Raw genomic sequence first — 55,128 nt, forward strand, 5'->3', positions numbered from 1 at the left:
CCGCACGCCGTACACGTGGGGGCGTTGAGCGGGTGGCCGCAGGCCTCGCAGAAGGAGTCGGACGGCAGCACCGAGGCCGCGCAGAGGGGACAGGTCATACCCACGTCCTCACCCGGACGGCGTTGGCCCGGTCGACCAGTGCGTGGCGTTCGCGGCGGGAGGTCGCGGCGTGGGCCAGGCGGCGGTAGATGCCCTCCAGTTGGCCGCGCACGCTCTCCTCGGTGAGCGGCTGCCCGGCGATCGTCAGGCCCGCCTGCGGGGCCGCCGTCGCGAGCCCGGCCAGTGCCGAGGTCAGGACCTCCGCCAGCATGCCGTCGCGGCGGCTCTGGTCGAGGTCGGTCAGCGCGTCGAGGCGGTCGGCGGCGCCGGCGGCCTCGCGCGCGTCGCCCGCCCGGGTGCGGGCGCCGATGGCCACGCAGGCGAGCTGGGCGGCCACGCGGTGGCTGGAACTGGCCGGCACCTGGTCGAGCACGCGTACCGCCGAGGCGGTGTCGCCCGCGGCCAGATGGCGTCTGGCCAGGCCGAAGGCGGCACTGACGTAGGAGTGGTCGGTACGCCAGACGGTCTCGTACCAGCGGCCGGCGTCCTTGCCCGCGGCCTCCAGGGCCAGGGCGTAGGCCAGCTTGGGTGCGAGCTCGCCGGGCAGCATGGTGAAGGCCTCGTCGAACAGCCCGGCGGCCGTGTCGGCGTGGCCGGTGGCCAGTGCGTGCACGCCCCGGTACCAGGTCAGGCGCCAGTCGCCGCCCAGCGTGCCGGCGGCGTCGGTGAGCGCCTGCCCGGCCTCCGGGCTGCCGGTCTCGGCCAGCAGCCTGATCCGCGTCAGGACGGTCTCGGGCGTCTGCGGCATCGCCTCCACCTGGGCGAGCAGCTGCTGCGGGAAGCGCCCGGCGAGCCCCGCCAGCGCGCCGGCCGCGGGGTCGGCGGGGTCGGCCAGCGGCACCGGCATCGCCGCCGCGGCCTCCAGCGGATCCAGCTCGGCGAAGACCCGGGCCGGGTCGGGGGACAGGGCCGCGCCCGCCGCCAGGCGTTCCGGCCCGAACAGCCCGGACACCTGCGGGAACGGGACGCCTTCCGCCTCGGCGCTGATCTCCCGCAGCACGCCGGTGAGCTGCTCCTCCATCTCCGCCGCGCTCTGGAAGCGGGCCAGCGGCTCGGGAGCGGTCGCCCGGCGCAGCAGCCGGGTGAAGGACTCGTGCCCGCAGTCGGCCGGCAGCGGGTTCTCCTTGCCGTCGCGCACCGGGCTGAAGCCGGGTATGGCCAGCACCGCCAGCGTCCTGGCCACGGTGTAGAGGTCGGAGACCACGGAGGAGGGCAGGTCTTCCAGTTCGGGCGCGTGGTAGCCGCGCGTCACCCACGAGGTGCCCGGTGGCGAGCCGAGCCGCTGGACCGCGCCCAGGTCGATGAGCTTGAGCCGCCTGCCGACGCGGATGGCGTTGGCGGGCTTGAGGTCGCAGTAGACCAGGCCCTGCTCGTGCAGGTAGCCGAAGGCGCGCAGGATCTCCCTGCCGTACTTCAGCGCGTCGCGCAGCGGGATCACGCCCTGGCGGCGCAGCTGGTGCAGCGACTGGCCGCCGACGAACTCCATGACGATGTAGCTGAGGCCGTCGTGGTGCTGGAAGTTGATGATGTCGACGATGTTCGGGTGGTCGACGGAGGTGAGGAAGCGCCGCTCGGCCTCGGCCGCGGCCAGGGCCTCGGCGTCGTTGGTGTTGAGCAGTCCCTTGAGCACGACGGGCTTGCCGTCGAGGTTCTGGTCGGTGGCCAGGTAGATCCAGCCGAGACCGCCGTGGGCCATCGCGCCCCGCACCTGGTACTGGCCGCCGACCAGGTCGCCCTCCACCAGCTTGGGGCTGAAGGAGAAGCGGGTGCGGCAGTTCGGGCAGAACCCGTCGGCACGGCCGGGCTGTCCGTCCCTGCCGCGGCCCACCGGCCGGGTGCACGAGGTGCAGAAGCGTTTGTCCTCGGCCACGTGCGGGTCCTTGAGCACCACGTCGTCGGGGTTGACGACCGGCACCGGCGGCAGGTCCTCCAGCGAGGATGCCAGCCGGCCGCCGGTCGAGCGGCTCACCGGGCCGCTGACCGGCGTGCTCATGGGCGTGCTCAGGGGACCGGTGGCCGGGGAAGCGCTCTGCGTGGCGGGCGGTGCGGCGGCCGGGTGGCCGCAGTGGTCGCAGTAGCCGTCTTCGATGGTGCCCGGGCAGCCCGGCTGGGCACACGTGGTCATCGGCTGCCTCCATGAATGGCGTTCTGGTAGAGGTCGACGGCGGTGGCCGCCTGCCTCAGGTCGCAGGGGGCGGTCCAGAGGATCTGGTGCGCCCGCTCGTACAGACGGGTGAACTCGGTGTTCTCCGCCAGGCCGACCCTGGCGGCCTTCGCCTGGGTGGCGGTGAGCCTGCCGCGCAGCTCGTCGCGGCGGCCGATGAGGCCGAACAGCGCCCGCGTGCTGGCCCGCGCCTTGTCGGCGGCCTCGGCGGCGGCTTTCTCCAGCGCGTCGAGGCGGGCCGATCTCGTGAGCCAGCCCTCGGTCGCGGCGTCGAGGCCGGACAGGTGGGCGACGAGGTCCCGCAGGCGGTTCCTGGGCGCCGCGGACGGCGGCAGGACGATCTTGACGACGACCTGGCCGTGGGCCATCCTGGCCTCCGCCTCGGCCTGCCGTACCGTGTCGATGGCGGCCAGCAGCCGGTCGCGGCGGGTGGCGTAGTCGCGCTTGGCGCGCACGGCGCGCTCCAGGTCGGCGCGGCTCGCGTCGAGGAGCTTGGTGAGGCGGTCCAGTTCGGGGCCTGGGGGAGCGCAGCCGATGGGGTCCTCGACGACCTGCGCGCGCACGCGGGCGAGGTCGGACTCGATCGCGCTGAGGTCCAGGCGCTCGCCCAGCTCGGCGGTCAGCGCCGCGAGCGCCTGCGCGCCCGCCTCTGCCTGCTCGATGCGGGGCAGGGCGGGGTTCCAGACCGCGTCGACGTCCTGCAGGGTCTTGGCGATCTCGCCGAACGCCGCGTCCATCCTGGCCACCGTCTGGTCGAGGGTGAGCAGCTCGTCCGGTTCCGCCTCGCCCAGCGTGCGCTGCTCCACGGGCTTGGCCGCGGCCTTGAGCACGACGGACGGGCCGGTCAGCAGCGTGGTGATCTCGGCCAGTTCCGCGGTACCCGGTTTACCGCGCCGTGCCCGTACCTCCTCCGCCTGCCGGAGCACGGCGCGGTAGAGGTCGTACAGCGCCCACATCGCGGCCACCGACGCCTGCGCGGCGGCCCACCTGCTCGCCGTGGCGCCCCGCAGGGTGGCGCCCTTGAGCAACTGGTAGGTGTTGTGGGCATCCAGGTCGAGAAGGTCGCCCGAGATGCGGTCGCGTTCCTCCGCGCGTGCTCGGAGCTCATAGTCGGCGCCTTCCCGGCTCATGGGCAGACCCAGGCTCATCACACTCCCCGTTCAGGCCAGGTAGGGGGATCCCTGACTTGACCCTGATTCAACCCTGTGACGCCTGCATTTGGCTTGAATCCGCGCATACCGTCGATGACATGGGACGAATTCTTCTGATCATCGCCGCTCTCGTCGCGGCCTTCATTCTGCTCGGCCCGCTCGTGGGCCTCGTGTTCACGCTGATCAAGTGGGCCCTGATCATCGGCGCCGTCGGGCTCGGCGTCCTGCTGCTGAAGAAGGTGCTCACCGACTGAGGTCGCCTTGGTGGCGTACGTCACTCTCCACTGTTAGGTTAGGGGAAGCTAAGTTAGGGGCACCTTACGTCACCAGGAGAGCCCATGGCTTCCGTGCTCCGGACGCTCGCCCTGAGCGGTTGTCTCGCTCTCGCCCTGGCCGCCTGCGGCGGCACTGACGACGGAGCCGACGGCGGCACCGGGAGCGGCAGCGGCAGCGCCGGTTTCACCCAGGCCGCGCCCACCGGCGCGGTCAAGGAGACCGTGGCGGTGGCCGCCACCGACACCACCTGCGTGGCCGAGAAGACCGACCTGGCCGCCGGAGTCATCAAGTTCGCGATCAAGAACCAGGGCGCCCAGGCCACCGCGGTCTACGTCTACCGCGCCGACAAGAGCGTGGTCTCCGAACGCAACAACATCCAGCCGGGAGCCTCCGGTGAGCTCGTCGTCGAGCTGGGCGGCGGCTCCTACCAGCTGGCCTGCAAGCCCGGCCACAAGGGCGAGGGCATCCGCCAGGACTTCAAGGTCTCCGGCGAACTGGCCAAGCAGGCCGACCCGCGCGTCACCCGCGCGGTCGAGGACTACCGCGCCTACGTCACCGCGCAGGTGGACGACACGATCGCCAAGACCAAGGGGTTCGTCGCCGCGGTCGAGAAGGGCGACGTGGACCGGGCCAAGGACCTCTACGCTCCCAGCCGCTACGGCTGGGAGAGCATCGAGCCGGTGGCCGAGGCGTTCGGCGACATCGACCCCAAGGTCGACCTGCGCGAGGCCGACCTCGAAGAGGGGCAGCAGTGGACCGGCTGGCACCGCCTGGAGAAGGCCCTCTGGACCGCGCCCGGCACGCTGGCCAAGGAGGAGAAGTACGGCGACCTCCTGCTCAAGGACCTCGCCGACCTCAAGTCCCGCATCCCCAAGGCGCAGATCGACGCCACCTCCATGGCCAACGGCGCCAAGGAACTCCTCGACGAGGTGGCCACCGGGAAGATCACCGGCGAGGAGGAGGCCTTCTCGCACACCGACCTGTGGGACTTCGCCGCCAACGTCGAGGGCGCCAAGAAGGTCTACGACCTGCTCACGCCCGTTCTGCAGGAGAAGAACCCGGCCCTGGTCACCACCCTGGACACCGAGTTCGCCGACCTGGACGAGCTGCTGAAGGCGCACGCCTCCGGCGACGGCTGGGTCACCTACGACAAGCTGTCCAAGGCCCAGGTCAAGGAGCTGGCCGACGGCGTCAACGCGCTCGCCGAGCCGCTGTCCGGGCTGGCCGACGCCGTGGCGGGCTGAGCCGTGGCCGTCTCCCGCAGGAAGCTGCTCACGGGCGCGGGCCTGGCGGCCGGCGCGGGCGTCGCGGTGGCGGGAGTCTCCCTGGTACGGCTCGGCGGCCCGGAACCCGCCCGGGCGGCGCCGTCCGCCGTCCCCTTCCACGGCCCGCACCAGGCCGGCATCGCCACCCCGGTCCAGGACCGGCTGCACTTCGCCGCCTTCGACCTCGTCGAGCCCTCAGTGCCCAAGGCGGTGGCGCTGCTGAAGGCGTGGACCGAGGCGGCCGTACGGATGACCGCCGGGCAGGAGGTCGGCAGAGGTGCGCTGGGCTCGGCGCTGGCCCCGCCCGACGACACCGGGGAGGCGCTCGGGCTGCCCGCCTCGCGGCTCACGCTCACCGTGGGCTTCGGCCCGTCGTTCTTCGACCGGCTCAAGCTGACCGCCCACCGGCCCGCCCAGCTGCGGAGGCTGCCGCACTTCCCGGCCGACAAGCTGGATCCGGCGCGCAGCGACGGCGACCTGTGCGTCCAGGCGTGCGCCGACGACCCCCAGGTGGCGGTGCACGCGGTCAGGAACCTGGCCAGGCTGGCCTTCGGCGCCGCCGCGGTGCGCTGGTCGCAGCTCGGCTTCGGCAAGACCTCCTCCACCACGCCGGACGCCCAGACGCCGCGCAACCTCATGGGGTTCAAGGACGGCACCAACAACATCGCCTTCAACGACCGGGCCGCGCTCGACCGGCACGTGTGGGCGGGCGCGGAGGCGCCGTCGTGGCTGCGCGGCGGCTCGTACCTGGTGGCCAGGCGGGTCCGGATGCACATCGAGACCTGGGACCGTACCTCGCTGCGGGAACAGGAGGACATCTTCGGGCGGACCAAGGGGGAGGGCGCGCCCTACGGCGGGCGGCGCGAGCACGACGCGGTCGACCTGGCCAGGCAGCCCGCGGACTCGCACGTGCGGCTGTCGAACCCGGATTCGCTGGGCGGGGTGCGCATCCTGCGCAGGGGCTACTCGTTCACCGACGGCACCGACGGGCTGGGGCGGCTGGACGCGGGGTTGTTCTTTCTCGCCTACCAACGCAACCCCGAAACCGGATTTATCCCGATTCAGCGGGCGTTGGCTCGGCAGGATCCGCTCAACGAGTACATCCAGCACGTCGGGTCCGGGATCTGGGCCTGCCCGCCGGGCGTCGCACCCGGGCAGTTCTGGGGGCAGGCGTTGTTCGGGGTAAGGGCGTAGTCGTTACGGCGGGCGGCCCGTGAGCCCTCACGGGCGGCGCTCGACGGAGGCCCGCTGGGGGCGGCGGGGCGGGGGGATGGCGAAAGCCGTACGAGATCCTCAGGTTTTTGGGGGTTTGGGTTTTGACGTGGGGCGCGCATAGTGGGTTGATGGAAGCGCGGCCCGCGGTCGATGACGCCGCGCTCGGGCGCGAGGCCATGGCCGTGCTCGAGGCGAACTGGACGGGGACCGCTACCGTGCCCGCGCCCGGCCTCTACCCCCACCAGTGGAGCTGGGACTCCGGCTTCGTCGCCATCGGCCTCGCCCGCCACCGCCCCCAGCGCGCCCACGCCGAGCTCGCCGGGCTGCTCGCCGGGCAGTGGTCCACCGGCATGGTGCCGCACATCGTCTTCCACACCCCCGAGGCGTACTTCCCCGGCCCGTCCGTCTGGCGCTCCCAGGACCACGCCGCGGCGCCCGGCGGCGTCCTCACCTCCGGCCTCACCGCGCCGCCGCTGCACGCGCTCGCCACCTGGTGGATCTGGCGGCACGGAGGTGACGCCGCCTTCGCGCGCCACCTGTATCCGAAGCTCGCCGCCCAGCACGCCTACCTCGCCGCCGCCCGCGACCTGGGCGGCTCGGGACTCGCCGCGATCATCCATCCGTGGGAGTCCGGCATGGACGACAGCCCGTCCTGGGACGAGCCGCTCGCCGCCCTCCCCGAGATCCGGTACGGCTACCGCAACGTCGAACTCGACGAACGCCACCCCGACAGCGACCACGACCGCTACGTCTGGCTCGCCCTGCGCTACCGCAACGCCGGATACCGCCCCGAGTACCTGCGCGACGAGCACCCCTTCGCCGTCGAGGACCCGTTCTTCAACGGCATCTGGCTCGCCTCCTGCCAAGCCCTCGCCGAACTCGCCCGGGTCGCGGGAGCCGACCCCGCACCCCACCGCGAGCAGGCGGAACGCATCAGGCAGGCGCTGCTCGACCGGCTCTGGGACGGCTGCTTCTACGCCCGCGACCTGCGTACCGACCGCCTCATCCGGGTCAGCACCATCGGCGCGTTCGGCCCCCTGCTCGACCCCGGCCTGCCCGCCGACCACGTGCGCGTCCTGATCGACGTGCTGGAGTCGGCCAGGTTCATGGGCGCCACCGGCTATCCCGTTCCGAGCTGCGAGATCAGGGCCGCCCAGTTCGACCGCACCCGCTACTGGCGCGGCCCGTCCTGGGTCAACACCAACTGGCTGCTGCGCCGTGCCGCCGCCGTCCACTCACTCGGCCAGCTCTCCCGCCAGCTCACCACCGGCACCCTGCGTCTGGTCAGGCAGGCCGGGTTCCGCGAGTGCTTCGACCCGTTCGACGGCAGCGGGCGCGGGTGCAGGGACTTCTCCTGGAGTGCGGCGCTCACCCTCGACCTGCTGGCCGATAGCGTGGAGGAATGAGCTTCCTGAGCCGCCTGCCCGCCGACGTCCGCAAATCCCTGGCCACCGAGCCGGGGGAGCGCGTGCTCGCCTTCGCGCCCTCGGGCGACGGGTACGTGGTGGCCACCGATCGGGCGTTGTTCCTGCCTGACGGGGGGCGGGTGCCGTACGAGACGATCGACCGCGCGGCGTGGAGCGAGGACGGCGTGCTGAACGTCGCGACCACCACCGGCGAGCGTCACCAGGCGCCGGTGCGCGAGCCGCGCCGCCTGCCCGAGACGGTACGCGAGCGGGTGAACGCCACGATCGTGGTCAACAAGCACGTGCGGCTGCCGGGGCGGGGCGGAGTGCGCCTGGTCGCCCGCCGCCCGCCGGGCGGCGACGTGAAGGAATGGACGCTCGTGTTCGACGAGGGCATCGACCCCGACGACCCGGGCGTGCGCGCCCAGGCCGAACAAGCCCTTGAGGGTGTACGGCGGAGCATGGGCGTCTAGACCGTCGCCAGGAAGTCCCGGACGGCGGCGGCGAACGCCTCCGGGGCCGAGGTGTAGACGAGGTGGTCGGCGTCCACCTGGGCCGCGGTGGTGCCGGGGCGGCGATCGACCATGGCGCGCACCTGCTCGGCGGGGATGACGCCCCTGGTCGCGTGGACGAGCAGGGCGGGGCAGCCGCTCTTCGTCCAGTCGGCCCAGTGGTCGCCGTGCACGTGCTCCTCCGACTCGTACATCTCCTTCGGGTGGAACGGCAGGCGCCAGGTGCCGTCGGGGTTCTCCCTCAGCCGGTCGGCGAAGAAGGGCGCGGCCTGGCCCAGGCCCGTGATCAGCGCGTCGCGGGTCGGCGCCGAGTGGGGCAGGCTCAGCAGGAAGCCGAAGGGGTTCTTGCCGTCCAGCCCCAGTTCCGCCGGTCCCTCTGCGTTGACGAGCGCGCTGACGCGGCCGGGGTGGCGGGCGGCGAACTGGTAGGCGTTGATGGCGCCCAGTGAGTGCCCCAGGAGCGCGACGCGGTCCAGGTTCAGGTGGTCAAGCAGGGCTTCCAGGTCGGCCAGGTAGCCCTCGCGCGAATAGTCCGCGGCACGGTCGGACTCGCCCTGTCCGCGCTGGTCGGGGGCGATCAGCCGCCGGCCGGGGCCCAGGTCGGCGGCCAGGCGGGCGAACGTGGCGCCCTCGGACAGGTGTCCGTGCAGCGCGACCAGCGGGCGGCCGGGGCCGCCGAAGTCGAGGTAGGACAGGCGGCGGCCGTCGATGGTCAGTTCGGCGCGGTTCTCCATGAGGTGACCCCTTTCGCGGTGATGGTGGCAGAACCGTAGCCTCCGTTTGCGCAAACGCGCAAGACGATCGTCTAAGACGAATGTTCCGCTACGATCGCGGCATGGGAAATCGCGAAGACCTTCTCGCCGGGGCCCGCCGATGCCTGGAGGAGAGGGGGTGGGCGCGCACCACCGTCCGCGACATCGCCGCGGCCGCGGGCGTCAGCACGGCCGCCATCGGCTACCACTTCGGCTCCCGCGAGGCGCTGCTCACCGCCGCGCTCATCGAGGCACTCGACGACTGGGGTACGGAAACGGGCCGCACGCTTGCCGCCTACGGAGCCGGAGACGCCACGCCCGCCCAGCGTTACGAGGCCATGTGGGACCGGGTGATCGAATCCTTCTCCGCGCACCGGACGTTGTGGCTGGCCTCCATCGAGGCGCTCGTCCAGGCCGAGCACTCCGACGAGCTACGCCGCTACCTGGCCGGCGGGCAGGCTCAAGGGCGGCAGGGGCTGGCCGCCATCCTGGTCGGCGTCGAAGAGGGCGCCGCCGGTGACGCCGAGGCGCGTACACTCGGCGCGGTTCAGATGGCCCTGCTCACCGGACTGGTGACACAGTGGCTCACCAATCCGGGCCAGAGCCCGGCCGGGGCCGACGTGGTCGCCGGCCTGAGGGCGCTGGCCCGCATCGTCTCTCAGTAGGGAACGCCGGTCTCCTCGGGCTTGCGTTCCTCGTCCGGCCAGCCGGTGCCCGTGTCATGGTGGTTGAACCGCGACAGGAACGGAACCCGGTCGCCGACCTTGGCCTTCGTCTTCGAAGCCGCCTTGGAGACCTGTGCTCCGAGCAGCCCCGCGGCCTCCTGCACCGTGGGACTGTCGGCCACCCGCTGGGCGGCCCGCTTGATCTGCTCGTAACGCTCACGACCGGCGCGGCTGCCCAGCACATAGCCCACAGCCAGGCCAATCGCGAATGTCATCCGATAACGCATCTTGCACCTCCGCTGTCTCCCGGCCTACCCCACTATCGATGCGACACGCACTCCCGGAGTGCGCTAATCTATTCATGCGCCGAACGAGAGGCCCAAAGCCCCGCCGATCAGCGCGAAGTTCGATCCCGTGTAGCTCAACCGGCAGAGCAGCCGGCTGTTAACCGGCAGGTTATAGGTTCGAGTCCTATCGCGGGAGCAGGACAGTGCCCACCGAGGCACAGCTCAGGCCCTCTACCCAGACAACAGGTAGGGGGCCTGAGCCGTTCCGGGGGCCACTACCCCGTTTGCTCGTCGTTGCCGAAGATGATCTGGGCGCCATGCCCGCCTTCTTGGTGGTCACCCGTAGGCCCCGCAGGGCATCGAGCAACGTTCCATCATCGCGGGTGAAGACCAGTCCGTGTTCCTGCCACAGTTCACCGGCGGCGAGTCGCCGAGCGGTCTGACGGGCTCGGTGCTTCTCGAGGTCCTCGACCACGAGCACCGGCAGAGCGAGGGCACGGCGACTTCTTGATCTTCGGCGATAGGGGCGTTGGGGAGTTGTGGTAAATAGGTCGCTAGCCGGGACCGATCAAAACGGTGGGATCCTGGTTCGAGCCGATTACATCGCCAGTTCGGGGATGAATGCCGCCAGGGCGCTTGATACCATGCTGACCGCATTGGCGCCTCTCGTAGTGCGCACCGTACTATCGCTTCCCACAGCACGGCTAAACGGCGAAAAGCAGGTAAGAGTGGCGATTCGCCGCTGGTTTCCGGCGTCACTGCTGCTGCGGCCGTCGCCTCGATCTCCGCTCGCACATCGCGGCTGGCGGAGTGGATCAGCCAAACCATCGCCAGCCAAGGTATCGCGGCGACGGCGCCGACAATGACCAGAACCCCGGCGCGGACATCGAGGCGCGTGACAGGCAACCGTGGCATATGGCTGAACGCTGTGCCGGATGCCTGCGTCACAGCCCCGACCCCGATGGTCACGAACACCACTGCTAGCAGAACGTAAACAACTATCTGAGCATGCTGCGCAGTATCACCCGCGTTCCACTCGTGCCGCAGTTCGGCGATCCCCCGAAGCAGCACGATGAGAAAGAGCAACACGCTGGCCGACGCGGTAACTCGCCACAGGAGCCAGCTCATTGAATGAACCACTGCCTGGCTGGCCGGAGTGCCTTGGCCGGCCCCCCACGACAGAGCGAGCACCACGACCACGAGCACCACGACGGCGAGCACACTTTTCAGCGCGGGCGAGAACCGGACCAGCTTCGAAGACATGTCAACCCCTTGGCCGATTGGCTGCCGGCGAACACTCAAGGATTAGTTTTGAGCGTCCGTCGAACCCGGTCAACGCAAAAGGAATCAGGTGAGCTCAAGGCCGAGATCAGCGCTCAGCCCCAGGTCAACGAAACCTTTGAGAACAGCGACCGAGTGGCGATGTGAATGACATCAGGGTGCGCAAAGTGGCGCTTGCACTCCATCACGACCGCAGCGAAGCTCAGCGCAGGCGCACACAAGGGCCCGGCGCGAGGCAGACTCCGAACCGGAGGTTCCATGGCACTGAGAGACCTTGAAAGCGGTGAAGGCTGGCTTCCCCCAACTGCTCGACTGGTTCGGGATTCAGGTGAGCTCCTGTTCATCCCGCCCAACCTGGGCGAGTCTGAATCTGAGGCCCACGCCTACGCGAGGGAGTGGTTTCGGCGACGCTTCGCGCCCGCGATGAACGCGTTCGAGATCGGGCAACGCGAGGATCTTGATCCCGAACAGGATGCGGATCTGATCGCACAGCTTGGGCAGTATCCCCCAGGGACGAGGGTCGCCTTCGGTGTTGCCTACACCGACGGCTTCCCGCCTCTACCGGAACTCGATGACCCCAACGACGGTGAGTCCTACCGTAGAGGCGGCCTCGCAAGCCGTTGAGCCGGATCGCCACTCTGTCGAAGCCAGCGGGCACGGGGCACGGCTCAGACTTTGATGACGGTGACGCGTACGCCGCACAGCGCGGCAAGGTCCTCAGGGTCGGACGTGAGGACCGTGACGGGTCCTGGAGCGGCGAGCGCGGTGGCGCTGAGCATGGCGTTGATGGCGTGCTTGTGCCCATGCAGGCCGGCGTCGGACAGGAGCGTGGCGGCGTGGCGGGCGACGGTCTCCGTGATCGGCTCGACGACGAGACGGGACAGCGTCCACTCCTGGGCGGGCCGATTGGCGCGGGGGTGGACCACCTCGACGAGAGCGGCGGCGGAGGTGATGACGCGGAGGTCGTCGGCACGAGCGAGAGCGAGCCAGGTAGTGACCGTTCGATCACGCAGAACCGCCTTGGCCAGCCCCTCGCTGTCGAGGACAAGAGTGCCGCTGGGAACCGCGGGGGAACGGGTCACGCGGCTGACCCACCAGCGGCCCGTCCCCGCCGGGCCTGGTGAAGCTGGTCGCGCAACGCTTGGACCTCGTCGTCGGTGATGGGGCCATGCTCGGCCTCCGCGACCTGGATGAGTTCGTTGAGGTTGTCGCGCTCGATCTGGCGGGCCACGGCGGCGGCGACGTAGGCGGACAGCCCGGAAGGGCCGCTCCGGGACCGGGCGGCCTCGGCGATGTCACGCGGCATCGTGATCGAATACTTGCCAGTAGGCTCGCTCATGCTCTTTATCCTGGTGCATCGCGATCGCCTGAATCGTGGGCAGGAACGATCTGTTCGGCACTGTCCTTCCGCGCCTACCCCGGCTGTGCGCACGCCATAGACCAGGAAAGAAAGCCTGGACGGGTGATCGGATCAGTCACGCACGTCCGGTTCCGATCCGCGTCCCGCAGGGAAGCAGTGCTGGACAGAGGCACCGTGAGGGAGGCGGCAATGGACCAAGGCACCCGCGGCGAGCTCATCAGCCGGCTGGCCGAGGCGATCGCGGCCGTCACGACCGCGCACCCGCTGCGGGTCGCCATCGACGGGCCGCCCGCCGCCGGCAAGACCACGCTGGCCGACGAGCTCGCCGTCGTCCTGCGTGCGCGGGACCGCGACGTCATCCGGGCGACCATCGACGACTTCCTCGTCCCCCGCGCGCAGCGCTACCGTCGCGGCCGGTACTCGGCCGAGGGCTGCTACTTCGACGCCCACGACCATGCCGCGTTGTGCCGGGTTCTGCTCGATCCGCTGGGTCCCGGCGGAGACCGGAGGTTCCGGCACGCGGTCTACGACGCGGGCACCGACACGCCATCGTCCCCGCCGGCCATGGCCGCCTCCGCGGACGCCGTACTGCTCTTCGACGGCGTCTTCCTCCTACGCCCAGAACTCATTGACCGGTGGGACCTGCGTATCTTCGTGTCCGTCCCTTTCGAGCGGACGGTGGACCGCGCCCGGGACCGAGGCGCAGCGCTGGCCGGATCCACCGCCGAAATCGAACGGTCCTGGCGCCACCGCTACATCCCCGCCCAGCAGCTCTACTTCGCCACAGCCCGCCCGACCGACCATGCCGACGTCATCGTGTACAACGATCAGCTTCAGCAGCCGGCCTGGGAAGTCCGGCCACACGTGGAGCCCAGCTTCTAGAGGTGGCCGAGGGCCTTGGCCAGTTCGGTGGCGGTGGTGGCGATGACCTTCTGGTCGGGGGAGACGCCGTTGGTGTTGCGGTTGGTGAAGATCGAGATGATGATCGGCGCCTTTGACCTGGGTGGCCAGGCGATCGCGATGTCGTTCGCGGTGCCGTAGTTGCTCGCGCCGCCCGTACCCGTCTTGTCGCCTACCGTCCAGTCCTTGGGGAGTCCGGCACGGATGCGCTCGGCGCCGGTGACGGAGGCGCGTAGCCAGCCGATCAGCCGGTCTCTGTCACCGGGGTGGAGGGCTTTGCCCGCGGTGATTTTGGACAGGCTGGCGGCGGCTGCCGCCGGGGTGCTGGTGTCGCGTACCTCGCCGGGCTTCCATTCGGTGAGGTGGGGCTCGAAGCGGTCCAGGCGGCTGGCGCGGTCTCCCAGGGAGCGGAAGTACGCGGTCAGGCCGGCCGGGCCGCCGATCTGCTTCAGCAGCATGTTCCCCGCGAAGCCGTCGCTCTTGGTGACGGCGGCGCGGCAGAACTGGGCCGGGGTCATGCCGGTGTCGGTGTATTCGCGGGTTTCCGGGGAGTTCTCCAGCACCTCTTCCGGCTTCCAGCGCTGGACGCGGTCCAGGAGGCCGGGGTCGGTGTCGCGGGCCTTTCGCAGGACGGCGGCGCACGCGTACGCCTTGAACATGGAATTGAAGGGGAACCGCTCGTTCGCCCGATATCCGATGGTCTTGCCGGTGGCCAGGTCGATGGCCGCGGCGCCGATGCGCCCGTCGTAGGACTTCTCGAGCTCCCGCAGTTTGCGCTCCAGCTCGGTCTGGGCGGTGCGCGCGTGCACCGGGGAGGCGGAGGCGAGCAATGCGGCCGCGGTGAGCACCGCCGTGGCACTCCGGAAGGGAAATCGCATAGCGGAGAGCAGAGCAGAGATCGCCGCCGCATGTCCAATAGCGATATGGATCATGGATTGATGGCGAAACGGATATGACAGCTCGATGTGGAGTCAGAGGGGCGGGAAGTCGGGGTCGCGGCGTTCGAGGAAGCTGGCCACGCCCTCGGCGAAGTCGGGGCGGCCGAACGAGGCGAGCATCTCCTGCACGGCGGTCTTGGCGGAGGCCTCCAGTGTGACGTCCCAGTCGTTCCACACCTGGCGCTTGATGACGGCCATCGAGGCGGGTGAGCTGTGCACGGCCAGTTCGCGCGCGTACGCCTGAGCGCCGGCCAGCAGTTCGCCGGCGGGCAGGACGCGGTTGACCAGGCCCATCTCGTACGCCTCTGCGCCGGTGAAGACGCGGCCGGACAGCAGCACGTCCATCGCCCGCTGCTGGCCCATCAGCCGGGGCAGGATCCACGACAGCCCGTACTCGGCGACCAGGCCGCGCCGGGGGAAGGCGGTGGTCCACTTGGCCTCGGCCGCGGTGAAGACCAGGTCGCAGACGAGCGCGTGGACCATGCCGAGCCCGGCGCAGGCGCCGTTCACCGCGGCGATGACCGGCTTGCGGATCGTGGTGGGGAAGGTGTTGGGGCGTGGGTCCGGAGTCTCGTCGTAGTCGCCGGTCTGCAGCGCGGTGAGTGTCTGGAAGTCGGCGCCGGAGCAGAAGCCCTTGCCCGCTCCGGTCACGACGACGGCGCGTACCGCGGTGTCCTTCTCGGCCTGTTCGAGCAGGTCGAAGTAGCGGCGGCCGAGCGCGTCGGTCCAGGCGTTGAGCCGCTCCGGACGGTTGAACGTCAGCGTCAGCACGCCCCGGTCGAGCGAGGAGAGAACGAGTTCCGGCATGCCGTAACCGAATCATGTTCTAGGGCGCGCGCGCAAGGACCCCGCTCAATGGCGCGGGACGTAGGCGGGGGTGAGCGTGGACTGGTCGTAGTAGCGGTGGAAGACCGGCGTGGCCGCCCCCGAGATCGGCGGGACGATCCACGACCAGTCCGCCGGGCAGACCCGCCCGGCCTTCTCCTCGCGCTCCAGATGGGTGAGGAAGCGGCGCGATTCGGTGTGGTGGTCGGTCATCGTCACCCCCGCCCGGTCGAAGGAGTGCAGCACCGCCACGTTCAGCTCCACCAGCGCGTGGTCACGCCACAGTGAGCGCTCGGTCGAGGTGTCGAGACCGAGGCGCTCGGCCACCACGGGAAGCTGGTCGTAGCGGGCGGCGTCGGCGAGGTTGCGCGCGCCGATCTCCGCGCCCATGTACCAGCCGTTGAAGGGCGCGCACGGGTAGCAGATCCCGCCGATCTCCAGGCACATGTTCGAGATGGCCGGTACGGCGTGCCACCGCAGCCCCAGATCCGCGAACCACCGGTACTCCGGATGCTCGATCGGCACCTCCAGCACCGCGTCCCCGGGCAGATGGCATAACAGCGGCTCCCCGAACCCCGGCTGGATGACCAGCGGCAGCACGTCGAAGCGCCCCAGGCCGCCCCGCCAGCCCAGTTCGCGGGCCAGCGCGGTCAGCCCGGCGGCACGCGGGTCGCCGATCACCGAGCCGTCGCGGGCGCGGTGGCCGGCGTACCGGATGAGCTGCTCGTTGAGGATGCGCGGACCGGGGCGGGCGGGCGCGTCGGGGGCGAACACCGTGATCGTGGGCCGGATCCTGCCGTCGCCGGTCGCCTGGCGCAGGTGCTCGACGCATTCCAGGGCCACGCCCTCGGCGCTGGAGATCGTGCGCCGGTCGCGGACCTTGAGCGAGCGCCAGTAGAGGCGGCCGATGCAGCGGTCGTTGTTGCGCCAGGCGACCCTGGCGCCGAACTGGAGCTCCTCGGGGGTGTGGGTGTAGGTGCCGTGGCGGGCCACGTCGGTGGCCACCTGGCGCAGGCGGGGCAGCAGGTCGCCGGCGCCGGGGTTCTCGGCGTGGAAAAGCCTGATGAAGCGCTCCGCCTCGCGGAGGTCGACCGTTCGCTCGATGATCGTGTGGATGGAGACGGCATCGAAGGGACGCAGGGACCTGATCCAGGTACGCACGCAGTGAACCAACGCATTCCGCAACACGGATCGCCTGGCCGGTTCCGGGCCGGCCTGACGTCCTCGTGGCGGCGCCCTCTCCACGCCGCCCCGTTTCCGCAGCAGTTCACATCCTTAACCGACAGGCGGGGATTTGTCCCACAAAATCGAAAACTCAGTGATCTTATGGCTACATAGAGTGATGTTCAGGCGAGCTTGCGGGCGCCCTGTGCTGGGGTGGTGCGCAGGTAGCGGGGCTCCTGCCAGCCCTTTTCCGCGTACGCGGCGGTGACCGTACGCTGAACCGCTTCGACGCGCTCGGTGGCGGTCAGGGCGATCACCGAGCCGCCGAAGCCGCCGCCGGTCATGCGGGCCCCCCGGGCGCCGCCCCGCACCGCGGCCTCCGCCGCCACGTCCAGCTCGGGCACGGTCACCTCGAACTGGTCGCGCAGCGACAGGTGGGAGGCGTTGAGCAGCGCGCCGATCTCGGCCGCCTTGCCCGCCCGCAAAAGCCCGATGAGAGCCTCGACCCGGTGGTTCTCGGTCACGACGTGCATGGTCCGCTTGCGTTCGTTGCCCGAGAGCCTGCCCAGCGCGTCCGCCAGGTCGGTGACGTCGCGCAGCGCGGGCACGCCCAGCGTGCGCGCGGCCGACTCGCACTCCGCGCGGCGCTTGGCGTACTCGCCGTCGGCCAGCTCGTGGTGGGCGCGGGTGTCGATGATGAGGATCTCCAGGCCGTCGGCGGCCAGGTCGAGCGGGACGTTGCGGGAGGCCAGCGAGCGGCAGTCGAGGAAGAGCGCGTGGCCCTCCTTCGACAGCGCCGACGCCGCCTGGTCCATGATCCCGCAGGGCATGCCGACGAAGTCGTTCTCCGCCTTCTGGCCGATCAGGGCGATCTCCATGGGGGTCAGGCCCAGGTCGTACACCTCGTTGACCGCGGAGCCGACCGAGACCTCCAGCGCCGCGCTGGAGCTGAGCCCCGCGCCCTGCGGCACGTCGCCGTCAACCGCGATGTCGGCGCCGCGCACCCGGTCGCCGAGGATGGCCAGCACCCCGGCGGCGTACCGCTCCCAGCCCCGGGTGTCGTCGAGCCGCTCGCGGGTGACCGGGCCGCCCTCGGCCTGCAGCGACAGGAGGCGCACGACGCCGTCCGCGCGCGGGCTGACCGCGGCCGTCACGCCCCACGGCACCGCGAAGGGCAGGACGAAGCCGTCGTTGTAGTCGGTGTGCTCGCCGATCAGGTTGACCCGGCCGGGCGCGTGCCAGACGGTCAGGGGATCGGCGCCGAACGCCGCACGGAAAGCTTCAGTAACCCGCATAATCGAACACTCCTCAACAACGGCCCGTCCGTAGACTAGCGCCATGCGGACGCTGGCAGATCCGTCGCTGGGCTCGGTACGGGTCATGCTGAAGGCCGACGACAACAAACCGCGCAAGCTGAAGTACAACCTCGGCCACCCGCGCATCCTCACCTTCGGCGGCGCCTACTCCAACCACATCCGCGCCGTCGCCGCCGCGGGGCGCGAGCGCGGCATCGAGACGATCGGGATCATCCGCGGCGAGGAGCACCTGCCGCTCAACCCGTGCCTCGCCCACGCCGTCGCGTGCGGCATGCGCCTCGGCTATCTCGACCGGGCCACCTATCGGCTCAAGCACACGCCGGCCGTACAGGAGATGCTGCGGGAGCGGTGGGGCGAGGTGGCCATCCTGCCCGAGGGCGGCAGCAACGCGGCGGCGGTACGCGGCTGCGCGGAGTTGCCGGGCGAGATCGGCGAGCCGTACGACGTGATCTGCTGCGCGGTCGGCACCGGCGGCACGCTGGCCGGCATCTCCGCCGGGCTGCCCGAGGGGCGGCGGGCGATCGGCTTCCCGGTTCTGAAGGGCGGCGGCTTCCTGGCCGGCGAGGTGGAGCGCCTGCAGCACGAGGCCTACGGCCGCATCTGGCCCAACTGGCGCCTGGAGACCGGCTACCACTTCGGCGGCTACGCCAAGACCACCCCCGAACTCGACGCCTTCGCCGCCCACCACGGCGTGGAGAAGATCTACGTCGCCAAAATGCTCTACGGCGTCCTCGATCTGGTACGGCAGGGCGCCTTCGCCCCCGGCACCCGGATCGTCGCCCTTGTCACCTCGGGCATCCTGGAGCGATGACACGAAGCGACACCCCCGGCACGTGGGACGAGCGGACCACGCTCGACACCTTCCACGACTACGCCCGCGCCACCGTCGTGCACAAATGCGCCGGACTCGACGACGAGGCCGCCACGAAGGCCCCGCTGCCGGCCTCGCCGCTGATGACGCCCGCCGGAATCGTCAACCACCTGCGCTGGAACGAGCACTACTGGTTCGAGGTGATGTTCCTCGGCGGCACCGACCTCGGCCCCTACACCCAGGACGACCCGGACGCCGAGTTCACCGTCGCCCTGCGGGTGCCGATCGCGAGGCTGCTGGCCGAGTACGAGGAGCAGTGCGAGCGGGTCCGCCGGAAGATCGCCGGGATCGGCCTGGACACCATGTCCCACGGCACGATCGACGGCGACCGGCACGTCACGCTGCGCTGGGTGATCGGCCACATGACCGAGGAGACCGCACGCCACAACGGCCACCTCGACATCATCCGCGAACTGATCGACGGCACCAAGGGCGACTAGCGCTCGGCGCACGCCTTCGAGCGCCCGGCCGAGTCCGGCGCGCCGCCCGGCTAGCCGAGCTGGTCGAGGATCGGGGAGACGAGTTCGTTGAGCTCGCGCACCAGCACGGCGACGGCCCGCTGGGCGCTCTCCTCGACGCGCTCGTGCGGCCCCTCCGGCTCCGGCGGCAGCCCGGCCAGCGGCACCGGCGCCTCCACCAGGAGCGTCGCGCGCAGGAACGGGCTTCTGGCGAAGTCCTGCTGGGTCGGCTCGACGTACTGGCCGAACAGCTCCTGCCAGCCCTGCCAGCCGCGGTCGCGCCACCAGGCGCGCGAGCGGGTGAGCGGCTCGGGCAGCGGCGAGACGATCCGGACGCGGGCGATCAGCGTGCCGTCCCAGGTGTTGCGCGCGCAGGTGGCGTCGAGCACGCGCCGGTCCCAGCGGACGTAGCCGGGGTCGAGCGACGGCGGCGTGGCCAGCCTCCAGGCGGCACAGGCGAAGCGCACCGGAGCGATGTCGCCCCATTCGAACTCCGGCAGGTTCTTCTCCACGTGCGCGGCGTAGCGCCCGTGGCGGTCCCTGTCGAAGTCCTGATCGATCCAGAAGGCCTTGGCCATGGGATCTACCGTACGGCGCGGCGCGGGCTCGGGGGCTGAAGATCCGGGAACGTCCCTTGTGCTGAATTTTCTGACCGATTACGCTTATCTGGTCATAGAATGGAGAACGCATGGCCAGGCCGCCCGCCGATCCCGCGCGGCAGCGGGAGCGCGCCCACCGCGTGCTCGACGCCGCCGCCGAGCTGATCCTGCGCTGGGGCTACGACAAGACCACCATCGCGGACGTCGCGCGCGCCGCCGGCGTCGCCAAGGGCACGATCTACCTGCACTGGAAGACGCGCGAGCTGCTGTTCGCCGCGCTGCTGCGCCGCGAGCGCGTCGCCACCCTGGAGGAGGTACGGCGGGCCGATCCGGGCACCCTGCGCGAGCTGGTCGGGGTGGTGGCCGCCGAGATCATGCGCCGGCCGCTCATGCGCGCCGTGCTGCTGGCCGACACCGACGTTCTCGGCAAGCTGACCACGATGAAGGGCGCCCGTCCCCACGACCCCGGCCAGGTCGAGGCGCTGAACCGGCTGCTCGGCGCGCTCAGGAAACACGGCGCGATCCGCCCCGACCTCACCGACGCCGAGCACGTGAGCGTGCTCGCCTCGGTCGTCTTCGGGTTCCTGACCGCCACGCGGCTCACGCCGGAGCCCTACCGCGTGCCCGCGGAACGGCTGGCCGAACTGCTGGCCGACACCGCGCACCGCGCGCTCGGAGCGGGGCGCGAACCGTCGCCGCGCGAGGCCCGCGCCGTCGCGGAAGCCGTCCGCGCCTACGTCGCGCGGGCCGCGGGCATGGCCGGGCACAAGCTTGAGACCGCTCTCGAAGGGCAACTGCCATGAACGTTCTCCCTCTCGACGACGCGGCCGCCGATCTCGCCGTCGCGGGCGGGAAGGGCGCGTCGCTGGCCCGGCTGAGCCGCGCCGGGCTGCCGGTCCCGCCGGGCTTCCACATCACCACCGACGCCTACCGCGCGTTCACCGCGCCCTTCCGCGAGCGGCTCGGCGCTCCCGGCGCGCGGGAACTGTTCGCCGCGCACGAGATCCCGCCGGACCTGGCCGCCGAGATCCTCGCCGCCTACGCCAAGCTCGGCGACGGCGCGGCGGCGGTGGCGGTGCGCTCGTCGGCGACCGTCGAGGACCTGCCCGGGATGTCCTTCGCCGGCCAGCAGGACAGCTACCTGAACGTCCACCGCGCGGACCTGCTCGACGCCGTCCGCCGCTGCTGGGCCTCGCTCTGGAACCCGCGGGCCGTCGCCTACCGCGAGCGCAACCACGTCCCGCACGACGACGTGGCGCTCGCCGTGGTCGTCCAGGAACTGGTCGACGCCGACGCCGCCGGGGTCATGTTCACCGCCGACCCCGTCACCGGCGCGCGCGGGCACAGCGTGATCAACGCGGCCTGGGGACTCGGCGAAGCCGTCGTCGGCGGCCAGGTGACGCCCGACAACGCCGTGGTCGCCGGCGGGCGCGTGCGCTCGTACACCGTGGCCGACAAGGCCGTCATGACCGTGCGCGAGCCCGGAGGCACCCGCGAGCGGGAGGTCCCCGCCGCGCGCCGCTCCCTGCGCGTGCTCTCCGACGAGCAGGTCCTGCGCCTCGCCGCGCTGGGCGAGAAGATCCAGCGGCTGTACGGCACGCCCATGGACGTCGAGTGGGCCAGGCGCGGCGAGGAGTTCTTCGTCGTCCAGGCCCGCCCGATCACCGGCCTGGCCGAGGAGGTGGAGGAGTGGAACGACAGCCTCACCGGCCAATACCTGTGGACCAGCGGCAACCTCGGCGAGGCCATCCCCGACGTGATGACCCCGGTCACCTGGTCGCTGGTGCGGCTGTTCATCCGCGAGGCCATGTCCGCGTCGGCGATCCCCGGCTACCGTCTGGTCGGCAACATCGGCGGGCGCTTCTACCTGAACCTCAGCATCGCCATCTCCGCCGCCAAGGCGTTCGGCATGAGCAGCAGACTCGGCGCGATCGAGCAGGTCTTCGGCAGGATTCCGCCGGGTCTCGACGTGCCGCTGCTGCCCGCCTCCCGGTGGCAGCTGATCAAGGCCCTGCTGCCGATGGCGATCAGGGTGCGCCGCCGGGTCGCCGCCAACGTGAAGCGGCTGCGGCCCTTCCTCGCCACCGCCCGGTCGCGTTGTGAGGAGTTGCGCGAGGGCGTCGGGCTGATCTCCGAGCCCGCGGAGCTGGCTGCCTTCTGGGAGGAGGCGCTGCGGCCGTACGTCGTGGAGACCTGCCAGATGCTGGAGGCGGCCGGACGCCAGGGCGGCGCCGCGCTCGTCATGACCCGCGACAAGCTGCGCAAGATGGTCGGCGACAGCGACGCCGAGGCCATGCTCACCGGCGCCAACGCCGGCGGCGAGCTGGCCAGCATGGGCCCGATCATCGGCCTGGACAAGCTGGCCAGGGGCGAGATCGACCGGGCGGAGTTCGCCGCCGTCTACGGGCATCGCGGCGCTCACGAGTTCGAGGTCAGCGTGCCCAGGCCCGGCGAGGACCCCGGCTGGATCGACAGGCGGCTCGCCGAGGTCGCCTCCGGCGCCGCCCGCGACCTGCTCACCCGGCAGGAAGAGGCGCGCGCGGCGGCCTGGGCCCGCTTCGACCACCGCTACCCGCGCAGGGGCGCGGCGATGCGCGCGCGGGTGGATAGGTGGAACGCGATCGTCAGAGACCGGGAGGACACCCGGTCGGAGAACATGCGGGTCTTCTGGGCGATGCGCGCGTTCGTGCTGCGGGCGGGGGAGCTGACCGGCCTCGGCGACGACATCTTCTCCCTGGAGATCGACGAGATCCTCGACGTGCTGCGCGGCGGGCGCACGCCACTGGCCTCGATCCCGGTACGGCGCGCCACCTACCGGAGGTACGCCGCCCTGCCGATCTACCCCATGCTGATCGTCGGCCCTTTTGACCCGGTCCGCTGGGCCGCCTCGCCCGACCGGCGCGTCGACCTCTACGACGCCCGCGGCGGCCAGGCGCCCCCGGCGGACACGGTGTCCGGCTTCTCCCCGGCGCGCCCGGCGTCGTCGAGGGCGTGGCCCGCGTGCTGTCGGGTCCCGAGGAGGGCGAGCGGCTGAAGGCGGGGGAGATCCTGGTGACGACGCTGACCAACATCGGCTGGACGCCCATGTTCCCGCGCGCCGCCGCCGTCGTCACCGACATGGGCGCGCCGCTCTCCCACGCCTCGATCGTCGCCCGCGAGCTCGGCATTCCGGCCGTCGTCGGCACCGGCAACGCCACCGCGCGCATCCACGACGGCGACCGCGTCCGCGTCGACGGGGAACGGGGGACTGTGGAAGTCCTCAACGGATGACAAGACGCGTGCGAACGATCACCTCTTGTGGCCACGATGGCGGTCATGACCGACGAGATGGAATGGGAGGCACGGTGCGTCGTCTACCGGCGCGCCAAGCTGGCCCTCGACCGGGCGCCGGCCGCCTCATGCGACGACGGATACGCGCCTCGATTGCTGACCGGTTGCGTGGCACCGGTTGTCTCCTCCCCGTCAATGCTTCACCCCGGGCCGCGGGCCGATCTACAGTGCGGGCGTGACGACGGACAGTGACGGTGATCGCCGTGCGCTCGTACGCGCGCTGGTGGCCGAGTTCGCCCCCCAGGAACTCCCCGACTTCGACCTGATGACCGGCGTGTACTTCGCCGCCCCCGGAGCCGCCCGCCGCGCGCGCAGGGCCCGCGACGAGCCCGGTGCCTCCGGCATCGACCTGGGCGACCCCACCCTCACCAACCTGCTGTGGGCCGTCGTCGGCGGCCTCATGACCGAGATGGTGGTCGCCGGCGTGCGCGACGGCAGGTCCAGGCTGCGGCGCCGCCGCGAGCGCCGCGGGGCGGGCGGCCCTGACGCGCCGGTGCCCGATCTGGGCGAATCCGGCGACCAGGCCAGGCGGCGCATCGCCAAGGATCTGGAGGCCGCCGGCCGCGACCACGCGGAGGCCATCGCCGAACGCGCCGTGGACCGCTGGCGCCGCCGAGACTGGACCCCTCCCCAGTGAGCGGCGGGGAGCGTCCCGGCAACCCGTTCCTGTTACCGGCGGCGACCACCTCCCGCTTCGTTCTGCTGGTCACGATCGTGCTCGCGGCCGCGGCCTCCTCCTTCGACCTGGTCGCGGGCGGCGCCTCGCAGTGGAGCGCGGCCTACGCGCCCTGCGACCTCGCCGCCGACGCAGCCGCCCGAGCCGGCACCCGGGACGCGCGGGCGCTGGCCGCCGGCTACCTCGGCTGCCTGCGCGCGGTCGGCCTGGAGCGGGCCGCGGTCGCGCTGGGCGCCATGCTCGCGGTGGCCGTCGCGATCCTGGTCCTGTACCTGGTCAGGCCCCGGCTGACGATCGCTCGCCAGCATCTGGTGCCCGCGGGAGAGGAGCTGTCGGGCCTGGTCGCGGGGCTGGCGGCAGAGGAGGGGCTGCGCCGTACGCCCGAGGTGCTTCTCGACGCCAACCGCGGCACGCCGGGCGGGCGCGCGTTCGGCCGCTACCCGCGCTACTACCTCCGCCTCAACATCGGAACGCTCCACGAGGCCAGGCAGCGCGGCGACCGGAGCGAGCTGAAGGCGATCGTCCTGCACGAGCTCGCCCACCTCCGCAACCGCGACGTGGACCTGACCAACCTCACGCTGTCGGCCGTGTGGGTCTTCGCGGTGCTGGTCGGCGCGCCGCTGCTGGTCCACACCGCGATCTTCGATCCGGTACGGCTGGCGCCCCTGTCGATCAGGACCCTGGTCGGCGTCGTCCTGGTCGTCCTGCTGGCGGCGTCGGTGCTGCGCGCCCGCGAGCACTACGCGGACGTGCGGGCGGCGATGTCCGGCGGCGCCCCGGTCAGCTCCTGGGGCGATGTGAAGGGCAGCCTGGTCAGGCTGCTGCGGCTGCATCCGCGCGCGGCCGACCGGGCCGAGGTGGTCCGGCAGCCGGGGCGGTTGCTGCGATGGATGCCGGGCGAGGCGCTGGGCGCCGGGATCGCGGCCGGGCTGGTGCTGCCGCACCTGATGGAGTTCGTCAGCCTGTGGCTGAGCAACCTGGATCGGCTGGCGTACCTGGTGAGCGCCTTGCTCGCGGGGCTGCCGGTGGCGGCGATCCTGCTGGCCGGGGCGTTCCGTGCGACGCTCGCGGCCATGGCGGCCGGCCGGCCCGCGCCCAGGGGCGTCGCGGCGGGGGTGGCGCTGGCGGCGGGAATCGTCCTGGGCCTGCTGGGCGCGCCGAGCCGGATGCGCCTGTCCTGGGCGGAGTCCATCGCCGCCGCGCCCGTGGCCGCCGCGGTCATGGCGGTCTTCCTGCTCGCGCTGTGCGTGACATACGTGCGCTGGCTGTCGGCGTGCGCCGGCGCGTGGCTGCCCGTGGCCAGGTCGCGCACGCTGTCGCCCGTCTATCTGGGCGCCCTGGTGCCGGCCACATTGCTGTTCGGGCCCTTCTTCGGCGCCTGGGTCATGTCCGCCGCCATCGGCATCGAGACGCGCGCGCCCGGCACGGCCGTCTGGGCGATCCTGATGTCGGTGTTCGATGCCGGGAAGCTGACCGTCCTGCTCCTGGCCGCGCTGTATCCGCTGGGCTCCTGGCTGCTGTACACCTCGCGAGCGCGGGGGCGGCGGCTGTACCTGGACTCGCCGCGGGAGTACGCCCTGCCGGCCGCCCGGGTCAGGCCGCTCGTGGCGCTCGCCCCCGCCGCGGTCCTGACGTCGCTGGTCGTGGCCGCGGAACTGGCCACGACGGAGCCGATACTGCTGTCGCTGATCGCCGGGTTCGGCCCGGGTGTGCGTACCGACTCCCTCGGCGACATGATGGCCGTGGCCGCCGCGATCGTCGTCGTCCTGGGGCTGCTGCAGACGCTGATCGCGGTCGTGGTGTCGGCGTTCACCGGCCGCGGGCTGGGTCCTTCGCATGCCGTCCTGGCCGCGGTCGCCGGAGGACTGGGCTGTTCGGTGGCGATCGTCTGGGAGCCGCTGGCCAGGACGTGTGCCACCGGGCAGTGCGTGGCCGCGGACCTCCTGTCCCAGTTCGCCGCGCTGTGCATGGGCGTGCTCGGCTTCGGGGTGCTGGTGAGCCTGCTGGGAGCGGGTGCGGTGAGCGCGGTGCGCGCCCTCGTGGCGTTGACGTCCCCGGCTCCCGTCCGGCCCCTGGTGCGCCCGGCGCGTGCGTGGCTGCGCCGTACGCTGGCGGCCGGCGCCCTGGGGGCGTCGGCGCTGTGGATCGCCGGGACGGCGCCGAACTGGCTGCTGCAGTACGGCTTCGTCGACCTCCGGCAGAGCAGCAGCTTCGTCATCGCGGGGAACGCCGTCTCGCCGGGCCCGCCCGGCACGGTCACCGACCGCGAGGCGTGCGCGGCGATGGCGAACGCCTCGCTGGCGCCGAACATCGGAGACGGTTACTACACCGCGTGGGCGACCGCCTTCGTCAGGCTCGGCGCCGGCCGGAGCCCTTTCCTGGTGACGCTCGGGCAGGCCGGCTACGCCGACGCCCGTACCGCCCAGTACCGTTTGCGGGACTTCACCACCCCGCTCAACGCGTACTGCGTGCGGGTCAGTTAGTGGAGAAGGTGAACCAGTTGACGTTGACGAAGTCGGCCGGTTGGCCGCTGCTGAAGGTCAGGTAGACCGTGTGGGTGCCGGTCACCGGTGAGATGTTGGCGGGTACGGTGCGCCAGCTCTGCCATCCGCCGGTGTTCGCCAGCGCGAAGTCGCCGATCGGCGGCGCGGTCGGGCTGCCGAGGCGGACCTGGACGAGCCCGCTCACCCCGCCCGCGGCCCCGGAGGCCACCCGGGCGCGGAACTGGGTGGCGGCGGTGCCACCGAAGCGGACGTTGTCGAAGCGCAGCCAGTCGCCGTTGGTGATCGCGCCGACGTTCTGGCCGCCGCCGGTGTCGGTGGTCGTCTCGACGATGGTGCCCGACTGGGCCTGGTGGCGCTCGGCCTGGATGGTGGAGCGGGCGTCGACGTCACCCGGCGGATCGGTGGGGGTGGGGGTGGGACCGGTGGTGCCGCTCTGCCAGACGGCCACGTAGTCGACGACCATCGGCCGGCCCGAGACGGTCGCGGCGGTGGGGGTGGAGAATCCGGCCACGCCGTCGGGGAAGGCGCCGCCCATGGCCACGTTCAGCAGGATGAAGTAGCCGGCGTGACCGGTCATGTTGTTCCAGGTCGCGGCGTCGAACTGCGACTGGCTGACCGAGTGGAACTGCTGGCCGTCCACGTACCAGCGCAACTGGTTGGGCGAGACGCTGCGGTCCCACTCGAACCGGTAGGTGTGGAAGGCCGACTGGCAGGAGGCGCCGGGGCAGGCGCGGCTGGCGCCGAGGCCGCTGAACTCGTTGCACGGCCCGCCGGGCGCGACGCCGCAGTGGAGCACGGCCCACACCGAGTTGATGCCGTTGACGTTCTCCATGATGTCGAACTCGCCGATGCCCGGCCAGTTCCAGTAGTTCCCCCGGTACGGCGAGCCGAGCGCCCAGAACGCCGGCCAGTAGCCGAGCGCGGCCTGCCCGGTCACGTTGGGCATCTGGATCCTGCCCTCGATGCGCAGCACGCGGCCGTCGGCGGGCTTGAAGTCGGAGCGGCGGGTCTCGATGCGGGCGGAGGTCCAGTCGCGGTTGGCGCCGTGCGGGGTGATGCGCAGGTTGCCGGTTCCGTCGAGGCTGAGGTTGGAGGGGCTGGAGGTGTAGTTCTGGATCTCGCCGGTGCCCCAGTTGGCGGGGCCGCCCGGGTAGGAGTGGCCGGTGTCGATGATCCAGTTGCCGGAGTCCGGTAACGATCCGGCGGGGCCGTTGAAGTCGTCGGCCCAGACCAGCGACCACCCGGAGGGCGGGGGCGGCACGGCGGCCGAGGCGGCGAGAGCGGCGTACAGGACGAGGGAGAAGGCGGCCGACAAGGCGGCGGCGGCGACGGCGAGACGGCGGCGCGGCATCACTGCTCCTAGCGGGGGGTGAATGGTGCAGAGAGCGCTCTCACACCTGAAAGAAACATACGGTTAGCGCCGTGTCAACCTGGATGAGAGCGCTCTCGCGTCTGGGCGGTTCGCATGTTGTTCGACGTCCCGTCACCTGACCGGCCTAGGGTGCGCGCCATGAGACGTTTCGCCATCGTGATGTGCGCCGGCGCGCTGGCCTTCGGGACCGCCGCGGTCCCGGCCACCGCCACCCCCGAGCGCGGTTTCGGCAGGGCCGCCCTGGCCGGGTTCGCGTCGTTGGCCGCGCAGACGTACGTGCCGGGCAGCGAGCGGTCCGGCGGGCAGCTGGGCACGGCTCCCGTCAACGGGCTCACGCCGCCCTTCCCCGGTCAGCCCGTGCAGGGCTTCAGCGGTATCGCCCGCCGCCACGACGGAGGCTACGACGTCCTGTCCGACAACGGCTTCGGCGCCCAGGCCAACAGCGCCGACTTCCTGCTGCGCGTGCACCACGTACGCCCCGACTTCCGGGCGAAGAAGCTGAGCCTGCGCGGCGGCTTCAACCTGTCCGACCCGCGTAAGCTCGTGCCCTTCCCGCTCACCCGCCCCGACCGCAAGCTGACCGGCGCCGACTTCGACGTCGAGTCGATCGTGCGCTCGCTCGACGGCACCTACTGGTTCGGCGACGAGTTCGGCCCGTTCCTGCTGCACGCCAACGCGCGCGGTGAGCTGCTCGACGCGCCGGTCCCGCTGCCCGGCGTGAAGGCCCCGGAGAACCCCGGCCTCAACGGCGAGCAGCCGAACCTCGGCCGCAGCAAGGGCTTCGAGGGCATGGCCAGATCCGTGGACGGGCGCCGCCTGTACCCGCTGCTGGAGGGGACCGTGACCGGCGACCCCGCGGGCACGCTGCGCATGTACGAGTTCGACCTGCGTAAGCGCTCCTACGGCGAGCGCCGCTGGACCTACCGCCTGGAGGACCCCTCGCACGCGATCGGCGACGCCATCGCCGTGGACCGCCACCGCTTCCTGATCATCGAGCGGGACAACCTGCAGGGGGCCGAGGCCCGCTTCAAACGCGTCTACCTGGCCGACACCCGCGACAGGGACCGCGACGGCGCCCTCGACAAGACCCAGGTGGCCGACCTGCTCGACCTCGCGGCCCCGGGCGGCGCCACCTTCACCTTCCCGTTCCAGACCATCGAGGACGTCATCATCCTCGACGACCGCACCCTGGGCATCCTCAACGACAACAACTTCCCGTTCTCCTCCGGCCGCACCGCGGGCGCGCCCGACGACAACGAGTTCATCAAAGTACGGCTGACGCGCGGCCTGCGCGCCGACCCCCGCGTCTACCTCTGAGGGACGCCCAGCCGGGCCACCCGGTTGCGTACCCCCTCGAAGTGGGCGCGGACGGCGGCGATCGCGGCGCTCTTGTCACCGGCCGTCACCGCGGCGTAGATGTCGCGGTGACGGCGGGCGACGTCGGCGGGCGGCTCGTCCGGGGCGCCGATCTGGTCGCGCAGCTGGTGGTAGACGTCCCAGAACGCGCCGAGCAGCTGGCTGACCAGGGGGTTGCCCAGCGGGCGGTAGAGCACGTCGTGGAAGAGCCGGTCGATCTCGGGGGAGACCCCGCCGCGCTCGGCCTCGTCCTCCATCCTGGCCATGACCTCGGCGGCGGCCGACAGGTCGGCCTCCGGGCCCAGGTCGATGAGCTTCTGGACGAGGCCGGTCTCCAGCATCTCGCGGATCTCGACGAGGTGGGCGATGTGGCTGCGGCCGTCCTGCAGGGTGATGCGGCTGTGGAAGGTCAGCTCGTCCACGAGGCCGGCCAGCGACATCCGGCCGACGAACATGCCGAAGCCGTGGCGGATGTCCACGATCCCGACGGCCTGGAGCGCCTTGAGCGCCTCCCTGACCGAGTTGCGGCTGATGCCGAGCTCCTCCATGAGCTCCGACTCGGTGGGCAGGGGATCCCCAGCGGCCAGGCCGCGCCCGAGAATGATCTCCTTGACGGCCTCCTGGGCCTCGACGGCACGGCTGGGTCGTGAACGCATGTACAGCCCCTTCTTGGCGATCACTGCGTAACATTCCGGAAACCATCCGTTGACCGCAAGCTGTCTCCCGGCTTAGCGTCCACGTTACGCACAAGATAGGACATGGGATGTCCCACGTTCTACCCCTGGCCACTTCCGGCCAGCGTATCCCCCAGGAGGCATCCGTGAGCCCTGAGTTCAGCCGCCGCGACTTCCTGCGCTACACCAGCGCCTCGGCGTTCGTCGTCGCCACCGTCGCTGCCTGCAGCGGCGGCCCCGCCTCGACCGGCTCCGTCGGCGCCGGATCGGACAAGGACCTCATCACCGCCGTCATCGGCTATGGCAACGACCAGAGCTGGGACCCCACCCAGACGGCGTCGGCCTTCGCCATGGCCGGCATCACCCACATCTACGAAGGCCTGCTCGACACCGATCCGATCACGCGCGAGCCGTACCCCGCGCTGGCGACGGCGCTGCCGGCAGACCTCAACGCGACGAGCTGGACCTTCACCCTCCGCGAAGGCGCCACGTGGCACGACGGGCAGCCCGTGACCGCCGACGACGTGGTCTTCACCTTCGAGCGGGTCCTGGACCCGGCGGCCAACGTGCTGGTCGGCAACTTCTTCAAGGCCTGGCTGAAGGAGGTCAAGAAGACCGGCGAGCGCAGCGTCGAGCTGGTCTTCAACTTCCCCTTCCCGGACGCCGCGCCGCGCCTGACCATCGCCAAGATCATGCCCAAGCACGTGTTCGGCGCCGCCGGTGGCTGGGACGCGGCCAAGGGCGGCAAGGCGGTCGGCTCCGGGCCGTACAAGATGACCGCGCACAACCCCAAGTCCAACACCGCCTTCGAGGCCTTCGCCGGCTACAACGGCCCGCGCCCGGCCACCGCCAAGCGCATGAACTGGCTGACCATCGTGGACGCCGCCGCCCGCGTGGCCAAGATCTCCGGCGGCGGCGCCGAGGCCCAGATCGCCGACAACATCCCCTACGCCAACATCGACCGGCTCAAGCAGCAGGGCCTGAACGTCGAGGGCGGCAAGGGCATGAACCACCTGTTCCTCATGTTCAACACCGCCGCCAAACCCTTCGACGACGTGCGCGTACGGCAGGCGCTCCACTACGCCATCGACCGCGAGAAGATGATCGACGTGGCGCTCAAGGGCCACGGCACGCCCTCCAGCTCGTTCCTCAACGCGGGCCACCCCGACCACAAGCGCGCCGCGGTCGTCTACTACCACGACCCGGACAAGGCCAAGGCGCTGCTCCAGGAGGCGGGCGTCACCAACCTGACGGTCAACCTCATGGCGGTCAACGTGAGCTGGCTGGCCGACTGCCTGCCCACGATCGCCGCCTCCTGGGAGGCGATCGGCGTCAAGACCACGCTGGAGCCGCAGGACACCGCGGCGCTGTTCGCCAAGATGGACCAGATGCAGGACTACCAGGTGGTCGCGGCGGCCTCCAACCCCAACCAGTTCGGCATGGACGCCGACCTGATCCTGCACTACAACTACGTGCCCGACGGCCTGTGGATGAAGTACTCCCACTGGGAGGCGAGCAAGGACGCCAAGGCCCTGTTCCGCATGATGGACGAGGCCACCCGCGAGCCGGACAAGGCCCAGAAGACCGCCCTGGTCCAGAAATATCTGGATGTGATCGCTGAGCAGGCCGTCCTCTACCCGGTCGTCCACACCGAGCTGATGACGGCCTGGGACACGAAGAAACTGTCGGGCGTCCGCGCCCAGGCCTACCCCGGTATCAACCTCCTGCAGGCCAAAAGGACATGATCCTCGTCGCCCGGATGCTGGTCCGCCGCGTCCTGATCCTCGTCCCGCTGCTGCTCGGCGTCATCGCGTTCGTCTTCATCGTGATGCGCTTCTCTTCCAGCAAGCCCGAGTACGCCTACTTCCAGGGCGCCAACCCGACCGCCGAGCAGATCCGCCAGTTCCAGCTGGAGAACGGCCTGCTCGACCCGCTGCCGGTGCGCTACCTGCGCTTCGTCGGCGAGCTGGCCACCGGCGACATGGGCACCAGCGTGCTCACGAAGAAGCCGGTGCTGGAGTCGGTGCTCACCGCGCTGCCGCTGACGCTCCAGCTCACCCTGCTCGGGCTGGCCGTCGCGACCGTGCTGGCACTGGTGTTCGGCGTCACCGCGGCGCTGTTCCGCGACCGCTGGCCCGACCAGGTGATCCGGCTGGTGTCGCTGGTCGGCGTGGCCGCTCCGGCGTTCTGGCTGGCGCTGCTGATGATCCAATGGCTGGCCGTGGGGGAGGGGCTGTTCCCGACCGGCGGCTACATCAACCCCGCCGACTCCACCGCCGGCTGGCTGCGCTCGATGGCGCTGCCCGCCCTGTCGCTGTCGCTGCCCGTCGCCGCCCAGCTCATCCGCATCGTGCGCACCTCGATGGTCGAGGAACTCGACCGCGACTACGTCCGCACCGCCATCGGCAGCGGCCTGCCGCCGGTCGTCGTGGTCGGCCGCAACGTGCTGCGCAACGCCCTCATCAACCCGCTGACCGTACTCGGCCTGCGCATCGGCTACCTCATCGGCGGCGCGGTCGTGATCGAGCAGATCTACGGCCTGCCCGGCATGGGCCAGCTCATGATCAACGCGGTGCGCGACGGCGACCCCGCCGTGGTGCAGGGTGTGGTGCTGACCATCGCGGTCGGGTTCATGCTGGTCAACCTGCTCGTCGACATCCTGTACCTGCTGGTCAACCCCCGCCTCAGGAGCGCCGCATGAGACGAGGACTCGCCGATCGGCTGGCCCGGCCGGGCATCGCCTTCCGCCGCCTGCCACCGCTGTCGTGGGCGGCCGTCGTGATGATCGCGCTGGTCGTGCTCGCCGCGTTGTTCGCGCCGCTGCTGGCGCCGCACTCGCCGTACTTCCAGGAGGCCGCCGGCGGCGGCCCGTCGGCCGCGCACTGGATGGGGCTCGACAGCGCCAACCGCGACATCCTTTCGAGGCTCCTGTACGGCGCGCGCTTCTCCCTGCTCATCGGCCTCGGCGCCACCGGACTGGCCCTGCTGGCCGGTGCGGTCGTGGGCGCGATCGCCGCCACCTCCCGCAAGGCCGTCGACGAGACGCTGATGCGCCTGCTCGACGTGGTCATGGCCTTCCCCGGCATCGCGCTCGCCGCCGTGCTCGTGGCCGTCTTCGGCGGCAGCGTCCCGGTGCTCGTCATGGCCATGGCCTTCCTGTACATGCCGTCCGTGGCCCGCGTCGTGCGCGCCAACGTGCTGGCCCAGTACGGGGAGGACTACGTCGCCGCGGAACGGGTCATCGGGGCGCGCACGCCGTACATCGTGATCAGGCATGTCGCGGTGAACACCGCCGCGCCCGTGCTGGTCTTCTGCACGGTGATGGTCGCTGACGCGATCGTGTTCGAGGCGTCGCTGTCCTTCATCGGCGCCGGGGTACGCCCGCCGGACCCCTCCTGGGGCAGCGTCATCGCCGACGGCAAGAACATGGTGCTGCTCGGCGGCTGGTGGGCCACGGTCTTCCCCGGCCTGCTGATCCTGCTCACGGTGCTCGCGCTCAACATCCTGTCCGAGGGCATCTCCGACGCCTGGGCCGCGCCCGCCGCCCGCACCGCGCCGCCCGCCCGCGACGAGGACGCCTTCGAACGGGCCGCGCCCGGCTCCGGCCAGGTCACCGAGCTGCCCGGTCTGGAGGAGGCGGCGCGCCGCCTGGCCGAGCGCGCCCGCCCGCTGCCCACGGGGCCGCCGATCCTCGCCGTGGAGAACCTCGCGATCGGCTTCGAGCACCGGCACGGCGGCGTGGACATCGTCGACGGCATCTCCTTCGACGTACGGCCCGGCGAGGTGCTCGGCCTGGTCGGCGAGTCCGGCTGCGGCAAGTCGCTGACCGCGCTGACCATCATGGGCCTGCAGCCGCGCGAGGCCAGGGTCCGCGGGCACATCCGCTTCGACCAGCGCGAACTGATCGCCCTGCCGCGCCGCGCCCGCAGGCGGCTGCTCGGCCACGAGATGGCGATGATCTACCAGGACGCGCTCTCCTCCCTGAACCCCGCCATGACCATCCGCGCCCAGCTCAAGCAGCTCACCCGGCGCGGCGGCCGGCGCACGCCCGCCGACCTGCTGGCCCTGGTCGGGCTCGACGCCGCCCGCACGCTCTCCGCCTACCCGCACGAGCTGTCGGGCGGGCAGCGGCAGCGGGTGCTCATCGCCATGGCGCTCTCGCGCGAGCCCAAGCTGATCGTCGCCGACGAGCCCACCACCGCGCTCGACGTCACCGTGCAGGCGCAGGTCATCGAGCTGCTGCTGCGGCTGCGGGAGGAGCTCGGGTTCGCGCTCGTGCTCGTCTCGCACGACCTCGCGCTGGTCGCCGACGTCACCGACCGCGTGGTCGTCATGTACGGCGGGCAGATTGTCGAGACCGGCGCCACGGCCACGCTGGTCGGGGCGCCCGCGCACCACTATGCCCGCGGCCTGCTCGGATCGGTGCTGTCACTGGAGTCGGGGGCCGAACGGCTCACCCAGATCCCCGGCGTGGTTCCCTCGCCGGCCGGCTTCCCCGCCGGGTGCCGCTTCGCCGACCGCTGCCCGATGGCCAGTGCGGTCTGCCACACCTCGCGGCCGTCGCTGGAGGGCGACGCGCACGCGCACGCCGTGGCCTGCCACCACCCCGCGCTCACGCCGGCGGGAGTCCGAGGAGAAGAGCATGTCTGAACCCGCCGTCTCCGTTCCGGTAGCCGAGGTTTCGGGCGTCCACGTCGTGCACAAGGCGCGCTCCGGCGGGTTGTTCTCCCGCGACCGCGTCTACGCGCTGACCGCCGCCGACCTGGCCGTCGCGCCCGGCGAGACCGTCGGCGTCGTGGGCGAGTCGGGGTGCGGCAAGTCCACGCTGGCCAGGGTGCTGGTCGGGTTGCAGCGGCCCACCGAGGGGACCGTACGCGTCCAGGGCCGCGACCTGTGGGCCACGAAGGAGCCGGAACGCCGCGAGCTGATCGGCACCGGCGTCGGCATGATCTTCCAGGACCCGTCCACCGCGCTCAACCGCCGCCTGCCCGTCGCCCAGGTGCTGCGCGACCCGCTCAACGTGCACCGCCGTGGCACCCCGCGCCAGCGCGACGAGCGCGTACGCGAGCTGCTCGACCTCGTCGGCCTGCCGCAGAGCGCCGCCGACGCGCTGCCCGGCCAGCTGTCCGGCGGGCAGCGGCAGCGGGTCGCCGTGGCCAGGGCGCTCGCGCTGGAGCCCGGCCTCGTCGTCGCCGACGAGCCGACCAGCGCGCTCGACGTGTCGGTACGCGCCCAGATACTCAACCTGCTGCTCGACCTCAAGGCCCGGCTGGGTCTGGCGCTCGTGTTCGTTTCGCATGACATTCAGACCGTGCGGCGGATGAGCGACCGGGTGGTCACCATGTACCTCGGCAGGATCGTCGAGCAGGCTCCCGCCGCCGGCGTGCCCGGCGGGGCGCGGCACCCGTACACGCGGGCGCTGTTCTCGGCCACCCCGGGGCTCATCTCGCCGATCAACCCGATCCCGCTGGTCGGCGCGGTGCCGTCGGCGACCAGGCCGCCGAGCGGCTGCCCGTTCCGCACCCGGTGCTGGCGGGCCGACGACGCCTGTGCCGCGGAGATGCCGGCCGTACTGCATGAGGGCGGTCATCTCTTCCACTGCCACCACCCCGTGACCGCGGGGGCGACAGACCTCGACCTGATCCAGGAGCGCGCATGATGTTGACCGGTGTGATTCCGCCGGTGTGTACCCCGATGACGCCGGAGCACGAGGTGGACGCCGCCTCGCTCGTCCGGCTGATCGACCATCTGCTGGACGGGGGCGTGGACGGGTTGTTCGTGCTCGGCTCCTCCTCGGAGGTGGCCTACCTGACCGACGCCCAGCGCGCGCTCGTGCTGGAGACGGTCGTGGGCCACGTGGGCGGGCGGGTGCCGGTGCTGGCCGGGGTGATCGACATGACCACGCCGCGGGTCCTGGAACACGCCCGTGCCGCCCGCGCCGCCGGAGCCGACGCCCTCGTCGCCACCGCGCCCTTCTACACCCGCACCCACCCCGCCGAGATCCGCACCCACTTCCGTATCCTCGCCGAGCGGGCCGGCCTGCCCGTCTACGCCTACGACCTGCCTGTGTCCGTCCACACCAAGCTCACCGCCGACCTGCTGCTCGACCTGGCCGCCGACGGCGCGCTCGCCGGGCTCAAGGACTCCAGCGGCGACGACGGCGCCATGCGCCAGGTCATCCTCGGCCGGCCCGCGGGCTTCAGCGTGCTGACCGGTTCGGAGATCACCGTGGACTCCGCCCTGGCCATGGGGGCCGACGGCGTCGTACCCGGGCTGGGGAACGTCGACCCGCACGGCTACGTCCGCCTGACCGCCGCCGCGGCGCGCGGCGACGCGGCCGCGGCCAGGGAGGAGCAGGAGCGGCTGGTGCGCCTCTTCCAGATCGTGCGTGTCGGCGGTTCGCGCATGGGCGGCAGCTCGGCCGGGCTCGGCGCCTTCAAGGCCGCGTTGTGCCTGCGCGGCATCATCGACCACCCCACCACCGCCCCGCCCCAGACCCCGCTCAACGCCGACGAGACCGGCCGTATCGGCAAACTCCTCGCCGCCGCGGGCCTGATGTGACCTCGTGATGGTACGGCCCGCGCGGCCGTCATTGGTCTTGCCGATCGGGCGGGAATCGCGGCAGGCTGGTGGGCCATGTACTTCCAGCACTCCGCCGCCATGTGGTCGGCCCACCCCGGCCTGGCCGCCGGCGTCGTCCGCGCGGACGGCGTCACCGCCACGGCCGAGGTCGGCGCGCAGGTGGCCAGGTTCAGCGCGATCGCCGCCGAACGGCTGGCCGGCCGTACCGAGTCCGACCTGCCGGAGATCCAGGCCTGGCGGCGGACGTTCGCCGCGATGGGCCTCAAGCCCACCCAGTACCGGTGCGCGTCGGAGGCGTTGCTGCGGCGCTTCAGGAAGGAGGGCGAGCTACCCCGCATCCACCCGCTGATCGACCTGTGCAACGCGATCTCGCTGGCCTTCGCGGTGCCGGTGGCCGCCATCGACCTCGCGCGGGTGACGGGCGACCTGACCGTGCGGCACGCCGCCGGAGACGAGACCTACGAGACGTTCTCCCGTGAGGTGGAGAACCCTGAGCCCGGCGAGGTCGTCTTCGCAGACGCGGCCGGGCGGGCGCACGCGCGGCGGTGGACGAACCGGCAGAGCGGGTATTCGGCGGTGCGGGCCGGGACGTCGTCGGTGCTGATCGTGGCGGAGGCGCTGCACGCCACGGCGGCCACGGACGTCACCAAGCTCGCCCAGACGGTGTCCGACGAGCTGACGGCCATCTGGCACACCACCCCCACCTCGGCCACCCTCACCGCGACCACCCCCCGCTTCCCCCTCACCTGACCCACCCCCGGAGCCGCCTTGATTCCCCGGCCACACGCGCTCCGCTCACCCGGGAAAGCTCTGCCCCGGGCCGCCGCCTTGGTTCCCAGCCCTGCGCGGCTCGCCCCGCTGCCCATCCGGCTTAGGCCGCTTCCGTTCGCCCGGGAGTCCCGGGGCTCTGCCTGCCGGTGAGAGCGTGGCTCACCTCCCAGGGCTCGTCCCGTCCTGCCCGAGGTACGGGGAGTGGGCTAGGAGGGGAGGCGGCCGTGGAAGCGGGGGGTTCCGGTGGCGTGGAGGTCGGTTTCGATGCGGGCCGCCGTCGCGAGCAAGGAAGGCAGGAGGTCGCGCCGGGCCGACTCCGGGGTGGTACGGCTGGCGTGCGTGGAGACGTTGACCGCGGCCACCACCTGGCCGGTCGAGTCGCGGATGGGGGCGGCCAGCGACCGCAGGCCCTCCTCCAGTTCCTGGTCCACCATGGCCCACCCCTGCGCGCGTACCCGATCGAGCTCGGCGCGCAGCTGGATCGGCGAGGTGAGCGTGCGTGAGGTGTGACGCCGCAGTTGCGCCCGGGTGAAGTAGGCGTCGAGCTCGGCGGGGGGCAGCCAGGCCAGCAGGACCCGGCCCATCGAGGTGACGTGCGCGGGGAAGCGGGTGCCGATGTTGATGGTGACCCGCATGATCCGCGAGGTGGCGACCCTGGCCACGTAGACCACGTCCTCCTGGTCGAGCACCGCCACGGACGCGGATTCGTGCACCTCGGCCACCAGCCGTTCCAGGTGCGGCTGCGCGACCTCGGGCAGTGACATGCTCGACAGGTACGCGTACCCCAGCTCCAGGACCCGCGGCGTGAGCGTGAAGAACCGCCCGTCGGTCCGCACGTAGCCGAGGTCGGCCAGCGTCAGCAGGAACCTGCGGGCCGCCGCCCGGGTCAGTCCGGTGGCCCTGGCCACCTCGGCGAGCGTCAGCGCGGGGTGCTCGGAGTCGAACGCGCGGATCACCGACAGGCCTCTGGCCAGCGACTGTACGTGTTCCGGCGCCCGGTTTTCGGAAGTGTCCCTACTTACCATGAAGTAACTATAGAACGTGTTCGCCATCCGTACATTCGTATGGACAGCGAACATCTATCCATTGACGTGACCCCGATCACCGCCTACCGTCACGGAAACGCACACTGTGCGAACGACTGTGCGGCATACGAACATCGAGGCGATGATGCAGACGGTCCGAGACGCCACCTTTGACGTGCTTCGGCGCTATGCCATGACCACCCTTTTCGCCAACCCGGGTTCCAGCGAGGTGTCCCTGCTCACCGGGCTGCCCGACGACCTGGCGTTCGTTCTCGCGTTGCACGAGGGTTCCGTGGTGGGGATGGCGACCGGCCACGCCATCGCCACCGACCGCCCGGCGCTGGCGATCGTCCACACCACCGCCGGGCTCGGCAACGCCGTCGGCGCCCTGGCCACCGCCCGCGTCAACCGCGCGCCGCTGGTCGTGATCGTCGGCCAGCAGGACCGCCGCCACCTGGCGCTGGAGCCGTTCCTGACCGGCCGGCTGGACGGCCTCGCCGGCGACTACCCCGTGTGGCGGGCGATGCCCGCGCGGGCCCAGGACGTGCCGGGAGCGGTGGCCCGCGCGTGGCACGAGGCGCAGACCGCCCGCGGACCCGCTCTGGTGGTGGTGCCCATGGACGACTGGCTCAGCGTCATGCCGCCCGACCAGGTCGTCGCCGCCCCCCGTACGCTGCTGCGGCCCAGCGCGACCGCGCTCGACGCCGCCATCGAACTGGCCGCGCTCCTCAACGAGTCCGCCTCCCCGGTGATCGTCGCCGGCGCCGGCGCCGACCACCCGCGCACCTGGGCCGCCCTGGTCGCCCTGGCCGAACGGCTGGCCTGCCCGGTCTGGCAGGAGTCGTTCGGCGCCAGGGCCGGTTTCCCCCAGCACCACCCGCAGTATGCCGGAGTGCTGCCGTCGGGCCGGGCCCAGCAGCGCACGATCCTGTCGGGCCACGACTTCGTGCTCGCGGTCGGCGCCCCCGTCTTCCGCCACAACCCCTACCAGCCGGGTCACCTCGTCACCCCCGGCACCCGGATCGCGGTGATCACCGACGACCCGTCCGAGGCCCACCGCGCCCCCGCCGACCTGGCCATCCTCGCCTCGCCCGCCACCGTCTGCGAACACCTGCCCACCCACCTCCACCCCCGCCCCACCCCGCACCACCAGGCCGAGCGGGAACCCGCCGAACCGCGCGACACCGCCTTCGAGCCGCCCGCGCCCGTAGACCCGCGACGGGCCATCGGTGGGCACCCTGCCCAAAAGGGCACGGGCGACGGCGGACCCGCACAGAGCGCGGGTGACATCGGGCCTGTGCGGAGCGGGGGCGACGTCGGGCCCGCACAGAGCGGTGGCGACGGCGGGTCTATGCAGAGCGGGTCCGTGCTGAGCGGGGGCCGGTGGGCGACGGACGAGTCCGCGGAAGGAACGTGGGAGCCGCGCTGGGTGGTGCCCGCCCAGCAGAACCGCGCCGACGCGCACGGCCTGGTCGACCCCGGCGTGGGCGAGCCGCTGCGGGCCGCGCACGTCCTGTCGGCCCTGGCGGTACGGCTGGCGCCCGAGACGATCGTGGTCGAGGAGACCCCGTCGTCCAGGCCGGAGCTGCACCGGCTGCTCCCGGCCAGGCGCCCCCTGGGTTTCGTGTCGGCGGCCATGGGCGGCCTGGGCTTCGCGCTTCCCGCCGCGGTGGGGTTGCGCATGGCGCTGCCCGACCGTCCGGTGGTGGCGGTGGTGGGCGACGGGTCGGCGATCTACGGCATCCAGGCACTCTGGAGCGCCGCCCGCTACCGGGTGGGCGCCCTGTTCGTGGTGCTGGCCAACGGCAGGTACGCGGTCATGGACCAACTGGCCGAGGCGGCGGACGCGGGCAAACCCCCGTGGCCCCCGTTCGAGGAGGTCAGCCTGAGCGGCCTGGCCACCGCGTTCGGCTGCCCGGCCCGCCGCATCACCGGCCACGACGAGCTGCTCGACGTCCTCGACGGCGTCATCCCCAGCCTCCTGGACCGCACCCAGCCACTCCTCCTCGACATCGCCGTAGCCCCCTGACCCCGACTCCCCCCGCAACGTTCAGCAGGAGGCCACCCCATGACCCTGCTCGACCCGTCCACCTGGACGGGACGCCTGTTCGGCGGCACCTGGACGCAAGCCGCCGCCACCGCCCCCGTCACCGAGCCCGCCACCGGCGCCCGCCTCGGCACCATCGGCCTGGCCACCCCGGACGACGTCGCGGCCGCCGCCCGGCGCGGCCGGGCCGTACAGCCGGAATGGGCCCGCACGAACTTCGAGGAACGCGCGGCCGTGCTGCGCCGCGCGGGCCTGGCCTTTGAGCAGCACGCGGCGGAACTCCACGAGTGGATCATGCGCGAGTCCGGCTCCATCCGCGGCAAGGCGGGCTTCGAGACCCACATCGCCGCCCAGGAGTGCCACGAGGCCGCCGCGCTGGCCTCCCGGCCGATCGGTGAGATCCTGCCCACGGCCAAGCGGCGGCTCAGCCTGGCCAGGCGGGTGCCGTCGGGCGTGGTCGGGGTGATCGCGCCGTTCAACGCCCCGCTCATCCTGGCCATCCGCTCCGTCGCGCCCGCCCTGGCCCTGGGCAACGCGGTCGTGCTCAAGCCGGACCCGCGCACCGCCGTGTGCGGCGGCGTCTCGATCGCCCGCGTCTTCGAGGACGCGGGCCTGCCCGAGGGACTGCTGCACGTGCTGCCCGGCGGCCCCGACGTGGGTCAGGCCCTGGTCGCCGACCCGGACGTCAGGGTGATCTCGTTCACCGGCTCCACGGCCGCCGGCAGAAAGGTGGGCGAGGCGGCGGCCCGCCACCTCAAGCGGGCACACCTGGAGCTCGGCGGCAATTCCGCGCTGATCGTGCTGGACGACGCCGACCTCGACCGGGCCGTCTCCGCCGGCGCCTGGGGCTCCTACTTCCACCAGGGCCAGATCTGCATGACCGCCGGCCGTCACCTCGTCCACACGTCCGTCGCCGCCGAGTACGTGGAGAAGCTGGCCGCCAAAGCCGCCGCGCTGCCGGTCGGCGACCCCTTCACCCAGGACGTGGCGCTCGGCCCGCTCATCGACGCAGGCCAGCGCGACAAGGTCCACGCGCTCGTCGGCGCCGGCGGAGAGGTGGTCACCGGCGGCACCTACGACGGCCTGTTCTACCGCCCGACCGTGCTGACCGGCCTCACCCCCGCCAGCCCCGCCTACGCCCAGGAGGTCTTCGGCCCGGTGGCGCCCGTGCTCACCTTCCGCGACGAGGACGAGGCCGTGGCGCTGGCCACCGGCAGCGAGTACGGGCTGTCGCTGTCCATCCTCACCCGCGACGCCATGCGCGGCCTCGACCTGGCCGAGCGCATCCCGACCGGCATCGCGCACGTCAACGACCAGACCGTGGACGACGAGGCGGTCGCCCCGTTCGGCGGCGTGGCCCACTCGGGCACCGGATCCCGCTTCGGCGGCGCCGCCGCCAACGTCGAGGCGTTCACCGAGACCCGCTGGATCACCGTCCAGGGCCCGATCGAGACCTACCCGTTCTAGGGAGACGGCGTGAAGCGTGTCTTCGGTGTGGACGAGTTCGGCGTCGTCGTGGTGCTCGTCGTGCTCGTGGTGGCCATCGGACTGTTCCACCCCGCCTTCCTCGACCGCGCGCAGCTCATCGACGTGGTACGGCAGGCCTCCTTCATCGGCGTGCTGGCCTGCGGCATGACGTACCTGCTGGCCATGCGCGAGCTGGACCTCTCGGTCGGATCCACCTACGCGCTCAGCCTCATCGCGGGCAGCATGATGATGCGCTCGGGCGTGAACCCGTGGCTGGCCGCCGTGATGGCCGTGGCCGTGGGCGCCGTGCTCGGCCTGGTCAACGGGGCGCTGTGCAACACGCTCGGCATCCCGTCGATCATCGCGACGCTGGGCACCCTGTCGGTCTTCCGCGGCCTGGCCCTGGCGCTGAGCGAGGGCCGCCAGGTGGCCGGGCTGCCGCGCGAGGACACCTTCTTCACCGTGGTCGGCGGCGACCTGCTGGGGCTGCCCACCTCGATCTGGGTGCTGGCGGCGGTGGCGATAGCGCTGACCGTGGTCTTCAAGGCCACGCCGTTCGGCTACCGGGTGCGCGCGATCGGCTCGAACCCCGACGCCGCGCGTTTCTCCGGCATCTCGATCCCGCGCGTCCGCCTCCAGGTGCTGGTGCTGTCCGGCGCGCTGGCCGGGGTGGCGGGTGTGCTGACCCTGGGCTTCTTCGCCTCCGGCCAGCCGACCATCGGCCAGGGCTACGAGCTGCAGGCCATCGCCGCCGCGATCATCGGCGGCACCCCGCTGCGCGGCGGTTCCGGCACGGTCTGGGGCTCCGTCCTCGGCACCGTGATCCTCGGGACGGTCGCCAGCGGCCTCGTGTACTTCGGCGTCCCCATCAACTGGAGCCTGTTCGCCACGGGCATCGTCATCCTCCTCGCCGTCGCGCTCGACGCCCTGTTGCGCCGCCGCGGCTCCGCCAGCTCTAGGGAGTCCCTGTGAGGAACTCTGTGAATCGCGCCCTGATCGCCGCCGTCCTCGTCCTGACCGCCGCCTGCTCCGGCGGCGGCCCCACCTCCTCCGGCGCCCCGAAGATCGGGTTCTCGCTGGCCACCACCGACGCCGACTTCGCGCAGGAGATGGCGGCCGGCGGGCAGTTCGGCGCCGACGCGGTCGGCGGCGTCGAGCTGCAGATCAGCGCACCCAACTCGGTGGACCCGCCGGCCCAGGTCAAGCTCTTCGGCGACCTCGGCCGCACCGCGCCCGACGGCATCGCGATCGAGGACCTGGCGCCGGAGTTGTTCGTCCGGCCGCTGGCCGACCTGGCGGCGCGCAAGATCCGGCTGGTCGGCGTGGACACCGTGCCCGCCCCCGGCAGCAACGTCGGCCTCTACGTCGGCAACGACAACCGGGGCGCGGGCAAGCAGCTCGCGCTCGAAGCCATCAAGCTCCTGCCGCCGGACGCCTCCGGCGAGGTGGTGCTCGGCACGCCGAACCCGGGCGTACCCGTGCTGGACGAGCGGGCCAACGGCATGAAGGAGGCCTTCGCCGAGAAGCTGCCCGGGGTGAAGGTGCTCGGCCCCTTCGAGACCAAGAACGACCCGGCGGCCAACTTCGAGATCTGGAACGGGCTGGTCAAGGCCCATCCGAAGGCGCTGGCCTTCCTCGGCACCGGTGACCAGGACGCGTACAACCTGGCCAAGGCCAAGCAGACCGCCGGGGGTTCGTACCTGGTGGCCGCCTTCGACCTCGACCCCAAGACGCTGGCCGCGGTCAAGGACGGCACCAGCTTCGCCGCCATGTCCCCCGAGCACTACTTCAAGGGATACGTCGCGATCCGCATGCTGGCCGAGGCCGCCAAGGCGGGCAAGCCGCTGCCCGAGGGCTGGGTCGACCCCGGCCACCTGCTCGTCACCAAGGCCAACGTCGACGAGATCACCGCCAGACAGGCCTCCGACCAGGCCAAGCGGGAGTGGCTGAAGAGCCGCGCCGACGAGTTCTTCAGCGGTATCCAGGGCAGGCTGCGGCCGATGAGCGAGGCGAAATAGCCCATGTACCTCGCCTCGGGCATCGGCAAGCGTTTCGGCGGCGTGCGCGCCCTCGACGGCGCCCGCATCGAGCTGCGCCCCGGCAGCGTCCACGCCCTCCTCGGCGAGAACGGCGCCGGCAAGTCCACCCTGGTCAAGATCCTGGCCGGCGCCCTCCCGCCCGACGAGGGCGAGCTCCTGCTGAACGGCGCGCCCGTGCGCTTCTCCACCACCCGCGACGCGGTACGGCGGGGCGTCGCCGTCGTCTCCCAGGAGCCCAGCCTCTTCCCCGACATGGACGTGCTGGCCAACCTGTTCCCCGCCTGCGACCTGCGCCGCGGCGGCCTCCTGCTGGACAGGAAGGCCATGGCGCGCAAGGCCGGACCCGTCCTGGACGAGCTGGAGCTCACCCGCCCGCCCACCACCCGGGTCGGCGAGCTCACCCTCGCCGAACGCCAGCTCGTCGAGATCGCGCGGGCGCTGCTGGAGGACCCCGCGGTGCTCATCCTCGACGAGCCCACCTCGGCACTCCAGGCCGACGCCGCCGCCCGGCTGCTGCGCATCCTCGCCGCACTGCGCTCGCGGCAGGTCGCCGTCGCCTACGTCTCGCACGTGCTGGAGGAGGTGGTACGCCTGTGCGACGAGGTCACGGTCCTGCGTGACGGCCGCAACGCGCTGAGCGCCGTCCCGATGGCCGAGCTGACGCTCGAGAAGATCGTGCGCGCCATGGTCGGCGAGCGTCCCACGGCCCCCGCCGTCCGTCCCACCCGCCCAGCGGCCGCCGGTACGGCCGGCCTCCGCCTGCGCGGCGTCCACGTGCCCGGCCACCTCGACGGCGTCGACCTGGAGGCGAGGCAGGGCGAGATCGTCGGCCTGGCCGGCATCGCGGGCGCCGGTCAGACGGCGGTCCTGGAGGTCGTCTGCGGCCTGCGCACCCCTTCGGCGGGCACGCTCGCCTACCCGGGAGGCGGTCCGCGCCCGCGCGGCCTGCGCCAGGCCGTCAAGGCGGGCGTCGCCGTGGTGCCCAGCGACCGCAAGCTCCTCGGCCTCATGCTGGACAAACCGCTCTGGGAGAACATCGCCCAGGTGCGGACCGTCGCGCTGGGCCGTACCGGGACGTGGGTGCGCGCGAAGGACCTGCGCGAGCGCGCGGCCGCGGCCACCGCGCGGCTGCGGATCCGGGCGAGCGGCCCCGGCCAGCTCGCCGGCCGGCTGTCCGGCGGCAACCAGCAGAAGGTCGTCTTCGCCAAGTGGCTGGAGGCGGCGCCCGGCGTCGTCCTGCTCGACGACCCCACACGCGGCGTCGACGTCGCGGCGAAGGCCGAGATGCACGCCATCGTGCGGGAACTGGCCGCGGAGGGCCGGGTCGTGCTGCTCACCTCCACCGACCCGGCCGAGCTGGCCGAGGTCTGCGACCGGGTGCTGGTCTTCCGCAAAGGTCGCGTCGCCGCGGAACTGGCCGGCGAGCGGCTCACCGACCACGAGATCCTCCACCTCGCCCATGGAGCCAACAGTGAGTGATCGTCTCGCCGGACGTACCGCGGTGGTGACCGGCTCGGCCGGCGGGCTCGGCCGGGAGTTCGCCGCCGCCCTCGCCGCGGCCGGGGCGCGGGTCGCCGGGTTCGACGTCGCCGCCCAGAGCGCGACCGCCCGGCGGATCGGCGCCGCGTTCCTGCCCGTCACCGTCGACGTGACCGAACCGTCGCAGGTCACGCGGGCCATGGCGCTGGTCGCCGCCGAGGCGGGCGGGCCGCACATCGTGGTCAACAACGCCGGCGTCTACCCGCCCATCCCGTTCGAGAAGACGACGCTGGACGACCTGCGGCGGATCCTCCGGGTCAACGTCGAAGGGCCGTTCACGGTGACGCAGGCGGCGCTGTCGTACCTGCGCGAGGCCGGGTGGGGGCGCGTCGTCAGCATCGCCTCCGGAGCCGTCTTCGTCGGCCCGCCCGACCTCGTCGCCTACACCGCCTCCAAGGCCGCGCTCATCGGCATGACCCGCTCGCTCGCCACCCTGCTCGGCCCAGAGAACATCACCGCCAACGTCATCGCCCCCGGCCTGACCAGGACCGAGACCGCCGCGCGCAGCACCGGGGCGGACGGCGGGTTCGAGCGGGTGGCGGCCACGCAGCGGGTGCCGCGGGTCGCTGAGCCGGGCGACCTGGTGTCGACGCTGCTGTACGTGTGCGATCCGGCCAGCGGGTTCCTCACCGGGCAGACACTCAACGTCGACGGAGGGGCGGCCTTCCTGTGAACGTCTTCGACCGGCTCGTGCCGGGGTCGGCTGGCATCGGCGTCACCGAGTACGCCGCCAGGATCGAACCGCCCGGCCTCGCCGCCGCGGTGGCGGCACTGGAGCGCGCCGACCTCGCGGGGCAGGTGGGCAGTCCCGCCTTCGACCTGGCGCGGGCGGTCGCGATCGAGGCCTACTACGGGGACTACGCCGCCCCCGGGCACACCGGGCCCACCGGGCACGAGGCGATCGGGTTCCTGCCGCCGCAGGGGGCGCGGCTGCGTAAGGACTGGGACTTTCTGGACGAGCGGCGGGAGCCGTACCGGGGAGACGACACGGCGGATGTGATCGTCGTCGGGTCAGGCGCGGGCGGCGGGCTGATCGCGGCCGAACTCGGCCGCGCCGGGCTGGACGTGCTGGTGCTTGAGGCCGGTGAGCTGCGCGGCGCGGCCGACCACACCCGCTTCGAGCTGCGCGCCAACCACCGGCTGTGGTGGCCCACGCGGTTCGCCGACATCGAGGGCGAGCGCCCCCTCGCCCTCCTGTCCGGGCGCTGCGTCGGCGGCACCACCGTGATCAACACCAAGGTCGCGCTGCGGGCGCCCGCGAGCGAGCTGCCGTTCGACCTGACGCCCTACTACGAGCGGGTGGAGGCCGCACTCGGCGTGCGGGTCCGCGCCGACTGGCCGCCCAGCGTCCACCGGGTACGGCCCGGCTTCCTGGCGCTGGGCACCAACCTGACCCCGGTCGAGTCCTACACCGACTACAACTGCAGCCGATGCGGCTCCTGCCTGCAGGGCTGCCCGACCAACGCCGGCCGCAACGCCCTCAACACCTGGCTCGCCCCCGCCCTGGCCCGCGGCGAGATCCGCCTGGCCACCGGCGCCGAGGTGGACCGGGTCCTCATCGAGAACGGCAAGGTCACCGGCGTCGCGCACGCGGGCGGCGTGGCCCGCGCGCCCGTCGTCGTCCTGGCCGCCGGGGCGCTCAACACCCCGCAGATCCTCCGGCGCAGCCCCGGCTTCCCGGACCTGCCCGGCACGCTCGGCCTGCATCCCGCCCGGCTCGTCTACGGCCTGTTCGACGAGCCGCAGGACTGCCACATGGTCTACCCGATCACCGCGCACTGCCTCGACTACCAGGAGGACTTCGTCGTCGAGGGCACCACCATCCAGGACCCGGTGGCCTTCGCCATGAGCCTGGTGGACGCCTCCGGCCTGCCAATGTGGGGCGAGCCGCTGGCCGAGACCGTGCGCGCGTACCGCCACTGGGCCGGGCTGCTCGTCATGGCCAACGACCTCAACACCGCCACGGCCGAGCCCGGCGACGTCTTCCGCAAACGCTTCGCCCCCGTGGAACGCCGCCGCCTGGCCGACGGCCTGGCCTTCGCGGTCGAGGTACTGGCCGCCGCCGGGGCCAGGCGCGTGGTGTGGACCGGCCTGACCACCTCGCACGTCCAGGGCAGCGTCCCCATGGGCGGCGCCGTTGACCTCGACGGCGCCGCGACCGGCGTCTCCGGCCTGTACGTCGGCGACGCCTCCCTGATCCCCGTCTCCCTGTCGGTCAACCCGTCGCTCACCGTCATGGCCCTGGCCACCAAAGTCGCCGACGCCATCCGCTCCGCCCGATAATCAGCACATGACGCCCACTCCGACGCTGCCGATCGTCATCGCGGTCATCGCGATCGTCCTGGCCTTCCTGGTCACCTCGCCGCTGCTGATCGCCGGCCTGTGCGTGCTCGGCCTGGTCTGCCTGGCCTGGTGGTTCATCCTCGACCGCCGCAACCGCCGAGGTTAACCGCGCGACCTCGCCCGGCGGGCCAGCCCCGCCCCGGCCCCGGCCCCTGCCAGCATGACCAGCCCCGCGAGCACCACGACCCGCCCGTCCGGCCCGGCCGCACCACCACCACCCGTCTCCGCTCCACCGACAGGCGTCTTCACCTCATCCACCGGCTCCTCGTCCACGGGCTCCTCGGTCTCCGTGATCTCCGTGGTCTCGGTATCTGCGGGGGCCGTCCCTTCCACGGCGAGCGGGTACCCCGGACCTCTCCCGCCCTCCGGGGCCTTGCACCTGATCACCGGGGTGGTGTTCGTGGTGCCGAAGTTTATGGCGCCCGGGCGGACCAAGCCGCGCCCCGTCTCGCTGGGCGTCGTCTTCAGCTCGACGACGCTCTCGGGTAACGGGAGAGGCTCCCCGGCGGCGATCTCGGGCAGCGTCGCCACCCCGGTGGCGGAGGTCAGTTTGTCGATCTTGCTGATGCCCGCGTAGGCGTACAGCTTGAGCCCGGGTATGGGTGCGATCAGCTCGCCGCCCCCAACATACGAGCCGCGCCAGCCGATCGTCATCTGCTCGCCCACCTTCGCGGTGGGCGGCACGGTCAGCTCCACGTTCACCCGGATCTCCTGGGCCTGTCCGGTCGCGGTCGTGGTGCACGTGTACGTCATCTCCCCGGCCCTCTCACCACCCATCGGGACGCCGGACGAGACGGCCAGCAGGACGACGGCGGGGACGAGCAGGTGGACGCGCATGGTGGCCCCCTCGGGGTGGGTGGGACAGAAGAGAGGACGGGGGAGAGGCGGGTTCGGTTGGCATGGGGAGAAAACCCGTGGTCGCGTGGGCAGGGGCGCTGATAACGTCGCGATGTCCGTGAAGGTGAATCAACCGGGCCCCCGAGCCCCAGGAAGCAGTGATGTATGCCCCGGTCCGCGCCGAGCGCGCCTACCGTGTCTCGGGCTTTCATGCTGTCCCGGGGCTGCCGCATCGCATGCTGAGCTAGGCGGCTCGGCGCTTCCTTGCTGTCGTTCCACGTGGTTTCTCGGCAAGGAGCACCTCCAACGTGTCCGAATACTTTTCCTGTCCGGGGTGCGGGGTCACCTCGGACGACCGGCGTCATCACTGTCCCGAATGCCTGACGGCCGTACACGAGACCGACGGGGGCCGCATGGCGCCCATCGCGGTCGCCGTGCCGTCCGAAGGCGACTGGGTGGTCGTGCACCGGTGCGAGCTGTGTGGTCAGCTCGTCTCGTCGCCCGCGCGCGGCGATGACAACGTCCTCATCCTCATGCGGATGGCCGTACGCCCGCTGGCGTCGCCGCCGTTCCCGTTCGAGCTGTTCGGGAGGCTGTGATGCGCGGGCGGGTCAGGAGGCCGCAGCGGCGTAAGGAGCCGCGGGCGGCGACCTTCCGGTGCGCCTCGTGCCGGATGGACGTGTCCATGCACGCGCCGGGCACGGCGCACCGCAACCACTGCCCGTCCTGCCTCGGCAGCCTCCACCTCGACCGGCGGGTGCCGGGCGATCGTGCCGCCGGGTGCGGCGGGCGGATGGAGGCGCTGGGCGTGACCGTACGCGACGACGGCGAGTGGCTGCTGATCCACGAATGCCGCCGGTGCGGCGTGCTCAGCGCCAACCGGATCGCGGGCGACGACAACGCGCTGGCTCTCCTGCGGCTGGCCATGCGGCCGCTGTCGGGGAGCCGGCTGAGCATCTGAGCGGGCCGCTACGCCCGGGGCGGAACCGCTTCCTCACCCACGCGCGCCTCCCTACAGTCGATCGTGAAGGGAGGCGCGACGTGGCACTCCGGCGGCTGCTGGCCAGACATCTGCGCCCACGTCGCCGCGCGGTGGCCGCCGTCGTCCTCCTGCAGGTGGCGCAGACGGCCGCCCTGCTCTACCTGCCCACGCTCAACGCCGTGATCATCGACGACGGCGTGTTCACCGGCGACACCGGGCTGATCCTGCGCCTGGGCGCGGTCATGGCCGGCGTGTCCCTCGTGCAGGGCGCTGCCACGCTCGCCGCGGTCCACCTGAGCGCGCGTACGGCCATGGGGGTCGGCCGTGACCTGCGGGAGGCGGTTTACCTGCACGTTCAGCGCCTGTCCACGCAGGAGGTGGGCGCGCTCGGCGTACCCTCGCTGATCACCCGCACCACCAACGACGTCCAGCAGATCCAGACGCTCGCGCTGTCGCTGCTGACGGCGATCGTCGCGGCACCGGTCATGGCCGTGGGCGGGATCGTGATGGCCGTCCTCCAGGACGTCGCGCTGTCCTGGCTGCTGGTCGTGCTCGCGCTGGTCCTCGGCGTCGTCACGGCGGTGCTGGTCGGCAGGATGCGGCCGTTGTCGCGGGCCGTACAGGAGCGTATCGACGCCGTGAACCGGGTGCTCAGGGAGCAGATCGCGGGCGTCCGGGTGACCCGCGCGTTCGTCAGGCAGGACGCCGAGCGCGCGCGTTTCGGGCGGGCGAACGAGGAGCTGACGGGCGTCTCGACCCGCCTGGGCTACACATCGGCCGCGCTGATGCCGCTGGTCGTCAACCTGGTCAACGTCTGCGGCGTCTTCGTGATCTGGGCGGGCGCGCAGCGGGTCGGCGGCGGCGGTCTGGGCGTCGGCGAGCTGACCGCGTTCCTCACCTACCTGGCCATGATCCAGACCGCCGTGCTCACCGCCGCCTTCGTCATCATGAACCTGCCCAGAGCCGAGGTCTGCGCCGTCCGCGTCGCCGAGGTGCTGGACACCGAGCCCGGCCTTGCGCCGCCCGCGAACCCGGTCCGCCGGATGCGCGCCCCCGGCCGCGTCGAGCTGCGCGGCGTGCGCTTCCGCTACCCCGGCGCCGAGGACGACGTGCTCCACGGCGTCGACCTGGTGGCCCGCCCCGGCACGACGACGGCGATCGTCGGCTCCACGGGCAGCGGCAAGAGCACGTTGCTCAGCCTGATCCGCCGCCTGTCCGACCCCACGGAAGGCACGGTGTTCTTCGGCGGCGAGGACGCCACCACCCTCGACCCCTGCCTCCTCGCCCGGTCGGCGAGCCTGGTCGAGCAGCGCCCGCACCTGTTCTCCGGCACCGTGGCCACCAACCTCCGCCACGGCCGCCCGCGCGCCACCGACGACGAGCTCTGGCACGCCCTCGGCATCGCCCAGGCCCGCGACTTCGTGCCCGGCCTCGACACGCCCGTCGCCCAGGGCGGCGCCAACCTCTCCGGCGGCCAGCGCCAGCGGCTGTCCCTGGCCCGCGCGCTGGTTCGCCGCGCGCCGGTGTACCTCCTCGACGACCCCTTCTCCGCCCTCGACCACACCACGGAGTCGCGGGTACGGCAGGCCCTCGCCGCCGAGACCGCCGACGCCACCGTCATCGTCGTGGTCCAGCGCGTGCGCGCCATCCTCGACGCCGACCACATCGTCGTCCTCGACGAGGGCCGGGTCGCGGGCGCGGGCACCCACGAAGAGCTCGTCCGCGACAGCCCCGTCTACCGGGAGATCGTCCGCTCCCAGCTCGGCGAGGAACTGGTCGGATGAGCTTCGGCCGCACGGCCTGGCGCCTGCTGACGCTTCTGCGGCCGTTGCGCCGGTTGTGGGGCGTGGCGGTGCTCGGCCTGGCCAGCATCGTCCTCAACGTCACCGGCCCCCTGCTTCTCGGCCGCGCCACCGACCTCGTCGTCACCGGCGCGATCACCCGGCCGGAGCAGGGGATCGACGGCCGCGCCCTGGCCCTCACGCTGCTGAGCGCGCTCGCCGTGTACGCCGGTTCCGCGACGTTCTGGATACTCCAGCGGCGCTACACCACCCGGCTCGTCCAGGGCGCCGTCTTCCACCTGCGGCGGGAGGCCGGGGAGAAACTCGGGCGGCTACCCGTGCCCTACTTCGACCGGCAGCCTCGGGGGGAGGTGCTGAGCCGTACCACCAACGACGTCGACAACCTCGCGCAGAGCATGCAGCAGAGCATCGGCCAGATCACCAACTCCGCGTTCCTGATCGTGGGGACGCTGGGGATGATGGTCTGGATCTCGCCGTTGCTGGCGGTGGTGGCGCTGGTGACCGTACCGCTGTCGGTCCAGCTCACGCGGGTGGCGGGGCGGCGGGCGCAGGCGGAGTTCGCGCGGCAGTGGCAGGCCACGGGCGAGCTGAACGCGCACGTCGAGGAGGCCTACACCGGGCACACCCTGATCACCGCCTACGGCCGGGGCCGGGAGTCGGCCGATTCCTTCCGCGAACACAACGCCCGCCTGTACCACTCGTCGGCCCGCGCCCAGTTCGTCAGCGGCATCATCGGCCCGGCGACCGGGCTCGCCGGGAACCTCGGCTACGTGCTCGTCGCGGTCGTCGGCGGCCTGCAACTGGCCGCCGGAGGGCTGACGGTGGGGGCCGTGCAGGCGTTCGTCCAGTACTCGCGCGAGTTCGGCGGGCCGTTGACGGCGCTGGCCGGTCTGGCGGGGGTGATCCAGTCGGGGGTGGCGTCGGGCGCGCGCGTCCTCGACCTGCTCGACGCCGCGGAGGAGCCCGCGGACCCGCCTGGTACGGCCGCGCCGGCGCGGGGCCGCGTCGTCTTCGAAGCGGTCTCCTTCACGTACGGCCCCGCGGTAAGCAGGCCCGAGGCGGCGTTGGAACGCGCGGTCGCCCTCGAAAGCGCGGGAGTGCCCGGAGCTGTGTCCGCCGAGGCGGTCATCCGGGACGTTTCGCTGGTCGTCGAGCCGGGCACCACCGTGGCCGTCGTCGGCCCGACAGGCGCGGGCAAGACCACTCTGGTCAACCTCCTGATGCGGTTCTACGACGTGACGTCCGGCCGTATCACCATCGACGGGGTGGACATCCGCGACATGAACCGCGACACGCTACGCGCGGCCACCGGCATGGTCCCCCAGGACAACTGGCTGTTCGGCGGCACCATCCGCGACAACATCGCCTACGGCCGCACCGGCGCCACCCCGGCGGACGTCGAATCCGCCGCCCGAGCCGCCCACGCCGACCACTTCATCCGCACCCTCTCCCACGGCTACGACACCGTCATCGACCAGGACGGCGGCGCCCTGAGCGCGGGAGAACGCCAGCTGATCACCATAGCCAGGGCCGTTCTCGCCGACCCGGTCATCCTCGTCCTGGACGAAGCCACGAGCTCGGTCGACAGCCGCACCGAACTCCTCATCCAGCAGGCGCTGACCCGAGCCCGCCGCAACCGCACCAGCTTCGTCATCGCCCACCGCCTGAGCACGATCCGCCAGGCCGACCTGATCCTGATGCTGCACAACGGCACCATCACCGAACAGGGCACCCACGAAGAACTGCTCGCCGCCAACGGCCCCTACGCCGCCCTCCACACCCCCCGGCCCTGAGACACAGCACAGTCACCAGGCACAGTCCTTCCGGCGCGGGACAACCCTGCCCATCCGATCCGGGGCTGCGCACGCGGCCTCCGGCCGCGTCATTGGTGCCGAGGCGGTATCCCCGGGGCACGGGGTCATGCCCCCGGGGGACACACGCGTCTGTGGGTACCCGCGCCCGGGAGCACGCACGCCTGGGGGTACCCCGAGCCTGTGGCCTCGCGGGCTTCTGGGCGCTTGTGTGTGCGGGGCTGGCGGCATGGGGGCGCCATGGGTCGGTGGGCGTGGGAGACTCGGGGGAAATCGATTTCCAGGGGACTGGAGGTGCGGTGGCGCAGATCACGATCAAGGATGTGGCCGGTCGGGCCGGGGTTTCTCCGGCCACGGTGTCGCGGGTGCTCAACCATGGGCCCACGGTGGCCGAGGAACTGCGGGAGCGGGTGCTGGCGGCCGTCCGGGAGCTGGGGTATCGGCCGAGTTCGCAGGCCAGGTTCCTGCGGACCCGTGCCACCACCGTCCTCGGGCTGATCATCTCGGACATCACGAACCCGTTCTTCACCTCGATGGTGCGCGGCGCGGAGGACGCCGCGAGCAAGGCGGGGTACTCGGTGATGCTGGCCAACACCGACGAGGACCTGGAGAAGGAGCAGCGCTCCATCGAGGTGGCCGCCGCCGAGAACATGGCTGGGGTGATCCTGTCACCGGCCTCGGCGACGCGTACCTCGATCGCGCTTCTCGCCGAACGCGGCATACCTGTCGTCACCGTCGATCGGCGGCTGCAGACGGCCAAAGTCGACCGGGTCGGGGTCAACAACGTCAAGGCTGCCCAGGACGCGGTCCTGCGGCTGGTGGATCAGGGGTGTCGGCGGATCGGGTTCATCGCGGGGCCGACCGAGGTGACGACCGCCGTGGACCGGCTGGCCGGGTACCGGCACGGGCTGCGGGCCGCCGGTCTCGCCTACCGTCGCGAGCTGGTGGTGCGGGGCGACTACCGCATCGAGGGCGGGCGCGCCGCCGCCGCCGGACTGCTGCGTCTCAAACCCGGGCCGGACGCGCTGTTCGTGTCGAACAACCTCATGGCGCTCGGCGCGGCGACCGCTTTGCGGGAGTACGGCCTGCGCTATCCGGAGGACATCACGCTGGCGGTGTTCGACGACATGCGGTGGGCGCTGGGGCTGAGTGACGCGATGACGCTGATCTCGCAGCCCACGTACGAGATCGGGCGGCTCGCTGTGGAGCTGCTGTTGCGCCGCGTGTCGGGGGAGGGGTTCCCGCCTCGGCACGTGGTGCTGCCTGCCGTACTGGTATGACACGGTTCTTGACGGCGTCGCCGGGCCGCTTGACAATGCGGGAAATCGATTTCCCGAGGAGGCCGGGCACATGGACACCCGCTTACGTACCTGGACGGTCACGGGCAGCCTGCTCGCCCTGATCGCCACCACCGCCCCCCACCTGCCCGCCGACGCCGCGTCGCACGGGGAGCGCGCAGCTCCCGGCCCGCTCCCGGCCGCAGCGGTGATGCGGGAAGGCCCCGCTCCGGAACCCCGGCAGGCGGCGCCGGGCCGGGAAAGCGTCTCAGCGGGACACCCCGAGGCCGCGCCGGGAAGGCGGCACTCGGGTTCGACGGTCTCGGGCGGGGAGGTTGCCCGGGACAGGCAGGGGGAAGCGGCGCGAGGAAGGTGGGGCGTGGGGGTGGCGTCGGGAGGGCGAGACCCCAAGGTGTCGGAAGGGTGGGGTGGGGGAGAGGGGCGGGGTGTCGTGGGGGTGGGGCGGTCGCCGGGGGTGGTGGTGGCGAAGGTTACGGGGGCGGGGACGGGGACGGACGCGGCTTGGAAGGTCAATGCCACTGATCTTGGGATCATGTGGGACAACGGGGCCGGGGAGGTGCTGGCCGCGTTCGGGGACACCTTCGGGGACGGGTGGGCGCCGCCGGGGGCGAACGGGGGTGACTGGCGGAGCCAGGTGCTCCTGCGGAGCGGCGACCGGGATCTGGCTGATGGGATGACCTTCAGCAGCGCGGCCACCGATCGGGCGGGGCATGCCAAGGAGCTGATCCCCAGCAGGAAGGTCGATGGTGACGAGATCACCGTCATTCCCACGGCGGGAGTGTCGGTGGGGGCGCGGCAGTACATGGGGTACATGTCGGTACGCCACTGGGGCCCGCCCGGCCAATGGGACACCAACTACGCCGGCATCGCCTACTCCGACGACAACGGCCAGAACTGGACGGCGGCAACCACTCCCCGCTGGGACAACCCGGACGGCGGCAACCACTTCCAGATGGCGGCGATGGTCCGCCGAGACGGCTACGTTCACCTGTTCGCCACCCCCAACGGCCGGAGCGGCGCCGCCTACCTGGCCCGGGTCCCCGAGCACCAGATCCTCGACAAGTCCGCCTACCAGTACTGGACCGGCTCCCAATGGCGGCAGGGCCAGGACACCCTGGCCGCCCCGGTGGTGAACGCCCCCGTGGCCGAGCTGTCGGTGCAGTTCAACG

At 71.9% G+C, this 55,128-nt stretch carries 53 protein-coding genes and 1 tRNA gene (2 of these 54 running past the window's edge); 37 read left to right on the forward strand and 17 right to left on the reverse strand.

The window, feature by feature from the left end; all coding sequences use genetic code 11:
- The 3 genes in view from ACFWY5_RS16670 to ACFWY5_RS16680 are tightly spaced (each overlapping or abutting the next) and all read right to left on the reverse strand, a layout consistent with a single transcriptional unit that may run on beyond the window.
- Positions 1-98, reverse strand: the beginning of a protein-coding gene (locus tag ACFWY5_RS16670) for a PP2C family serine/threonine-protein phosphatase (RefSeq protein WP_379632727.1). The gene continues 727 nt to the left of window position 1, outside the view; the window shows 98 of its 825 coding nt (coding positions 1-98); the start codon lies at positions 96-98; the stop codon falls past the left edge of the window.
- Positions 95-2,224, reverse strand: a complete 2,130-nt coding sequence (locus ACFWY5_RS16675; RefSeq protein ID WP_379632729.1) for a tetratricopeptide repeat protein — start codon at positions 2,222-2,224, stop codon at positions 95-97. Before ACFWY5_RS16675 ends, ACFWY5_RS16670 begins: the two co-directional genes overlap by 4 nt.
- The gene (locus tag ACFWY5_RS16680) at positions 2,221-3,411 is read right to left on the reverse strand and encodes a hypothetical protein (RefSeq protein WP_379632731.1); all 1,191 of its coding nucleotides are present in this window, start codon (positions 3,409-3,411) and stop codon (positions 2,221-2,223) included. The genes ACFWY5_RS16675 and ACFWY5_RS16680 overlap by 4 nt, the downstream gene beginning before the upstream one ends.
- 101 nt (positions 3,412-3,512) lie before the next feature.
- Here ACFWY5_RS16680 and ACFWY5_RS16685 point away from each other — a divergent pair, with 101 nt between their 5' ends.
- The 5 genes from ACFWY5_RS16685 (at position 3,513) to ACFWY5_RS16705 (ending at position 8,049) form a co-directional block, all read left to right on the forward strand.
- Complete coding sequence (locus ACFWY5_RS16685; RefSeq protein ID WP_379619625.1) at positions 3,513-3,668, forward strand: hypothetical protein; 156 nt, start codon at positions 3,513-3,515, stop codon at positions 3,666-3,668.
- A gap of 84 nt (positions 3,669-3,752) precedes the next feature.
- Positions 3,753-4,934, forward strand: a complete 1,182-nt coding sequence (gene efeO / locus ACFWY5_RS16690) for an iron uptake system protein EfeO (protein ID WP_379619623.1) — start codon at positions 3,753-3,755, stop codon at positions 4,932-4,934.
- A gap of 3 nt (positions 4,935-4,937) precedes the next feature.
- Positions 4,938-6,149: an iron uptake transporter deferrochelatase/peroxidase subunit gene (gene efeB / locus ACFWY5_RS16695; protein WP_379619620.1), complete on the forward strand. Its 1,212-nt coding sequence runs from the start codon at positions 4,938-4,940 to the stop codon at positions 6,147-6,149.
- Positions 6,150-6,298: 149 nt separating this feature from the next.
- Complete coding sequence (locus tag ACFWY5_RS16700; protein ID WP_379619618.1) at positions 6,299-7,576, forward strand: amylo-alpha-1,6-glucosidase; 1,278 nt, start codon at positions 6,299-6,301, stop codon at positions 7,574-7,576.
- Complete coding sequence (locus ACFWY5_RS16705) at positions 7,573-8,049, forward strand: hypothetical protein (RefSeq protein ID WP_379632732.1); 477 nt, start codon at positions 7,573-7,575, stop codon at positions 8,047-8,049. Before ACFWY5_RS16700 ends, ACFWY5_RS16705 begins: the two co-directional genes overlap by 4 nt.
- Here the strand turns inward: ACFWY5_RS16705 and ACFWY5_RS16710 are convergent.
- Complete coding sequence (locus tag ACFWY5_RS16710; RefSeq protein ID WP_379632734.1) at positions 8,046-8,822, reverse strand: alpha/beta fold hydrolase; 777 nt, start codon at positions 8,820-8,822, stop codon at positions 8,046-8,048. The two genes, ACFWY5_RS16705 and ACFWY5_RS16710, sit on opposite strands and share 4 nt — an antisense overlap.
- 101 nt (positions 8,823-8,923) lie before the next feature.
- On the opposite strand from ACFWY5_RS16710, the gene ACFWY5_RS16715 reads away from it, so the two are divergent.
- Complete coding sequence (locus ACFWY5_RS16715; protein ID WP_379632736.1) at positions 8,924-9,505, forward strand: TetR/AcrR family transcriptional regulator; 582 nt, start codon at positions 8,924-8,926, stop codon at positions 9,503-9,505.
- On the opposite strand, the gene ACFWY5_RS16720 is transcribed toward ACFWY5_RS16715, so the two are convergent.
- On the reverse strand, positions 9,499-9,792 hold the full coding sequence (locus ACFWY5_RS16720) for a YtxH domain-containing protein (RefSeq protein WP_379619610.1): 294 nt from the start codon (positions 9,790-9,792) through the stop codon (positions 9,499-9,501). The genes ACFWY5_RS16715 and ACFWY5_RS16720 overlap by 7 nt on opposite strands.
- A 123-nt stretch (positions 9,793-9,915) precedes the next feature.
- Between ACFWY5_RS16720 and ACFWY5_RS16725 the strand changes: the two genes are divergently transcribed.
- Positions 9,916-9,988 (forward strand) — tRNA-Asn (locus tag ACFWY5_RS16725).
- A 140-nt stretch (positions 9,989-10,128) separates the two neighbouring features.
- Here the strand turns inward: ACFWY5_RS16725 and ACFWY5_RS16730 are convergent.
- Positions 10,129-11,055, reverse strand: a complete 927-nt coding sequence (locus ACFWY5_RS16730; protein ID WP_379632738.1) for a hypothetical protein — start codon at positions 11,053-11,055, stop codon at positions 10,129-10,131.
- 276 nt (positions 11,056-11,331) lie between these two features.
- On the opposite strand from ACFWY5_RS16730, the gene ACFWY5_RS16735 reads away from it, so the two are divergent.
- Positions 11,332-11,697 (forward strand): hypothetical protein, encoded by a 366-nt coding sequence (locus ACFWY5_RS16735; protein WP_379632740.1) that lies wholly within the window; start codon positions 11,332-11,334, stop codon positions 11,695-11,697.
- A 44-nt stretch (positions 11,698-11,741) separates the two neighbouring features.
- Here ACFWY5_RS16735 and ACFWY5_RS16740 read toward each other — a convergent pair whose 3' ends face one another.
- A complete protein-coding gene (locus tag ACFWY5_RS16740) occupies positions 11,742-12,155 on the reverse strand; it encodes a DNA-binding protein (protein WP_379632742.1) in 414 nt (137 codons plus the stop codon).
- Positions 12,152-12,412: a CopG family transcriptional regulator gene (locus ACFWY5_RS16745; protein WP_379619602.1), complete on the reverse strand. Its 261-nt coding sequence runs from the start codon at positions 12,410-12,412 to the stop codon at positions 12,152-12,154. The genes ACFWY5_RS16740 and ACFWY5_RS16745 overlap by 4 nt, the downstream gene beginning before the upstream one ends.
- A gap of 210 nt (positions 12,413-12,622) precedes the next feature.
- Here ACFWY5_RS16745 and ACFWY5_RS16750 point away from each other — a divergent pair, with 210 nt between their 5' ends.
- Positions 12,623-13,315 carry a cytidylate kinase family protein gene (locus tag ACFWY5_RS16750; RefSeq protein ID WP_379632744.1) on the forward strand — a complete coding sequence of 231 codons (693 nt, stop codon included), beginning with the start codon at positions 12,623-12,625 and terminating at the stop codon, positions 13,313-13,315.
- Here the strand turns inward: ACFWY5_RS16750 and bla are convergent.
- The 4 genes from bla to galK form a co-directional block, all read right to left on the reverse strand.
- A complete protein-coding gene (bla, locus tag ACFWY5_RS16755; protein ID WP_379632745.1) occupies positions 13,312-14,211 on the reverse strand; it encodes a class A beta-lactamase in 900 nt (299 codons plus the stop codon). The two genes, ACFWY5_RS16750 and bla, sit on opposite strands and share 4 nt — an antisense overlap.
- A gap of 93 nt (positions 14,212-14,304) precedes the next feature.
- The gene (locus tag ACFWY5_RS16760; RefSeq protein WP_379632747.1) at positions 14,305-15,078 is read right to left on the reverse strand and encodes an enoyl-CoA hydratase-related protein; all 774 of its coding nucleotides are present in this window, start codon (positions 15,076-15,078) and stop codon (positions 14,305-14,307) included.
- A 45-nt stretch (positions 15,079-15,123) separates the two neighbouring features.
- Complete coding sequence (locus ACFWY5_RS16765; RefSeq protein WP_379619594.1) at positions 15,124-16,257, reverse strand: nitric oxide synthase oxygenase; 1,134 nt, start codon at positions 16,255-16,257, stop codon at positions 15,124-15,126.
- Positions 16,258-16,442: 185 nt separating this feature from the next.
- On the reverse strand, positions 16,443-17,555 hold the full coding sequence (galK, locus tag ACFWY5_RS16770) for a galactokinase (RefSeq protein ID WP_379632749.1): 1,113 nt from the start codon (positions 17,553-17,555) through the stop codon (positions 16,443-16,445).
- 43 nt (positions 17,556-17,598) lie between these two features.
- Here galK and ACFWY5_RS16775 point away from each other — a divergent pair, with 43 nt between their 5' ends.
- Positions 17,599-18,387, forward strand: a complete 789-nt coding sequence (locus ACFWY5_RS16775; RefSeq protein WP_379632750.1) for a 1-aminocyclopropane-1-carboxylate deaminase/D-cysteine desulfhydrase — start codon at positions 17,599-17,601, stop codon at positions 18,385-18,387.
- Complete coding sequence (locus ACFWY5_RS16780) at positions 18,384-18,887, forward strand: DinB family protein (RefSeq protein WP_379619588.1); 504 nt, start codon at positions 18,384-18,386, stop codon at positions 18,885-18,887. Before ACFWY5_RS16775 ends, ACFWY5_RS16780 begins: the two co-directional genes overlap by 4 nt.
- A gap of 50 nt (positions 18,888-18,937) precedes the next feature.
- Here the strand turns inward: ACFWY5_RS16780 and ACFWY5_RS16785 are convergent, their stop codons facing one another.
- Entirely contained in the window at positions 18,938-19,483 is a 546-nt protein-coding gene (locus tag ACFWY5_RS16785; protein ID WP_379619586.1) for a hypothetical protein, read from the reverse strand.
- A gap of 110 nt (positions 19,484-19,593) precedes the next feature.
- Between ACFWY5_RS16785 and ACFWY5_RS16790 the strand changes: the two genes are divergently transcribed.
- The 5 genes from ACFWY5_RS16790 (at position 19,594) to ACFWY5_RS16810 (ending at position 25,993) form a co-directional block, all read left to right on the forward strand.
- Complete coding sequence (locus ACFWY5_RS16790; protein ID WP_379619584.1) at positions 19,594-20,307, forward strand: TetR/AcrR family transcriptional regulator; 714 nt, start codon at positions 19,594-19,596, stop codon at positions 20,305-20,307.
- Positions 20,304-22,538: a PEP/pyruvate-binding domain-containing protein gene (locus tag ACFWY5_RS16795; protein WP_379632752.1), complete on the forward strand. Its 2,235-nt coding sequence runs from the start codon at positions 20,304-20,306 to the stop codon at positions 22,536-22,538. Before ACFWY5_RS16790 ends, ACFWY5_RS16795 begins: the two co-directional genes overlap by 4 nt.
- Positions 22,496-22,774: a PEP-utilizing enzyme gene (locus tag ACFWY5_RS16800; protein WP_379632754.1), complete on the forward strand. Its 279-nt coding sequence runs from the start codon at positions 22,496-22,498 to the stop codon at positions 22,772-22,774. Before ACFWY5_RS16795 ends, ACFWY5_RS16800 begins: the two co-directional genes overlap by 43 nt.
- A gap of 235 nt (positions 22,775-23,009) precedes the next feature.
- A complete protein-coding gene (locus ACFWY5_RS16805) occupies positions 23,010-23,471 on the forward strand; it encodes a hypothetical protein (protein ID WP_379619580.1) in 462 nt (153 codons plus the stop codon).
- Entirely contained in the window at positions 23,468-25,993 is a 2,526-nt protein-coding gene (locus tag ACFWY5_RS16810) for a M48 family metalloprotease (protein ID WP_379632756.1), read from the forward strand. Before ACFWY5_RS16805 ends, ACFWY5_RS16810 begins: the two co-directional genes overlap by 4 nt.
- Here the strand turns inward: ACFWY5_RS16810 and ACFWY5_RS16815 are convergent.
- A complete protein-coding gene (locus ACFWY5_RS16815; protein ID WP_379632758.1) occupies positions 25,986-27,365 on the reverse strand; it encodes a glycoside hydrolase family 16 protein in 1,380 nt (459 codons plus the stop codon). The genes ACFWY5_RS16810 and ACFWY5_RS16815 overlap by 8 nt on opposite strands.
- Positions 27,366-27,524: 159 nt before the next feature.
- Between ACFWY5_RS16815 and ACFWY5_RS16820 the strand changes: the two genes are divergently transcribed.
- A complete protein-coding gene (locus tag ACFWY5_RS16820; protein WP_379632760.1) occupies positions 27,525-28,703 on the forward strand; it encodes an esterase-like activity of phytase family protein in 1,179 nt (392 codons plus the stop codon).
- Here the strand turns inward: ACFWY5_RS16820 and ACFWY5_RS16825 are convergent.
- Positions 28,694-29,398, reverse strand: a complete 705-nt coding sequence (locus ACFWY5_RS16825; protein ID WP_379632762.1) for a FadR/GntR family transcriptional regulator — start codon at positions 29,396-29,398, stop codon at positions 28,694-28,696. The two genes, ACFWY5_RS16820 and ACFWY5_RS16825, sit on opposite strands and share 10 nt — an antisense overlap.
- Before the next feature lie 164 nt (positions 29,399-29,562).
- On the opposite strand from ACFWY5_RS16825, the gene ACFWY5_RS16830 reads away from it, so the two are divergent.
- The 6 genes from ACFWY5_RS16830 to ACFWY5_RS16855 all read left to right on the forward strand — a co-directional run bounded on the left by ACFWY5_RS16830 (position 29,563) and on the right by ACFWY5_RS16855 (position 36,748).
- Positions 29,563-31,161, forward strand: a complete 1,599-nt coding sequence (locus ACFWY5_RS16830) for an ABC transporter substrate-binding protein (RefSeq protein WP_379632764.1) — start codon at positions 29,563-29,565, stop codon at positions 31,159-31,161.
- Positions 31,158-32,117 carry an ABC transporter permease gene (locus ACFWY5_RS16835; RefSeq protein WP_379632766.1) on the forward strand — a complete coding sequence of 320 codons (960 nt, stop codon included), beginning with the start codon at positions 31,158-31,160 and terminating at the stop codon, positions 32,115-32,117. The genes ACFWY5_RS16830 and ACFWY5_RS16835 overlap by 4 nt, the downstream gene beginning before the upstream one ends.
- Entirely contained in the window at positions 32,114-34,066 is a 1,953-nt protein-coding gene (locus ACFWY5_RS16840) for a dipeptide/oligopeptide/nickel ABC transporter permease/ATP-binding protein (RefSeq protein WP_379632768.1), read from the forward strand. Before ACFWY5_RS16835 ends, ACFWY5_RS16840 begins: the two co-directional genes overlap by 4 nt.
- Complete coding sequence (locus ACFWY5_RS16845) at positions 34,059-35,075, forward strand: oligopeptide/dipeptide ABC transporter ATP-binding protein (protein ID WP_379619564.1); 1,017 nt, start codon at positions 34,059-34,061, stop codon at positions 35,073-35,075. The genes ACFWY5_RS16840 and ACFWY5_RS16845 overlap by 8 nt, the downstream gene beginning before the upstream one ends.
- The gene (locus ACFWY5_RS16850) at positions 35,072-35,977 is read left to right on the forward strand and encodes a dihydrodipicolinate synthase family protein (RefSeq protein WP_379619562.1); all 906 of its coding nucleotides are present in this window, start codon (positions 35,072-35,074) and stop codon (positions 35,975-35,977) included. Before ACFWY5_RS16845 ends, ACFWY5_RS16850 begins: the two co-directional genes overlap by 4 nt.
- Positions 35,978-36,052: 75 nt before the next feature.
- Entirely contained in the window at positions 36,053-36,748 is a 696-nt protein-coding gene (locus ACFWY5_RS16855) for a B3/4 domain-containing protein (protein WP_379632770.1), read from the forward strand.
- 227 nt (positions 36,749-36,975) lie between these two features.
- Here ACFWY5_RS16855 and ACFWY5_RS16860 read toward each other — a convergent pair whose 3' ends face one another.
- A complete protein-coding gene (locus tag ACFWY5_RS16860; protein WP_379632772.1) occupies positions 36,976-37,794 on the reverse strand; it encodes an IclR family transcriptional regulator in 819 nt (272 codons plus the stop codon).
- A gap of 193 nt (positions 37,795-37,987) precedes the next feature.
- Between ACFWY5_RS16860 and ACFWY5_RS16865 the strand changes: the two genes are divergently transcribed.
- Genes ACFWY5_RS16865 through ACFWY5_RS16900 form a run of 8 tightly spaced genes read left to right on the forward strand, consistent with a single transcriptional unit; the run spans position 37,988 to position 47,335 of the window.
- Positions 37,988-39,823: a thiamine pyrophosphate-dependent enzyme gene (locus tag ACFWY5_RS16865; RefSeq protein WP_379632774.1), complete on the forward strand. Its 1,836-nt coding sequence runs from the start codon at positions 37,988-37,990 to the stop codon at positions 39,821-39,823.
- A gap of 39 nt (positions 39,824-39,862) precedes the next feature.
- Complete coding sequence (locus ACFWY5_RS16870; RefSeq protein WP_379619555.1) at positions 39,863-41,308, forward strand: benzaldehyde dehydrogenase; 1,446 nt, start codon at positions 39,863-39,865, stop codon at positions 41,306-41,308.
- Positions 41,309-41,317: 9 nt separating this feature from the next.
- A complete protein-coding gene (locus ACFWY5_RS16875; protein WP_379619553.1) occupies positions 41,318-42,280 on the forward strand; it encodes an ABC transporter permease in 963 nt (320 codons plus the stop codon).
- Positions 42,277-43,326, forward strand: coding sequence for a sugar ABC transporter substrate-binding protein (locus tag ACFWY5_RS16880; RefSeq protein ID WP_379619551.1), 1,050 nt, complete (start codon positions 42,277-42,279; stop codon positions 43,324-43,326). Before ACFWY5_RS16875 ends, ACFWY5_RS16880 begins: the two co-directional genes overlap by 4 nt.
- Positions 43,327-43,329: 3 nt before the next feature.
- Positions 43,330-44,826, forward strand: a complete 1,497-nt coding sequence (locus ACFWY5_RS16885; protein ID WP_379632776.1) for a sugar ABC transporter ATP-binding protein — start codon at positions 43,330-43,332, stop codon at positions 44,824-44,826.
- Positions 44,819-45,559: an SDR family NAD(P)-dependent oxidoreductase gene (locus tag ACFWY5_RS16890; RefSeq protein WP_379632778.1), complete on the forward strand. Its 741-nt coding sequence runs from the start codon at positions 44,819-44,821 to the stop codon at positions 45,557-45,559. Before ACFWY5_RS16885 ends, ACFWY5_RS16890 begins: the two co-directional genes overlap by 8 nt.
- Entirely contained in the window at positions 45,556-47,169 is a 1,614-nt protein-coding gene (locus tag ACFWY5_RS16895; protein WP_379632780.1) for a GMC family oxidoreductase N-terminal domain-containing protein, read from the forward strand. The genes ACFWY5_RS16890 and ACFWY5_RS16895 overlap by 4 nt, the downstream gene beginning before the upstream one ends.
- Positions 47,170-47,176: 7 nt before the next feature.
- A complete protein-coding gene (locus ACFWY5_RS16900) occupies positions 47,177-47,335 on the forward strand; it encodes a hypothetical protein (RefSeq protein ID WP_379619543.1) in 159 nt (52 codons plus the stop codon).
- On the opposite strand, the gene ACFWY5_RS16905 is transcribed toward ACFWY5_RS16900, so the two are convergent.
- A complete protein-coding gene (locus ACFWY5_RS16905) occupies positions 47,332-48,066 on the reverse strand; it encodes a hypothetical protein (RefSeq protein WP_379632782.1) in 735 nt (244 codons plus the stop codon). The genes ACFWY5_RS16900 and ACFWY5_RS16905 overlap by 4 nt on opposite strands.
- Positions 48,067-48,374: 308 nt before the next feature.
- Between ACFWY5_RS16905 and ACFWY5_RS16910 the strand changes: the two genes are divergently transcribed.
- From ACFWY5_RS16910 to ACFWY5_RS16935, 6 genes are all read left to right on the forward strand, one after another.
- On the forward strand, positions 48,375-48,665 hold the full coding sequence (locus ACFWY5_RS16910) for an RNHCP domain-containing protein (RefSeq protein ID WP_379619539.1): 291 nt from the start codon (positions 48,375-48,377) through the stop codon (positions 48,663-48,665).
- The gene (locus ACFWY5_RS16915) at positions 48,665-49,027 is read left to right on the forward strand and encodes an RNHCP domain-containing protein (protein WP_379619537.1); all 363 of its coding nucleotides are present in this window, start codon (positions 48,665-48,667) and stop codon (positions 49,025-49,027) included. The genes ACFWY5_RS16910 and ACFWY5_RS16915 overlap by 1 nt, the downstream gene beginning before the upstream one ends.
- Before the next feature lie 80 nt (positions 49,028-49,107).
- Positions 49,108-50,832 (forward strand): ABC transporter ATP-binding protein, encoded by a 1,725-nt coding sequence (locus ACFWY5_RS16920; protein WP_379632784.1) that lies wholly within the window; start codon positions 49,108-49,110, stop codon positions 50,830-50,832.
- Positions 50,829-52,643, forward strand: a complete 1,815-nt coding sequence (locus ACFWY5_RS16925) for an ABC transporter ATP-binding protein (protein WP_379632786.1) — start codon at positions 50,829-50,831, stop codon at positions 52,641-52,643. The genes ACFWY5_RS16920 and ACFWY5_RS16925 overlap by 4 nt, the downstream gene beginning before the upstream one ends.
- A 317-nt stretch (positions 52,644-52,960) precedes the next feature.
- Positions 52,961-53,941 (forward strand): LacI family DNA-binding transcriptional regulator, encoded by a 981-nt coding sequence (locus tag ACFWY5_RS16930; RefSeq protein WP_379632788.1) that lies wholly within the window; start codon positions 52,961-52,963, stop codon positions 53,939-53,941.
- A gap of 208 nt (positions 53,942-54,149) precedes the next feature.
- On the forward strand, positions 54,150-55,128 hold the 5' portion of the coding sequence (locus tag ACFWY5_RS16935; protein ID WP_379633104.1) for a DUF4185 domain-containing protein. Its footprint extends 683 nt past the window's final position; only the first 979 of its 1,662 coding nucleotides appear in the window; it begins with the start codon at positions 54,150-54,152; the stop codon falls past the right edge of the window.

The sequence above is a fragment of the Nonomuraea sp. NPDC059007 genome (assembly GCF_042740555.1).
Classification (GTDB): Bacteria; Actinomycetota; Actinomycetes; order Streptosporangiales; family Streptosporangiaceae; genus Nonomuraea.

Excerpts from the sequence above, each read along its gene's own strand:
- ACFWY5_RS16865 (WP_379632774.1), top strand. The coding sequence starts at position 37,988 with ATGACCACCCTTTTCGCCAACCCGGGTTCCAGCGAGGTGTCCCTGCTC.
- ACFWY5_RS16680 (WP_379632731.1), bottom strand. The coding sequence starts at position 3,411 with ATGAGCCTGGGTCTGCCCATGAGCCGGGAAGGCGCCGACTATGAGCTC.
- ACFWY5_RS16850 (WP_379619562.1), top strand. The coding sequence starts at position 35,072 with ATGATGTTGACCGGTGTGATTCCGCCGGTGTGTACCCCGATGACGCCG.
- ACFWY5_RS16815 (WP_379632758.1), bottom strand. The coding sequence starts at position 27,365 with ATGCCGCGCCGCCGTCTCGCCGTCGCCGCCGCCGCCTTGTCGGCCGCC.
- ACFWY5_RS16710 (WP_379632734.1), bottom strand. The coding sequence starts at position 8,822 with ATGGAGAACCGCGCCGAACTGACCATCGACGGCCGCCGCCTGTCCTAC.
- efeO (WP_379619623.1), top strand. The coding sequence starts at position 3,753 with ATGGCTTCCGTGCTCCGGACGCTCGCCCTGAGCGGTTGTCTCGCTCTC.
- ACFWY5_RS16715 (WP_379632736.1), top strand. The coding sequence starts at position 8,924 with ATGGGAAATCGCGAAGACCTTCTCGCCGGGGCCCGCCGATGCCTGGAG.
- galK (WP_379632749.1), bottom strand. The coding sequence starts at position 17,555 with ATGCGGGTTACTGAAGCTTTCCGTGCGGCGTTCGGCGCCGATCCCCTG.
- bla (WP_379632745.1), bottom strand. The coding sequence starts at position 14,211 with ATGCGATTTCCCTTCCGGAGTGCCACGGCGGTGCTCACCGCGGCCGCA.
- ACFWY5_RS16820 (WP_379632760.1), top strand. The coding sequence starts at position 27,525 with ATGAGACGTTTCGCCATCGTGATGTGCGCCGGCGCGCTGGCCTTCGGG.
- ACFWY5_RS16780 (WP_379619588.1), top strand. The coding sequence starts at position 18,384 with ATGACACGAAGCGACACCCCCGGCACGTGGGACGAGCGGACCACGCTC.
- ACFWY5_RS16745 (WP_379619602.1), bottom strand. The coding sequence starts at position 12,412 with ATGAGCGAGCCTACTGGCAAGTATTCGATCACGATGCCGCGTGACATC.
- ACFWY5_RS16825 (WP_379632762.1), bottom strand. The coding sequence starts at position 29,398 with ATGCGTTCACGACCCAGCCGTGCCGTCGAGGCCCAGGAGGCCGTCAAG.
- ACFWY5_RS16790 (WP_379619584.1), top strand. The coding sequence starts at position 19,594 with ATGGCCAGGCCGCCCGCCGATCCCGCGCGGCAGCGGGAGCGCGCCCAC.
- ACFWY5_RS16885 (WP_379632776.1), top strand. The coding sequence starts at position 43,330 with ATGTACCTCGCCTCGGGCATCGGCAAGCGTTTCGGCGGCGTGCGCGCC.
- ACFWY5_RS16705 (WP_379632732.1), top strand. The coding sequence starts at position 7,573 with ATGAGCTTCCTGAGCCGCCTGCCCGCCGACGTCCGCAAATCCCTGGCC.
- ACFWY5_RS16840 (WP_379632768.1), top strand. The coding sequence starts at position 32,114 with ATGAGACGAGGACTCGCCGATCGGCTGGCCCGGCCGGGCATCGCCTTC.
- ACFWY5_RS16845 (WP_379619564.1), top strand. The coding sequence starts at position 34,059 with ATGTCTGAACCCGCCGTCTCCGTTCCGGTAGCCGAGGTTTCGGGCGTC.
- ACFWY5_RS16735 (WP_379632740.1), top strand. The coding sequence starts at position 11,332 with ATGGCACTGAGAGACCTTGAAAGCGGTGAAGGCTGGCTTCCCCCAACT.
- ACFWY5_RS16730 (WP_379632738.1), bottom strand. The coding sequence starts at position 11,055 with ATGTCTTCGAAGCTGGTCCGGTTCTCGCCCGCGCTGAAAAGTGTGCTC.
- ACFWY5_RS16675 (WP_379632729.1), bottom strand. The coding sequence starts at position 2,224 with ATGACCACGTGTGCCCAGCCGGGCTGCCCGGGCACCATCGAAGACGGC.
- ACFWY5_RS16700 (WP_379619618.1), top strand. The coding sequence starts at position 6,299 with ATGGAAGCGCGGCCCGCGGTCGATGACGCCGCGCTCGGGCGCGAGGCC.
- ACFWY5_RS16855 (WP_379632770.1), top strand. The coding sequence starts at position 36,053 with ATGTACTTCCAGCACTCCGCCGCCATGTGGTCGGCCCACCCCGGCCTG.
- ACFWY5_RS16860 (WP_379632772.1), bottom strand. The coding sequence starts at position 37,794 with ATGGTAAGTAGGGACACTTCCGAAAACCGGGCGCCGGAACACGTACAG.
- ACFWY5_RS16720 (WP_379619610.1), bottom strand. The coding sequence starts at position 9,792 with ATGCGTTATCGGATGACATTCGCGATTGGCCTGGCTGTGGGCTATGTG.
- ACFWY5_RS16760 (WP_379632747.1), bottom strand. The coding sequence starts at position 15,078 with ATGCCGGAACTCGTTCTCTCCTCGCTCGACCGGGGCGTGCTGACGCTG.
- ACFWY5_RS16835 (WP_379632766.1), top strand. The coding sequence starts at position 31,158 with ATGATCCTCGTCGCCCGGATGCTGGTCCGCCGCGTCCTGATCCTCGTC.
- ACFWY5_RS16870 (WP_379619555.1), top strand. The coding sequence starts at position 39,863 with ATGACCCTGCTCGACCCGTCCACCTGGACGGGACGCCTGTTCGGCGGC.
- ACFWY5_RS16785 (WP_379619586.1), bottom strand. The coding sequence starts at position 19,483 with ATGGCCAAGGCCTTCTGGATCGATCAGGACTTCGACAGGGACCGCCAC.
- ACFWY5_RS16795 (WP_379632752.1), top strand. The coding sequence starts at position 20,304 with ATGAACGTTCTCCCTCTCGACGACGCGGCCGCCGATCTCGCCGTCGCG.
- ACFWY5_RS16925 (WP_379632786.1), top strand. The coding sequence starts at position 50,829 with ATGAGCTTCGGCCGCACGGCCTGGCGCCTGCTGACGCTTCTGCGGCCG.
- ACFWY5_RS16900 (WP_379619543.1), top strand. The coding sequence starts at position 47,177 with ATGACGCCCACTCCGACGCTGCCGATCGTCATCGCGGTCATCGCGATC.
- ACFWY5_RS16750 (WP_379632744.1), top strand. The coding sequence starts at position 12,623 with ATGGACCAAGGCACCCGCGGCGAGCTCATCAGCCGGCTGGCCGAGGCG.
- ACFWY5_RS16775 (WP_379632750.1), top strand. The coding sequence starts at position 17,599 with ATGCGGACGCTGGCAGATCCGTCGCTGGGCTCGGTACGGGTCATGCTG.
- ACFWY5_RS16915 (WP_379619537.1), top strand. The coding sequence starts at position 48,665 with ATGCGCGGGCGGGTCAGGAGGCCGCAGCGGCGTAAGGAGCCGCGGGCG.
- ACFWY5_RS16685 (WP_379619625.1), top strand. The coding sequence starts at position 3,513 with ATGGGACGAATTCTTCTGATCATCGCCGCTCTCGTCGCGGCCTTCATT.
- ACFWY5_RS16905 (WP_379632782.1), bottom strand. The coding sequence starts at position 48,066 with ATGCGCGTCCACCTGCTCGTCCCCGCCGTCGTCCTGCTGGCCGTCTCG.